This is a genomic window from Herbidospora solisilvae, from assembly GCF_009901565.1.
GTDB lineage: Bacteria > Actinomycetota > Actinomycetes > Streptosporangiales > Streptosporangiaceae > Herbidospora > Herbidospora solisilvae.
The window spans coordinates 338,102-395,772 of record NZ_WXEW01000002.1 but is presented as its reverse complement, the minus strand read 5'-3'; the positions used below and the strand labels follow the sequence as shown (position 1 = coordinate 395,772).

Here is a 57,671-nt window from a genome sequence, read left to right as displayed (position 1 = left end):
CGTGGGCCACCCTCCCCGAACCGCCCTTCGGGCTGCCCGCAGCGGGCCCCTGGGTCGAGTTCGGGCTCCCGGTGACCCGGTTGGTCCTGGACGTCGCCGCGCTCGTCACCGTCGGCCTCAGCCTCCTGCCGAAGCTGCTGGGGTTCGACCACCCGGAGGCCACCGAACCGGCCGCGTCCCGGGCCCGGCGCTGGGCGGTCTACTCGGCGATCGTGTGGGCGTTCGCGGCGCTGGCGGCGACGCTGCTGAGCGCCGCCGAGGTGATGCCCGACCGGTTCCCCGACGTCCCGCTCTTCGTCGACGCGATCGGCTCGGGCCAGGGGCTCGTGGTGAGCGCGGCGGCGGCCACGCTGAGCGCGGCCATCGGGATGTTCGCCGTCAGGTTCGGCGAGAAGGTGCCCGCCGAACTGCGGGTCGGCGCGGCCGTGTTCGGGCTGCTGCCGCTCCCGGTGACCGGGCACGCCACCAACTGGTACTGGCACGACCTGAGCATGGTCGCCATGGAGCTGCACGTCATCGGCGCGGCCCTCTGGACGGGCGGGCTGCTCGCGGTGGCGCTGCTGCTGGCCTCCGACCGCGAGCTGCTGGGCCGCACCCTGCCGAGGTTCTCACGGCTGGCCACCACGGCGCTGCTCGTGGTCGCCGCCTCCGGCCTGTTCAGCGGGATCGTGGAGCTGCTGCTCTCCCCTGCCGAGGCGTTCCCCGCCTCACTGGTGACGACCGAATACGGCCTGCTGGTGGTCGTCAAGACCGTGCTGGCGGGGCTGATCGCCCTGCTCGGCGCCAACATCCGGTTCCGGCTGCTGCCGGGGGTGGTCGCCCGCCGCCCGACCGCGTTCGCGGCCTGGGCGGCGGTCGAGCTGACCGTGCTGGGCCTCGCCTACGGCGTGGCCGTCGTCATCACGCGGACGGGCGGCTGAGCCGTCTGCCCACCAGTTCCACGACGAGCCACGCCACCGCCAGCCCGCCGAGCGCGTAGGGCCACGCCCAGGGGGCGTAGGGCGGCGCGACGAGGTAGGCGTCCTGGAGCCAGAGCCCGCCGAACACGCCGCCCGTGACCAGCAGGGCCCCGACGACCACCCGCGCGTAGAGCACCGGCACCAGGAACGCCAGGTCGACGCAGAGCGCGGCCAGCAGCAGGAAGAACGGGATCGCCGAGGTCGGGAAGCCGACCCCGGCCAGCAGCGGCCAGATCACCATCCGGTAGGCGACGTAGCCCGCCGCGACCAGCGTCGCGGTGAACCGGTATCCGGTCGCCGCCCGCGCCGCCACCAGGATCGCCATGCCGACGATCCCGGCCCAGAGCGAGTAGACCTGGTCGGGCACCGGCAGCGCGAAGTTCTGCACGGCGATCAGGTCGACCGGCCGTCCGAGGTCCTCGGCCGCGAAGGCCAGCAGCGACGGCTCGGCCTCCGGCTCGCCGCGCACCCAGGCGGCCAGGCCGATCACGCCGTACTCCTGGTGCTCGCTCGGGAAGATCGCGTTCTCCAGGAAGAAGCCGAAGAGCGCCGCCAGCACGACGGTCCGCCGCCGGCCCGGGGGCGCGCCGACGTACCAGCCCCGGATCACCCCGGCGATCATGAACGCGGTGCCGATGAACAGCAGCGCGTGCGACGGGCTCCACGCGGTGATGTCCAGGCCGTTGATCCGGTGGTTGATCAGGTCGAGCGGGATGGCGACCAGGAAGGTGCCGGTCCCCCACAGGATCAGCCGCTGGGCCGCCCTGTCGACGCCGTAGCCGGTGTACCAGTGCACGATCGTCAGGCCGACCACGATCATCGTGCCGACCGTGTTGATCAGATGGGGCGGCGCGAGGTCGTCGCGCAGCCAGCGGAAGTGCCACGACACGTCCCAGGACGCGCCGAGCACCTTGAGGCAGAACGCCGCGATCCAGGCCGTGTAGAGCACCCGGAAGAGGTCGGGCGGGGTCGGGCGGCCCGGCAGGCCACGCGACCAGAGGGGCAGGCCCCAGGCCACGACCTGGCGGGGCACCCGCGTGAGCATCGTTGTTCCAGTCGCCACGCGCGAATTGTGCCGTTCTCTTTACTCGCGGCGCAATCAAAGGATGAGCTATCGCAATGGACCTCGATCGCAAAGCCGCCCTCATCGGCGGGCAGGACATGTGGACGCTCCCCGCCGCGCCCGAGATCGGGCTGCCCTCGCTGGTGACCTCCGACGGCCCCGTCGGCGTGCGGGGCGCCTCCTGGATGGCGGGCGACCCCGCCCTGGCGCTGCCCTCCTCCACCGCGCTCGCGGCCACCTGGGACGTCGGACTGGCCCGCCGGGCCGGGGAGGCGCTCGCCGCCGAGTGCCGCCGCAAGGGCGTGCACGTGCTGCTCGCCCCGGCGGTCAACCTGCACCGCACCCCCTTGGGCGGACGCCACTTCGAGTGCTTCTCCGAGGACCCGCTGCTGACCGGGGAGATCGGGGCGGCGTACGTGACCGGGGTGCAGTCGGGCGGGGTGGGCGTGACGGTGAAGCACTTCGTGGCCAACGACTCCGAGACCGACCGGATGACCGTGGACGTCCGGGTGGACGAGCGCACCCTCCGGGAGCTCTACCTGGCGCCCTTCGAGCTGGTGGTGCGCAGGGCGGCGCCGTGGGGGGTGATGGCGGCGTACAACCGGGTGAACGGGGTGCCGATGTGCGAGCACGCCGAGCTGATCGAGGGCGTGCTGCGCGGCGAGTGGGGGTTCGACGGGGTCGTGATGTCCGACTGGACGGCGGCCCGCGACGCCGCCGGATGCGCGCTGGGCGGGCTCGACCTGGCGATGCCGGGGCCGGCCAGCGTCTACGGGGAGCCGCTGGCCGCGGCGGTGCGGGCGGGACGCGTACCGGAGGAGCTCGTCGATCTTAAACTGGCCCGGCGCAGGACCCTGCACGCCCGCGTGGACCTCTCGGAGAGGCCCGCGGAGGACGGGGCCGCACTCGCCCGGGAGATCGCGGCCCGGTCGTTCACGCTGCTGACCAACGACGGCGTGCTGCCGCTCGCGCCCGCCGCCAGGGTCGCGCTGATCGGCGGCCTGGCCGCCGACGCCCGGATCATGGGCGGCGGCAGCACCCTGGTGTTCCCCGACCACGCCGTCTCGCCCCTCGAAGGCCTCAGGGCCGCCGGGGTCGACGTCGTCTTCAGCCGGGGCGCCGACGCGAGCGTCCGGGTCGCCCCGGCCGCGATGGCGGCCACCGCGACGGCCCGCGACGCGACCGGCCGGGTGCTCGGCGAGTTCCCGCTCCGCGACGGCTCCTTCCTCTGGCTGGACGTGCTGCCCGTCCCCTACGAGGAGCTGCACACGGTCGAGATCAGCGGGGTCCTGGACGCGGCCCCGGGCTGGAACACGCTGGCCGTCGAGGGCACCGGCCGCTTCACCCTGGAGGCCGACGGCCAGACCCTCTTCGACGGGGTGGTGGGGCCTCCGGACGGCGACCCCATGGCCGCGTTCTTCCTCCCCCCGCAGCACGAGGTGCTCGCCGACCTGCCGGGCCCGGTCGTGGTCAGCCTGGTCCACACGGTGCGCCACCTGCCGGTCTCACCGCCCTTCGTGGGCTTCGCCCTCTGCCACCGCGGCCCCCGCCCCACCACCGGCCGGATGATCTCCGAGGCCGTCGCGGCGGCGGCGGAGGCCGACGTGGCCGTGGTCGTGGTCGGCACCTCGAAGGAGGTCGAGAGCGAGGGCTTCGACCGCACGTCGCTGCGGCTGCCCGGCCGCCAGGACGAGCTCGTCGCCAAGGTCGCCGCCGCCAACCCCCGCACGGTCGTCGTGGTCAACGCCGGGTCACCGGTCGAGATGCCGTGGCGCGACGAGGTCGCCGCGATCCTGCTGACGTGGTTCCCGGGCCAGGAGGGCGGCCACGCCCTGGCCGACGTCCTCACCGGCGCCGCCGAACCCGGCGGCCGCCTCCCGACCACCTGGCCCGCCACGCTCGACGACTGCCCCGTGACCAACGTCACACCCGCCGACGGCGTCCTCACCTACGACGAGGGCCGCTTCATCGGCTACCGCGCCTGGGACCGCCACGACACCGCCCCGGCCTTCCCGTTCGGCCACGGCCTGGGCTACACGACGTGGTCGTACGACGGGATCGCCGTCGACGGCATGACGGTGACCGTCACCCTGACCAACACGGGCGACCGGCCCGGACGCGAGGTCGTGCAGGTCTACCTGGCCCCCGAGGACCCGGGCGACCGCCCGGCCCGCTGGCTGGCGGCGTTCACGACGTGCGAGGCCGGGCCGGGCGAGACGGTGTCGGTCACCGTGGAGATCCCCCGGCGGGCGGTGGAGGTCTGGACCGAGCACGGGTGGCAGGCCGTTCCCGGGGCGTACCGTGTCCTCAGCGGACTCTCAGTCAGCGCCGATAGCATCGCGATATGACGTTTCGCGGGGGCCGGCGCGGCCTCGCCGTGCTCGCCGCCGTGCTCGTGGCCGTCGCCGGGATCATCTGGATCGCCTGGCCGTCCGACGGGCTCCCCCAGGGCCAGGACGTGGTCATCCCCGTCGTCGACGGCCCGGCCGACGACCAGAAGGTGCTGATCGACGCCTCCTACTTCCCGCCCGAGGGCGGGGGCAGGGCGCCCGCGGTGCTGCTCGGGCACGGGTTCGGCGGGAGCAAGACCAGCGTCCGCGAGCAGGCCGGGCAGCTCGCCGAGCAGGGGTACGCGGTGCTCACCTGGTCGGCGCGCGGGTTCGGGCGCTCGACCGGGGAGATCGCGCTCAACTCGCCCGACTACGAGGTCAAGGACGTCCGGCAGCTCATCGACTGGCTGGCGAAGAAGCCCGAGGTGCTGCTCGACGCGGACGGCGACCCGCGCGTCGGCATGGCGGGCGGCTCCTACGGCGGCGCGATCGCGCTGATGACCGCCGCCTACGACGCCCGCGTCGACGCCATCGCGCCCTCGATCACCTGGTACGACCTGGCCGACGCCCTGTTCCCCGAGGCGTCGGGGGCCGGTCCGGCCACGGGCGTGTTCAAGAAGATGTGGGCCGGGATCTTCTTCAGCGCCGGGGGGTCGGGGCTCAACCCGGCCTCGCAGGCCGACGGGCTGGCCCGGCTGCTGAACGGCTCCACCGGGCAGCCCGCGCCCGCCGGGGTCACCCCCGACCAGGCGCAGTGCGGGCGGTTCCTGCCGGCCATCTGCGCGGTCTACCAGCAGATCGCCGCCACCGGGAAGGCCACCCCCGAGGCCGTCGACCTGCTGCGCCGGTCGAGCCCCGTGTCGGTCCAGGGCCGGATCAAGGTCCCGTCGCTGATCATCCAGGGGCAGCGCGACTCGCTCTTCCCGCTCGGCCACGCCGACCTGAACGCCAAGGCCATCGCCGCGACCGGCGCCCCGGTCGAGGTGGCCTGGATCGCCGGGGGCCACGACGGCGGCGACGCCGAGGCCGACTTCGTCTTCGCCCAGACCCTCAACTGGTTCGACGCCCACCTGAAGAAGGACGGCGCGGCCACCGGTCAGGGCTTCACCGTCTCCCGTGACGGCGGCCGCGACCCCGGCACCCGGCAGAACGTCCTGCTGCACGCCGAGGGCGAGTCCTACCCCGGTCTCGGCGGGACCGTGACGACCAATCTGGACCTGCTCGGCCCCGACCAGGAGGTGGCCACCCCGCCCGGCGGCAGCCCCGCCGCGATCTCCTCGGTGCCCGGCCTGAGCGGCCTGCTCGGCGGCGGCGCGGGAGGCGGCGGGTCGGCGGGCGCCTCGCTCGACCTGCCGGGCCAGGTCGCGGTCTTCCAGACCCGCCCGCTCGACCGCACGCTCACGGTGACCGGTTCGCCCACCGCCGAGATCAAGGTGTACGGCGAGGGCGAGGTCACCCTCTTCGCCAAGCTCTACGACGCCGCCTCCGGCCAGCTCGCGGTGCTCCCAGGGGGCCTGGCCGCGCCGCTGCGCGTCGCCGCGACCCCGACCGGCACGCCGGTCACGGTCACCCTCCCGGCCATCGACCGGCGCGTCGAGGCGGGCCACGTGCTGCGCCTGGCGATCACCACGACCGACATGGCCTACGCGCTCCCGGCGCAGCCCAGCGTGCACAGGGTGGGCCTGGCCTCCACGACGCTGACGATGCCGGTCGACTCCGGTCTGGCCGCGCCCGCACAGGGCCCCGCCTGGTGGACGTGGGCGTTCCCGCTCGTGTCGGTCCTGGCGGCGGCGGTGATCCTGCTGACCGGCCGTCCGCGCCGCGCCGCCGTCGCGCCCGACCCGGCGCTGGCCGAGGTGCCACTCCAGATCACCGGGCTGACCAAGCGCTACAAGAACGGCCACAAGGCCGTCGACGAGCTGTCGTTCCGCGTCGAGAAGGGGCAGGTCCTCGGCCTGCTCGGGCCCAACGGCGCGGGCAAGACGACCACGATGCGGATGATGATGGGCCTCATCCACCCCGACGGTGGCGAGATCCGCATCTTCGGCGAGAAGGTCGTGCCGGGCTCACCGGTGTTGTCGCGGCTGGGCTCCTTCGTCGAGGGCGCGGGCTTCCTGCCGCACCTGTCGGGCCGCGACAACCTGAAGCTCTACTGGCAGGCCACCGGCCGTCCCGAGGGCGACGCCCACCTGGAGGAGGCGCTGGAGATCGCCGGTCTCGGCGCCGCCGTCGAACGCGCGGTGCGCACCTACTCCCAGGGCATGCGGCAGCGCCTGGCCATCGCCCAGGCCATGCTGGGCCTGCCCGACCTGCTCGTGCTCGACGAGCCCACCAACGGGCTCGACCCGCCCCAGATCGCCGAGATGCGGCGGGTGCTGAAGGCGTACGCCACCGAGGGCCGGACCGTCATCGTGTCCAGCCACCTGCTCGGCGAGGTCGAGCAGACGTGCAGCCACGCCGTCGTCATGCACCGGGGCCGCCTGGTCTCGGCCGGTCCGGTCGCCGAGCTGCTGCGCCGGGGCGAACTGAACGGCTCCACCCGCCTGGAGGACGTGTTCCTCGACCTGATCGGAGAGAACGCATGACCGCGACCGGCTACGCGCCCGGGCGCACCCTCCCGCTGCGGGTCGAGTTCGTCCGCCAGTTCCGCCGACGCCGCACGATGGTCATGTTCGGGCTGCTCGCGGCGCTGCCGTGGATCCTGGTGGTCGCCTTCCAGTTCGGCCCGAACAACAACCGGAACGGCAACGGCCTGCGGATCTCCGACCTGGCCATGGAGGGCGGCCTCAACTTCGCCGCGTTCGCCCTGTCGGTCTCGGCGAGCTTCCTGCTGATGGTCGCGGTGGCGCTGTTCTGCGGCGACACCGTGGCCAGCGAGGCCAACTGGTCGTCGCTGCGCTACCTGCTGGCCGCGCCGATCCCCCGCGACCGCCTGCTGCGCCAGAAGCTGATCGTCGCGCTGACCTACTCGGCCGCCGCCGTCACGGTCGTGCCGGTGATGGCGGTGCTGGCGGGCACGCTGGCGTTCGGCTGGAACGACGTGCGGGTGCCCGGCACCGGCGAGGTCATCGCGGCCCTGGACGTGCTGCCCAAATTCGGAATCGTCATCCTGTACGCCATGGTCACCAACCTGGTCGTCGCATCGCTGGCGTTCCTGCTGTCGGTGAGCACCGACTCGCCGCTGGGGGCGGTCGGCGGCGCGGTCGGCCTGGTGATCGTCAGCACCATCCTGCAGGCGGTGGAGGCCCTCGGTGGCCTGCGCGAATTCCTGCCGACCTTCTGGAACACCGCCTGGCTCGACGCCCTCGCCCCGGTCCCCGACTACAGCGGAATGATCAAGGGCACCGCGATCGCGGTCACGTACGCGGCCGTGCTGCTGGCTTTCGCGTTCCGCCGGTTCCGTCGTAAGGACGTCGTTTCCTGATTGACAGGCCTCCGAATTCGTGTAGGAATCGATGGGACAAAAAGCTCAATTAAGCTCTGACGCTTTAATTAAGCGCAATCACGCCCACACAACTCACCGGGCCGAAAATTCCTGCGCCCCCGGGACCGTGCCATCGCCGGTTCACTTTTGTCGCGCCCGGCCAGACGAATCGGAAGGACCTGCTCGTGACCAGTGTCGTTTCGTCGCCCCGGTTGGATGTCCCCTCCTTCTACTGTCCCTTCCCGTACGCCATCTCCCCCGAGGCCGACGATGTGGACCGTGCCACGGTGAAATGGATGGACGACTTCGGCCTCTTCCGCTCCCCCGAACAACGGCAGTACCTCGCCGCCCAGCGCATCGGGCACTGCGCCGCGCTGGCGCTCCCGCACGGACGCGGAGAAGGGCTGCGCCTCGCGGCCGACTACGTCTTCTGGTTGTTCACCTTCGACGACATGTACTGCGACGAACGTGTCCATGAGATGTCGCTCGACGCCTTCGTGCAGTTCGTCAGCAAACTCACCCGCATCGTCGAGGCGCCCACCGCGCGCATCCTCACCGACGACCCGTGGGCCGAGGGCCTGCGGGACATCCGCTTACGGATGGAGCAGACCGCCACCCCGGTCCAGCTCGCCCGCTGGGTCGAGGAGCAGCGCAAGTACCTCTTCGGGCTGATCTGGGAGACGGCCAACCGGCTGGAGGGGCGGATCCCGCCCGTCGACGACTACGTGACCATGTGGCTCAACGCCAGCGCGTGCGGGGCCAGCGTGATGTTCGTGGACATCAGCGCCGGCTACGAGGTCAGCGCTGACGACATGGCCGACGCGAGGGTGCGGGCGCTCACCGAGATGGCCAACGCGATCATCGCGTGGGACAACGACCTGATCTCGTTCAACAAGGAGTCGTACCGGCAGCACCGTTACGGCTATCCGCAGATCCAGAACCTGGTCAGCGTGCTGACCTCGGGCGGCCTGTCGGTCGAGCAGGCCTCGGCCGAGGCGGTGCGCATGCGCGACCGGGTGATGACCCTGTTCCTGAAGGTCGGCGACGAGGTGCGCGCCGGCGCCTCACCCGAACTGGACCGTTACGTCTACGGCCTGGGCGAGTGGATCAGGGGCTATCTGGCCTGGGCGATGAGCACCGGCCGCTACCTGGACCCGCGCAATCCGACCGACTCGGCCGCGGCCGACCCCGTCACGATGCCGGGTACGTGGAAGGAGCGGGCCAGCGACGACCGCCTCGACCCGCTGCCGCTGCCCGCCATAACGTGGTGGTGGGACCAGCTTGCGTGATCACCAGTGGGGCGGACGGTCCTCGAGGAGACGGGCGTCGTCGTCGGACTCCCGCCACTCGCCCCATCCGTGATCGGTGTCGTCGATGGTCTGGTCGGGGAGCACCGGCAGGCCGTCGTCGGACAGGTCGACCGGGCGCAGTTCATCGGGCTGCGGCTCAGACATGGCTCCCAGCCTAGCGAAGGGCGGGAGCCGGATGAGGTATCTCCACCACGCTCCCCACGGCCAAAAGCTACTAAAGGTACGATGCCGGAGCAGGTGCAAGCCGGAACGCGACACCCCCGTGAGGCGGCATGGCGACCCCAGCAGGTTGGCGAAGAGACGGCAATCTCCCCGCGGAGCTCACCAGCTTCGTCGGGCGGTCGCGGCTACTGACCCAGATCAGACAGCGCATCCAGCAGTCGCGCCTGGTCACGGTGACCGGGATCGGCGGCGTCGGGAAGACCCGCACCGCCCTGCGCGTCGCCCATCAGCTGCGCCCGCAGTTCGACGACGGCATCTGGTACGTCGACCTGGCCCGCCTCCAGGACCCGTCGATGCTCCACCACACGGTCCGCACCGCACTGGGTCTGGCCGACCAGTCGAGCCGCACCAGCGGCGACTCCCTGGCCGACTGGCTGGGCGACCGGACCGTGCTGCTCATCCTCGACACGTGCGAGCACATGGTCGAGGCGTGCGCCGAGCTGATCGAAGACCTGCAGAGCCGCAACCCCAACCTCAAGGTGCTGGCCACCAGCCGCCGGTCGCTGAACGCGGCCGGCGAGTCGGTCATCCCGATCCCGCCGCTGCCGGTGCCCGGTGACGACCCCGCCGAATCGCCCTACAACAACGACGCCGTAGAGCTGTTCCGGCAGCGCGCCACCGCCGTGGTGCCCGACTTCACCGTCGAGGAGAACAACGTCACGTCGGTCGCCGAGTTGTGCGTGCGGCTCGACGGCATCCCGCTGGCGATCGAGCTGGCGGCGGTCCGGCTGCGGGCCCTGTCGGTCGACCAGATCCTCGGGCTGCTGACCGACCGGTTCTCGCTGCTGGCGGGCGCCTCCCGCACCGCGTTACCGCGCCACCAGACGCTCCGGGCCGCGATCGGCTGGAGCCACGAGTTGTGCGAACCGGCCGAGCGCCTGCTGTGGGCGCGGTTGTCGGTCTTCGCGGGCGACTTCGAGCTCGACGCCGCGCGCTACGTCTGCGCCGGCGACACCCTGCCGCCCGACCGCATCATGGACGTCATCACCGGCCTGGTCGACAAGTCGGTGCTGCTCAGCTACAACACCGTGTCGGGCCAGCGCTACCGCCTGATCGACACCCTGCGCCAGTACGGCGAGGAGTGGCTCGACAAGCTCGGCGAGACCGACAACCTGCGCCGCCGCCACCGCGACTACTACCTCCAGCTCGCCGAACGCGGCGAGCACGCCTGGTCGGGCCCACGCCAGGTGCACTGGTTCGTCCGCATGCGGCAGGAGCACGACAACGTCCGCACGGCGGTCGACTTCTGCCTGTCGGCGCCGGGCGAGCACCGCATCGGCCTCGAACTGCTGTCGTCGCTCTGGTTCATGTGGGTGGCCTGCGGCTTCATGCGCGAGGGCCGCCACTACCTCGAACGTGCCCTGGGCATGTCGCGGCAGGCCAGCAAGGAGCGCTGCCGGGCGTTGTGGACGCTCGCGTACGTCTGCAACATGCAGGGCGACCACGACGGCGCGACCGAGGCGGCCGAGAAGTGCTCCTCGGAGGCCCTGGAGGTCGGCGACTCGGGCGCGGTGATCTTCGCGACCAAGATGCTCGGCACCAGCGCCATGCTGAAGGGCGACTTCAAGCGGGCCACCGCGCTGCTCGGCGTGGCGATCGAGTTCCACAAGAGCGGCCGGGAGCTCAACCCGGGCCTGCTCCCGGCGGTGGCGGAGCTCGCGCTGGTGCTCACCTACCAGGGCGACTACATGGAGGCCGAGACCCTCGTCCAAGACTGCCTGAAGATCTGCAACGAGCGGGGCGAGTTGTGGATCCGCTCCTACGCGGTCTGGATCCAGGCCCTGATCGAGATCGAGACCGGCCGCCCCGAGCAGGTCAAGACCAGCGCCCGCGAGGCGCTGCGGATCAAGCGGCACTTCCACGACGTGCCCGGCGTGCTGCTGTGCCTGGAGACGATGGCCCGCCACGCCGCCTCGTCGGGCGAGGTCGCCCACGCCGCCTACCTGCTGGGCGCCTCGGAGCACAACTGGCGGGCCTCGGGGCTGGCCCAGCTCGGCTCGCCCTTCCTGAGCGACGACTTCAAGCGCACCATCAAGGAGTGCCGCGAGACCCTGGGCGTCGAGGAGTTCGACCGCCTGTTCACCGCCGGGCAGGCCCTGTCGCTGGAGGACACCATCGCGGTGGCCCTCGGCGAGCTCGAGTCGCTCTAAGCCTCTCCGAAGATCTCCAGAGCGGTCGTGTCGCCGAACATCCGCGCGGTGTCGGCGGCCGACGGCCGGCCCGCGTGGGGGTCGGCGCCCGCCTCGAACAGGGCCCTGACCACGTCGTGGTTCTTCTTGAACACGGCCCCGGCCATGGGCGACTGGCCCTTGTCGTTGGGCCTGCCGGGGTCGGCGCCGCGGTCGAGCAGGGCCTGCACCGTGTCGGCGTGGCCGTGGTAGGCGGCCAGCATGAGCAGGGTGTCGCCGTTCTCGTTGTGCAGGTCGGCCGGCACCCCGGCGTCGACGTAGGCGACCAGTTCGGCGGTCTGCCCGGCGCGGGCGTAGCCGAACAGCCGGGTGGCGAAGTCGACGAGTTCCTGATCCGGCTCCATGCGCCCTATTGTCCAACGGTAGGGTCCCCGAAACGGCGTGGAATCGATTCACCTCGCCGTAGGTTCTGTAGATGAGACAGACCGTGAGAAAGGCTGCCAGTCGTGTACGACCCGACGGATCTCTACCGGCTCGACGGTGACGTCCCCGAGCTGACCGATCCGGTGATGCTCTACCACTTCGAAGGCTTCGTCGACGCGGGCGGGGCCGGACGGCTGGCTCTGGGGCACCTGATGGCGGAGCTGGACCACCGGGTCGTGGCCACCTTCGACGTCGACCGCCTGATCGACTACCGCTCGCGGCGGCCGATCATGGTCTTCGACACCGACCGCTGGGTCGAGGCCGACATGCCGGAGTTGTCGCTCCACCTGGCCCACGACCTGACCGGCACCCCGTTCCTGCTGCTCACCGGCCCCGAGCCCGACCGCGAGTGGGAGCTGTTCACCGAGGCCATCGGCATGCTGGCGACCCGGCTGAACATCAGCAAGATGGTGACGATCCACGGCATCCCGATGGGCGTCCCGCACACCCGCCCGATCGGCCTGACCGCCCACGGCAGCCGCCCCGAGCTGATCAACGGCCAGGTGAGCCCGTTCGGCAAGGTCCAGGTCCCCGGCAGCGTGGCGGCCCTGCTCGAACTGCGCCTGGGCTCCAAGGGCCACGACGCCCTCGGCTACTCGATCCACGTCCCCCACTACCTGGCCCAGGCGGAATATCCCCAGGCCGCCGTGACCGCCCTTGAGGCGATCACGCGGGGCACCGGTCTGGTCTTCCCGATGGACGCCCTCCGCGACGCCGCCGACAAGACCACCGCCGAGATCGAGGAGCAGATCCAGGCCAGCGCCGAGTTGTCGGGCGCCATCGCGGGCCTGGAGCAGCAGTACGACGCCTTCACCGCCGGCAAGGACAACCTGCTGGCCGAGTCGACCCCCATGCCGACCGGCGACGAACTGGCCGCCCAGTTCGAGGCCTTCCTCGCGGAGCGCGACGACCGGGATGGCTGACGACATCAAGGTCGGGCTGGTCGGATACGGCCCGGCCGGCGAGTTCTTCCACGCGCCCCTGATCGCCGCCACCCCCGGCCTGCGGCTGGCCGCCGTGGTGACGGGCGACCCCGAGAAGGCGGCCCGCATCGGCCCCGGCGTGGCCGTGGTCCGGCACGCCGCCGACCTCCATCCCCTGGTCGACCTCGTCGTGGTCGCCTCGCCCAACCGCACCCACGTGCCGATCGCCGGGGAGGCGCTGCGCGCCGGCCTGCCGGTCGTGGTCGACAAGCCGCTGGCCGCCACCGCCGAGGAGGCGCTGGAGCTGGCCGCGCTGGCCCGCGAGCGGGGCCTGCTGCTGACGGTCTTCCAGAACCGGCGCTGGGACGGTGATTTCCTGACGATCGAGCGGCTCCGCCCCCGCCTGGGCGACATCCGGCGTTTCGAGTCGCGCTTCGAACGCTGGCGTCCAGTCCCGAAGGGCGGCTGGCGCGAGCAGGGCGGCCCGGAAGACCTCGCCGGTCTCCTCTACGACCTGGGCAGCCACCTGGTCGACCAGGCCCTTCAGCTGCTGGGCCCGGTGACCTCGGTCTACGCCGAGGCCGACATCCGGCGCGAGGGCGTGCGGGCCGACGACGACAGCTTCATCGCCCTCACCCACGCCAACGGCGCACGATCCCACCTGTGGGTGAGCGCGGTCGCCGCCGACCTGGGCCCCAGGTTCCGCGTGCTGGGCTCGGAGGCGGCGTACGTCAAGTGGGGCATGGACCCGCAGGAGGAACGCCTGAGGGCCGGCCGCAGCCCGGCCGAGCCGGGGTTCGGCGACGGCGAGCCCGGCTTCGTGGGCGACGAGCGGGTGCCGACTGAACCGGGGAACTACCGCGCCTTCTACGAGGGCGTGGTCCGGGCGCTGTGGGGCGAGGCCCTGCCGCCCGTGACCCCGGAGTCGGCGGCCGAGACCCTGACCGTCCTCAGGGCCGCCCGGGTCTCCGCCGACGAGGGCAGAGTGATCGCTCTCGCCTGACCTGGTCGGGTGGCCGGCCAGGCGGAGCCGTAACGGAGGAGGAGCTTTTTAGTCGCGCAGGCGTGATCGGAGGGCGGCGGTGTCGTCGTCGGTCCAGCCGTGTTCGGCGAGCCAGCCCATCGGGCCGCCGTAGCGGGTGTCGAGGATCTCCAGGAAGTGCTCGATGTACTCGGCGCGGGGGACGTGGCTGTCTGCGGGCTTGGAGTCGAGGTCGACGCGGTAGGTGTCGCTCGAGCGGAGCCGCTCCAGGATCGCCGCGATGCGCTCGCCGGTCGCCACGTAGTCGGCCACGATGGCCTCGCGGGTCACGCCGGCGACCTCTTCGGCCAGGGCGCAGAGCACGCCGGTGCGGTCCTTGCCGGCTGCGCAGTGGACCAGCGCGGCGCCGTCGCCGTGGGCCATCACGCGGAGCGCGGCCACCACGGAGTCGGGGCGGTCGCGCAGGTAGCCGTAGTAGTGGCCGGTGACGCGCAGTTCCGGGTCGAGGCGCTCGGCGTCGGCCCAGGGGAGGGCGCGTTCGTCGAGCTCCGCGATCTCGGCCTCGTCGGGGTCGTCGCTGGCCGCGTCGGTGAACAGGCCGCCCTCGGCGAAGAGCGTGTGGTGGTGGATCTCCACGGCCGCTTCGCCGGTGAGGGGGCCGGGGCCCTCCAGCCGGACCTCGGTGTTCGACCGCAGGTCGATGACGTGGCGCAGCTTCAGCTCCGCCACCAGCAGGTTCACGTCGGCCGGGGTGAGGCTCTGCAGGTTGTCGCCGCGCAGCACCTGGCCGGAACGGGTGACGCCGCCGTCAACGGTCGGCAGGCCCCCCAGGTCCCGGACGTTGACCGCGCCTTCGAGAACTATCCAACGCCCATTCTCATTCATCACTTATGAGCCTATCTGGTAGCTAATGTCAGTCACATGGCCCCTATATGAACCTTCCGTACCCCCTCAGCGGGGTGGTCTGGCCTGGTCGAGGGCCTCCTGGGCGCGGCGGGCGCCCGACTCGTTGCCCAGGTGCAGGTAGATGTCCAGGGCCTGGCGGGCGGGCGTGTAGGCCTCGGTCAGGCGGCCGGCCCTGATCAGCACCTCCGCCTCGGTGCGCAGGCACCGTGCCTGCCACCACCGGTCGCCCAGGGCCTCGAAGTCGTGGACGGCCCCGCGCAGCATCGCCACCGCCTCCTCGACCCGGCCCAGGCGTTCCAGCACCCGTCCCTCGCTCACCTCCGACCGGGCCACGCCCCAGGAGTCGCCCAGTTTGGCCAGCATCTCCTTGGCGTCGCGCACGTTGGCGTGCTCGGTGAGCATGTTCGAGGGGTCGCCGATCTCCCCGGCGGCGCGCAGGCTGCGGGCCTGCTCCCACTCCTCGCCCCGGTCGCGGAAGGAGCGGATGGCGAACCCGAGGGCGTTCCCGGCCAGGACGAAGTTGCGTTCGGCCGCGTGGGCGTCGCCCCGGGTCAGCAGCATCCGGGCCTCGGCGCCCAGCACCTCGCCCAGGGCCCGCTGGGTCTGCGCCTCGGAGTAGCGGTTGCCGGCCCGCTGGAAGGTGCCGAGCGCCTCCTCCAGCAACTCCCGGGCCTCGGTGTAGCCGCGCTGGGCCAGCCGGAGTTCGGCTAGGTTGCGCTGGGTGCGGGCGGTCCACCAGCCGTCTCCCCCGGCCTTGAAGGCGGTGATGGCGCCGATCAGGTACTCCTGGCCGCGGTCGAGGTGGCCGCTGGTGAACAGGGTCATGCCGACCGCGCGCATGGCGCGGGCCGCCCACCAGGCCTCGTTCTGCTCGGTCAGCAGGTCGAGGGCGCGCTGGGCGTCCTTCAGCGCCTCCTCCCCGCGCCCCACTCCCCCGGCGACGGCCGCGCGTTCGAGCAGGGCGATGCCGAGGGCGCGGGGGTCGTCCATCCGTTCGGCGGCCTCGCAGATGACGTCGGCGACGGCCTGCCAGTCGGACCAGTAGGCCCGCAACGAGTGGCACAGGGAGCAGAAGGCGCGGCCGATGCCCCAGGCCAGGTCCCACATCTCCTCCGCCTGGGCGGTCTGCACTGCCGACAGCAGCGACAGGCGTTCGGCGGAGAACCAGGTGCCCGAGGTGATCTCGGGGCTCTTCAGGACGCGGATGGCCGAGCCGGAGGCCTCGATGCGGGGCCAGGTGATCTCCTCAGCCGGGTGGGTGGTGGGGTGCGAACCAGGGCGGGGGCTCCAGTCCTGCGGCCAGCGGATGGCGGCGGCGGCCTCGGCGCGGCGGCGGTAGCCGTACAGGACCCGTTCCATGGCGGCGTGCCGGGCGGGGGCGTGGTCGGCGCGCTGTTCCTGGGCGAACAGGCGGACCAGGTCGTGGAGGCGGTAGCGGGTCTGGCCGGTCAGGTCGCGGCCGGTCACCTCGGCGAGATGGCTGGCCACGAGCGCCTCGATCTGGTCGGCGCCGTCGGTCTCGGAGACGTCGAGCAGGTCGCCGGCCACCCAGCCGGGCACGTCGGGGGCGGGGAAACGGGCCAGCAGGCGTAACAGGCGGCGCTGGGTGCCGGTGCACTCGTCGTAGGAGAGCTGCACCGAGGCCCGGACGCTCTTGTCGATCTCGCGGCCCACTTCGAGCTGGTCGAGGCGGCGGCGTTCGTCGTCGAGGCGGTCGTGCAGGTCGGAGAGGGACCAGTGGGTCCGGGTGGCCAGGCGGCCGCCGCAGATGCTGATGGCCAGGGGCAGCCGGTCGCAGGCCCGGACGATGCCGAGGGCGGCGTCGAGGTCGGCCGCCACCCGCTCCGATCCCGCCAGGCGGGCCAGCAGCTCGACGCCCTGGGCCTCGGTGAACGCCTGCAGCTGGGCGTCGTAGGTGTTGCGCAGCATCAGCGACTTGCGCGAGGTGACGATGACGGCGCAGCGCGGCTCGGTCGGGATCAGGTCCTTGATCTGGTCGCCGTCCTGGGCGTTGTCGAGGAAGATCAGCAGGCGCCGGCCGGTGGTCCACGTCCACCAGAGTTTCTGCAGTTCCCGCAGGCTGCCGACGTCGGTGGTGAGGCGGGCGCCCAGCGCCCGCAGGAAGGCCATCAGCACCTCCTCCGGCCGCACCGCGCCGTCGGCGCCGCGCAGGTCGAAGTAGAGCTGGCCGTCGGGGTAGCGGCCGATCATCTCGTGGGCGAACCGGGAGGCCAGCGCCGACTTGCCGACGCCGCCCTGGCCGTAGAGGGACGCCACGATCGGGGAGTCGCCGTCGCGTCGCGCGAACAGCTCGCGCAGCTCGGCCAGGATGTCGGCGCGGCCGGTGAAGTGGGCGATGACCGGCGGCAGCTCGGCCGGGACGGGCGTGCCGCCCGCTTTGGCCCCGCGCTCGCGGCGGCCGGACGGGTCGGCGGTGGCCCAGGCGAGCACCCCGGCGAGCGCGGCGGCCACCCCGGTGATGCCGAGCCCGGCCGCGACCGGGAGGTCCCAGATGTTGGTGACGGCCGCCATGGCGCTGGCGACGGCGGCCACGATGCCGACGGCGGCGGGGGCGGCGACGGACGAACGGCGCTTCGACGGCAGGCGGTCGTCGTCGTCGCGGGGAGCTTCCGACATCCTGGGGGTCCCCTCACGAAAGTGATCTAGTCAGGATTCAAGCACGCCTGTCACCATTCATCCGCAACCAACCGTCTCCTGGGCCAAATGGCCGTAATGTATGGCGTCTCAGAGATCGAACGTTCAGGGGAGAGGGATGTCGCGGCCGGTCGTCCGGGTGATCGTTCTGATATCGGTGCTGGTCGCGGGATTAGTCACCCCCGCGCAGGCCGAGGCCGCGCCGAAGACCCACCTGGTGGGCACCTGGTCGGCCGCGACCGACCGGCTGCCGACGGCGATCGGCGGGCAGACCGTGCGCATGATCGTCCGGCTCTCCGCGGGCGGCTCGGGCCTGCGCATCCGGCTCTCGAACCTGTACGGTTCGGCCCCGGTCGTCCTGCGGTCGATCCACGCCGGCCTCCAGGCCTACGGCGCGGAGATCGAGACCGGCACCAACCAGCCGGTGCTCTTCGGCCGCCGGAACTACGTCCGCATCCCGGCCGGCAAGGCGGTGTGGAGCGACCCGCTGCCCAAGCGCTACGCGGCCGGGAGCGACCTGGTCGTCAGCGTGTTCGTGCCGGGCACGCACACGCGCGTGACGGGCCACGAGAGGGCCTACGCGACCACCTTCCTGTCCGACCCGGGCGACCACGCCGCCAAGGACGACGCGTGGAAGTTCAGCTACACCAGCACGCAGTGGTACTTCCTGGACCGCGTGGCCGTCACCGCGCCCGCGAAGGTGCCCGCGATCGTGGCCATCGGCGACTCGCTCACCGACGGCGCGGGGCAGCCCACCGACTCCAACCGCCGCTGGACCGACTTCCTCAGCAAGCGGCTCGGGGGCCGGGCCTCGGTGCTGAACGTGGGCATCTCGGGCAACCGGCTGCTCCAGCCGGTGACCGGCGCGAGTGTGGTGCAGCGGTTCCACCGCGACGCCCTCGGCCAGCCGGGGGTGAAGACGGTCGTGGTGTTCTCCGGCATCAACGACATCTGCAAGGGCGACTACACCTCGGCGGCGCCGCTGATCAACGCGTACAAGAGCCTGATCCGGCTGGCCCACCGGCAGAAGGTGCGCGTCGTCGGCGCCACGCTGACCCCCTTCTACGGCTACCCCGCGTGGACCGAGGAGCGGGAGGCGGTGCGGCAGCAGGTGAACCGGTGGATCCGCACCAGCGGGGCGTTCGACGCCGTGGTGGACTTCGACGCGGCGCTGCGCGACCCGGCGTACCCGGACCAGCTGCGCGCCTCCTACGATTCGGGGGACCACATCCACCTGAGCGACGCGGGCCGACGGAAACTGGCCTATTCGATCCGGTTGTCCCAGATCGTCTGAGACATCCGGTTCACCATCGGGCCACCGCGCATTCAGCGCCGCGTCACCGGGTTTCGCCACGCTTTCGCGCATGCACAACAGGACCCTCCTCACCGGCGCGCTCGTCGCGGGGCTGCTCGCCGCCACCCCCGCGGCGGCGACCCCCCACAAGGGCATCACGCTGCAGTTCCTCGGCCGGTACACCACCGGCGCCTTCGACGCCGGCGCGTCGGAGATCACCGCGTACGACGCGAAGACCCGCCGGGTCTTCGTCGTCAACGCCCAGGACGGCACCGTGGACGTGCTCGACATCCGCGACCCGAGGGCCCCCAAGAAGGCCGGCACCCTGCAGACCCCCGGCGCCAACAGCGTCGCCGTCAAGAACGGCCTCGTCGCCGTCGCCCAGCAGGCCGACGACAAGACCAAGCCGGGGACGGTCGGCCTCTTCTCGGCCGCCACCCTGAAGAAGCTCCGGTCGGTGACCGTCGGCGCGCTGCCCGACATGCTGACGTTCACCCCCGACGGCTCGAAGGTGCTCGTCGCCAACGAGGGCGAGCCGTCCGGCTACTGCGACGGCGACGTCGACCCCGAGGGCTCGATCAGCATCGTGGACGTCCGCCGCGGGTCGGTGAAGACGGCCGGCTTCACGGCGTACATCGGCAAGGAGGACCGGCTCCGCGCCCAGGGCATCCGAATCTACGGCCCCAGGGCCAACGCCGCCCAGGACTTCGAGCCCGAGTACATCACCACCGACAGGCACGGGCGCACCGCCTGGGTCTCGCTCCAGGAGAACAACGCCCTCGCCATCGTCGACCTGCGCTCCGGCCGGGTCGAGGACGTCGTGCCGCTGGGCCTGAAGGACCACAACCGCCCCGGCGGCGGCCTGGACGCCTCCGACAAGGACGGCAGGATCAACATCGTGCCGCGTCCGGTCAAGGGCATGTACCAGCCCGACGCGCTGGCCTCCTACGAGTCACACGGCCGCACCTACCTCGTGACCGCCAACGAGGGCGACGCCCGCGACTGGGAGTGCTTCGCCGAGGAGGTCCGCGTCAAGGACCTCAAGACGACCCTCCCCGACGCCCTCAAGGCCGACGCCGAGCTCGGCCGCCTGACCGTCACCTCGACCTCGCCGAAGAACGCCGAGGGCGTCACCACCGAACTGCACGCCATCGGCGCCCGCTCCGTCTCCGTCCGCGACGCCGAGGGCCGCCTCGTGTGGGACTCGGGCGACCAGATCGAGCGGCTCGTCGCCAAGGAGCTCCCGGCCGAGTTCAACGCCGACCAGGAGAACAAGACCTTCGACTCCCGCAGCGACAACAAGGGCCCCGAGCCCGAGGGCGTGGCCGTCGGCGACGTCCGGGGCCGCACCTACGCCTTCGCCGGCCTGGAGCGCGTCGGCGGCGTCGTCGCCTTCGACGTGACCGACCCCCGCCACCCCGAGATCGCCGACTACGTGAACAGCCGGAACTTCGCCGGTGACGTGGAGGCCGGCACCGGCGGCGACTCCGGCCCCGAGGGCGTGCTGTTCGTGCCCGCCTCCGACAGCCCGACCCATAGGCCGCTACTCGTGGTGGGTCACGAGATTTCCGGTACGACGGCGATCTACGAGATCCGCTGACGGTCTACCGTTTGGGGCATGGTGACCCCGCTCGACCCCGGCGACCCGCACTCCCTGGGCGAATACCGGCTGACCGGACGCCTCGGGGAGGGCGGGCAGGGGGTCGTCTACCTGGGGGTCTCCCCCTCGGGGGCCCACGTGGCGGTGAAACTGCTGCGCGGGGCCGACGACGGCGTCCGGCATTCGCTGGCCCGGGAACTGGCCGCCCTGCGTGACGTGGCGCCCTTCTGCACGGCGCGGGTGCTGGCCGCCGACGTGGCCGGGCGGCGGCCCTATGTGGTTTCGGAGTACGTCGACGGCCCCTCGCTGCAGGAGCGGGTCTCCTCCTCCGGGCCCCTGACGGGCGGGGAGCTCGACCGGCTCGCCGTGGGGACGGCGACCGCACTGGCGGCCATCCACGCGGCCGGGGTGGTGCACCGGGACTTCAAGCCGGGGAACGTGCTGCTGGGCCCCGACGGGCCCCGGGTGGTCGACTTCGGCATCGCCCGGCCGAGCGAGAGCGAGACCATCACCGGCGGCCCCATCGGGACCCCCGCCTACCTGGCCCCCGAGCAGATCGCGGGACACCCGGCGTCGGCGGCCTCCGACGTGTTCGCGTGGGGGGCGACGATCGTCTACGCTGCGACGGGCCGCGCGGCCTTCGGCTCCGACTCGGTGGCCTCGGTGCTGCACCGCATCATGACCGTGGACCCCGACGTGTCGGGGGTGCCCGCGCCGCTGCGTGGGCTGGTGGCGCGGTGCGTGAGCAAGGATCCGGCGGGACGTCCGACGGCCCGGGACGTGCTGCTGACGCTGGTGGGCGCGGCCCCCGACCCGCTACGCGCGGGCGAGGCGGCGGCCGGGGGCGGGCCGGGCGACCTCCGTGGTTCGAGTGATCCGGCGCCCCACCTCTGGGCCGACGACCCCGATAGGCGGCGGTTCACCCAGCCGCCCGCCTGGGCGGGACACCCGACGCAGGATGGCGTCCCCTCCGGCGCTGCCGAGCGGCCCTCGACTCCCGGCAACCGGAAGGCGCTCGCGTTCGCCTTCGCCGCGCTCGGGGCGGCGCTGTTCGCGGTGGCGGTCATCGTCGTCCCGCCGCTGCTCGCGCCCGGCCAAGAGGATCCGGAGACGACCACGGTCAGGTCGACGCTCACCCCTGAGGCCCAGTCCGGCGAGACGCCGACGGGCTCGGGCCTTCCGGAGGCCTTCGACGGCAGGTGGGAGGGGCACATCGTGCCGTCCAACCCCGTCATGAGCGAGCACGACATCTCCATCGACCTCGACGCGGGCGAGACCACCGGCAAGTGGTCCGAGGACCCGTGCGAGGGCACCCTGACGCTCACGAGGGCGTCGGCCGAGTCGGCCGAGTTCCGGCTCGACGGGCTGGGCGGTCAGTGCGTGCCGGGGAACGTGGTGCTGACCCTGAAGGGCGACCAGGCCGAGTACGTCTGGAACGACGACCTCGGCCTGCTCTCCTACACCGGAACGCTGACGCGCGGATAGTCACCCGAGCCGCTCGGCGAGTTCGGTCAGGCTGTCGACGATCATGTCGGCCTTCGCGGCGTCGTCGCGGCGGGCGTGCAGGTACCCCCACGGCCCACGCCGCAGCAGCGCCGTCTTCATCCCGGCCGCCAGGGCGGGCAGGACGTCGTTGTCCATCCGGTCGCCCACGTAGAGGATCTCCTCCGGCGCGTGGCCCGTCACGGCCAGGACCTTGCCGAAGAACTCCGGGGCGGGCTTGGAGACGCCCCACCCGGCGCTCGTGTAGATGCCGTCGTGGGGCAGGTCCATGGCCACGAGCTGGTCGTAGGCCTGGATGGGCTGGTTGCCCGCGATGACGACCTGGTAGCCGGCGTCGCGCATCGCGGCCAGCGACGACCTCACGTCGGGGTAGAGGTCGTCGGCGTCGAAGTTCTCGCGCAGGCCGTTGGGGTCGTCCTTCTTCCACGCGGCCAGTTCGGCGGAGATGTCGCGACCGGGGGCGACCAGTTCGAACGCCTGGCGGTAGGACCCGCCGGTGGCCGCCATCGCGCCCAGGGCGCCCATGAAGGTCAGCGGCGTCACGCCGAGACGTTTGGACCAGCGCCACCAGATGCGCGACTCGTCGATCAGGGTCTCGCCGACGTCGAGCACCACGGAGCGGATCGTCATAGCTGGGCCATCGCCTTTCTGATGCGTTTCTCCGACACGGGGGTCGGGGTGCCCAACTGCTGGGCGAAGAAGCTGACCCTGAGTTCCTCCAACATCCACCTGATCTCGCCCACCGCTGGGGCGGTGCGCCGGGCCGGGGGCAGGCCCGCGACCAGGTCGCGGTAGTCGTCTTCGAGGTCGTGGAGCTGGTGCATCAGGGTGCGGTCGCGGTGGACGTCGTCGGGCAGCTTCTCCAGCCGCCGTTCGACGGCCCGCAGGTAGCGGTGCAGGTCGGGGAGGCGGCGGTAGCCGGTCTCCAGGACGAAGCCCGGGTAGACGAGCGAGGAGAGCTGGTCGTTGACGTCGGCCACGATGTCGGGCGGGCCCTGGAGCCGGTTCTGGACGGCGTGCCAGACGCCGAGCACCTTCTCCACCCTCGTGACCGTCTCCCAGGTGACGCTGTAGAGGTCGGCGCGGACCTGGTCGAGCAGGGCGGTGAAGGCCAGTTCGTCCCAGGCGGGGCCCTTGGCGTCGGCGATGAGCTTGTCGGCGGCGCAGGCGACGCAGTCGTCGAACAGGGCGGGGGCGCCGCCGTGGGGGCTGCGGGAGAGCGACAACTTCTCGGCCGTCGACAGGCCGCGCAGGATCTGCTTGGCGGGGTTCACCACGTTGAGCAGCACCAGGCGGCGGGTGCCGGCCCACATGGCGCGCTCCTGTTCGGCCGCCGTCTCGTACATGCGGACCGCGACGCTGGTCGTCTGGTCGGTCAGCGCCGGGTAGGCCTTGAGGCGGCCCTGTTCGAAGACCTTCGGGAGGGTGCCGATGGTCCACGACGTCAGGCCGGTCCGTTCGAGGGTGTCGGCGGCCTCCGACAGAGTCTCGCGGATCTTGGGGGCGAGGCGGCGTTTCAGGCCCTGGAGGTCCTTGTCCTCGGCGACCGTGCGGCGGTTGTCGTCGACGACCCGGTAGGTGACCCGCAGGTGGTCGGGCAGCGCCTCGACGTTCCACGCGTCGCGGGGCACGGCGACGCCCGTCTGCCGCAGCAGCTCCCGTTCGAGGGCGTCGAGCAGGGGCTCGCTACCGGGTTTCACCTGGGCGAGCACGGCCTTGGCGTAGTTGGGGGCCGGCACGAAGTTGCGGCGCAGGTGCTTGGGCAGCGACCGGATCAGGGCAGTGACCAGTTCCTCGCGCAGGCCGGGGATCTGCCAGTCGAGGCCCGCGTCGGTCACCTGGTTGAGCACCGACAGCGGGACGTGGACGGTCACGCCGTCGGCCTCGGTGCCGGGTTCGAACTGGTAGGTCAGCCGCATCCGGTGGCCGCCCTGGCGGACGGCGTCGGGGTAGTCCTGGGCGGAGACGCCGGAGTTCTCGTTGACCAGCATCTCGGGCGTGAAGGTCAGCGACGACTTGTCGGGCTGCTTCTTCCACCACGCGTCGAAGTGGGCGCCGGAGACCACGTCGTTCGGAATGCGCTGGTCGTAGAAGTCGAAGAGGGTCTCGTCGTCGACGACGATGTCGCGGCGGCGGGCCTTCTCCTCCAGTTCGGCGGCCTCGGCGAGCAGTTTGCGGTTCTCGTGGAAGAAGCGGTGGTGGGTGCGCCAGTCGCCCTCGACCAGGGCGTTGCGGATGAACAGCTCGCGGGCCAGCTCGGGGTCGATGCGGCCGTAGTTGACCTTGCGCTCGGTGACGATCGGGACGCCGTACAGGGTGACCTTCTCGTAGGCCATCACGGCGGCCTGGTCCTTCTCCCAGTGCGGTTCGCTGTAGGTGCGTTTGACCAGGTGCTGGGCCAGCGGCTCGATCCACGACGGTTCGATCTTGGCGTTCACCCGCGCCCACAGGCGGCTCGTCTCGACGAGTTCGGCCGACATGACCCACTGGGGCTGCTGCCGGGCCAGCGCCGAGCCGGGGAAGATGGCGAAGCGCGCGTTGCGGGCGCCGATGTACTCGGTCATCGGGCGGCGGCCGCCCGGTTGGTCCTTCTTCGCGACGTCCTTCACGCCGATGTGCGAGAGCAGTCCGGCGAGCAGCGACAGGTGCACCCGCTGCGGGTCGGCGTCGGCCGTGTTGAGCACCACGCCCAGGGTGCGGGCGACCGAGCGGAGCTGGGCGTCGATGTCCTGCCATTCGCGCACGCGCAGGTAGTTGAGGTATTCGGCCTTGCACAACCGCCGGAACGCGCTCGACGACAGCTCCTTCTGCTGTTCGCGCAGGTAGCGCCACAGGTTCAGATAGGTCAGGAAGTCGGATTCCTTGTCGGCGAACCGGCGGTGCTTCTCGTCGGCGGCCTGCTGCTTGTCGGCGGGGCGCTCGCGCGGGTCCTGGATCGACAACGCCGCCGTGATGATCATCACTTCGCGGGCGCAGCCGTTGGTCTGGGCCTCCAGGACCATCCGAGCCAGGCGTGGGTCGACCGGGAGCTGGGCGAGCTTGCGGCCCATCGGGGTGAGGCCCTTGGCGTCGAGGGCGCCGAGCTCCTGGAGGAGGTTGACGCCGTCTTTGACCTGGCGCTGGTCGGGCGGCTCGACGAACGGGAACGCCGAGATGTCGCCCAGGCCCAGGCTGGTCATCTGGAGGATGACGCTGGCCAGGTTGGTGCGCAGGATCTCGGGGTCGGTGAACTCGGGGCGTCCGGTGAAGTCGTCCTCGCCGTAGAGGCGGATGCAGATGCCGTCGCTGGTACGCCCGCAGCGGCCCTTCCGCTGGTTGGCCGACGCCTGGGAGATCGGCTCGATCGGCAGCCGCTGCACCTTCAGCCGGTGGCTGTAGCGGGAGATGCGGGCGGTGCCGGGGTCGATGACGTATTTGATGCCCGGCACGGTCAGCGAGGTCTCGGCGACGTTGGTCGCCAGCACGATCCGTCGGCGCGACCCTCGCTGGAAGACCTTGTGCTGCTCGGCGGCCGACAGGCGGGCGTAGAGGGGCAGGACCTCCTCGCGGCGGCCCTTCAGCGCCTCGGCGGTGTCGCGGATCTCGCGTTCGCCGCTGAGGAAGACCAGGATGTCGCCCGGCCCCTCGGCGACCAGTTCGTCGACGGCGTCGACGATGGCCTGGGTCTGGTCGTCCTGCTCGTCTTCGATCGGGCGGTAGCGGACCTCGACCGGGTAGGTTCGGCCGCTGACCTCGATGATCGGGGCGTCGTCGAAGTGGCGGGAGAAGCGTTCGGGGTCGATGGTCGCCGAGGTGATGACGACCTTCAGGTCGGGGCGCTTGGGGAGCAGCTGCTTCAGGTAGCCGAGGATGAAGTCGATGTTGAGGCTGCGCTCGTGGGCCTCGTCGATAATGAGGGTGTCGTACTGGCTGAGAAAGCGGTCGGTCTGCATCTCGGCCAGCAGGATGCCGTCGGTCATCAGCTTGACCAGCGTGTTGTCGCTCGACTGGTCGGTGAACCTGACCTTGTAGCCGACGGCCCCGCCCAGCTCGATGTTCAGCTCTTCGGCGATGCGCTCGGCGACGGTGCGGGCGGCCAGGCGGCGTGGCTGGGTGTGCCCGATCTGCCCCTGTACGCCCCTCCCCAGCTCCAGGCAGATCTTGGGAAGCTGGGTGGTCTTGCCCGACCCGGTCTCCCCCGCGACGATCACGACCTGGTTGTCGCGGATGGCGTCGAGCAGGTCGTCTTTGCGCTGGCTGACCGGAAGTTGCGCAGGGTAACCGATCGCCGGCATCGCCTCGCGGCGGGCGGCGACCCGTGCCTCGGCGGTCTCGACTTCGCCGGACAGTTCGGTGAGAATCTTCTGGCGGGCCTTGGGGTCGCGTACCTTGCGCACGCCGTCGACACGGCGGCGCAACCGCCGCTGGTCGCGCAGCATCAGGCCGGACAGGCGGGTCTGGAGATCGGAGAGCGTGTTCATCCCATCCTCAAGGATAGGCAGCTTGCCCGGCCCTCCAGCCAATGGTTTTTACCCGGCGTACTTGTAACCCACGTTACGCACCGTGACGATCCGGCCGGCGTGGCGTCCCAGCTTGCGGCGCAGGCGCAGGATGTGGACGTCGACCGTCCGGGCGCCGGCGTCGTCGTAGCGGTCCCAGACGGCGGCCAGGAGCTGGCGGCGGTTGTAGACGCGGCCCGGGGCGGCGGCCAGGTAGTCGAGCAGCTCGAACTCCCGGTAGGTCAGGTCGATCTCGGCGCCGTCGGCGGTGACGGTGCGGCTGTCGCGGTCGATCTCGATCTCGCGCGCGGGACGGGGGACCTTGCCCGTGTCGCCGACCAGGTAGCCGACGACGACCAGGGAGGCGCCCGTCTCCGGCACGGGGATGACGCCCAGCACGGCGCCTTCGCCGGGGTCGGCTCCGGCCGTGTCGCGCTGGCGAGCCATGAGATCGATGACTGTCGCATGGGTCATGGTCGTCTCCTTTCCTCGTCGTTGCCGACAACAATACCACCTATACAAGTAGGAATTAAGGGTTGGAGGGCCGGGCATGTGCGGCACTTTGGCGGGTAGCACTGCGCGCGTGAAGACGATCGCTGTTGTCGCGCATCAGAAGAAGACGCTCGGCGGGGGTCTCGACCGCCTCCGGTCGCTGCTGGCCGAGCACCATGACGGTGAGCTGCTCTGGTACGAGGTGCCGAAGAGCAAGAAGGCCCCCAAGGCCGCCAAGGACGCTCTCAAGAAGGGCGCCGAGCTGGTCTTCGTGTGGGGCGGCGACGGGACCGTGCAGCGTTGTGTCGACGTGCTGGCCGGGTCGAAGGCCGCGGTGGCCGTCGTGCCCGCCGGCACCGCCAACCTCCTGGCCCACAACCTGGGCGTGCCCGCCGACCTCGAAGAGGCGGTCCGGATCGGGTTCCACGGCCGGCGCGAACGGCTCGACCTGGGCCGGCTCAACGGCGAGCACTTCGCCGTGATGGCCGGGGCCGGGTTCGACGCCGAGATGATCGCCGACGCCGACCGGGGCCTGAAGGAGCGCATGGGCAAGCTCGCCTACTGGTGGACGGGCCTGCGGCACGCCGGGTCGAGCGTGGTCGCCACGACCATCGACCTCGACGGCGAACGGTGGTTCGAGGGCGACGCGTCCTGCGTGCTGTTCGGGAACGTCGGCACGGTCGGGGGCGGCATCGAGGCCTTCGACGACGCCAAGCCCGACGACGGGTGGCTGGAGGTCGGCGTGTCCACGGCCAAGGGGCCGATCGAGTGGGCGCGCACCCTCGGCCAGATGTCGACCGGACGGTCGGACGAGTCGCCGTTCCTGCGCATCACCCGGGCGCGCAAGGTGACGGTCCGGTTCGCGGAGCCGACGACGTACGAGATGGACGGCGGCGCCCGCGGGCGGGCCGACAAGCTCAAGGTCAAGGTCGTGCCGAAGGCGATCACCTTCTGCGTGCCGGAGGCGGCGCCCTACGCGAAGAGCGCGTGACGACCCTGCGGGGTGCTGCCTGGCCTCCAGGTCAGCACCCCCGGTGCTGTCACCTCACGTAATAAGGGCCCGGCCGGCTCCATCTGGCCGGGGCCCCGGATCAGCCCCTCGTCCGGCGCGACCCGGACGCCCGCTTCGGCGTCGCCGACCGGCGTGTGGTGCCCCCGGCGGAGCTCGCGGTGCGGCGCGCGGCCGACTGCGAACCGGTCGCCGGAGTGCCGTTCGAGCGGCCGGCCGAGTTCCGGGCGGAGCCGGCCGACCGCGACGTCCGCGCGGCCGGAGTCGAGCGGCCCGAGGTCGAGCGGCTGGCCGAGGTTCCGTTCGAGCGGCCGGACGACGTGCCGTTCGAGCGCGTCGTGGAGGTGCGGGAGGTCGTGCCGGAACGCGGCGTGGACGTCCGCGAGCTCCCGGTCGAGCGTGCGACGGGAGTGCGCGAGGTCCTGGCCGCACCTGCGGTCGCCCGCCCTGTCGTCGAACGGCCGGTGGTCGCGCGCGACGTGGTGGTCCCTGAGGTGCCCGTGCGAGAGGCGCCGGTCGTGCGGGAAGTGCCGGTGCGAGAGGTGCCGCTCGCACGGGAAGTGCCGGTGCGAGAGGTGCCCGTCGCGCGGGAAGTGCCGGTGCGAGAGGTGCCCGTCGAGCGGGAAGCGCCGGTCGCTCGGGTCGTGCCCGTGCGGGAGGTGCCGGTCGTGCGGCTTCTCGACGTGCCGGATGTGGCGGCTCGGCGGGAGGTCGTGGTGCCGGACCGGGACGACGTGCCGCGGTTCGGGGTGGTCGCGGCGGACCTGCGGGCGGCGCTGCGAGTCGCGCCCGTGGTGGCGCGGGCGACGCGGGGCTTCGCCGCGGTCGTGGTGGTGCGGCGCGACGTGGTGCGGCGGGTGGTGGTGCGCGGCTTCGGGGCCATGGTCTCCTCGGCGGCCAGGGCCGCGCCGACGATGCCGGCCTCGTTCAGGAGCATGGCCGGGACGACCGGGGTGCGCAGGTCGACCATGGGCAGGTACTTGTCGCTCTTCTTGCTGATGCCGCCCCCGATGACCATCAGGGCGGGAGTGAAGAGCATTTCCATGTGGCGCAGGTACTGACCGATGCGCTTCGCGAATTTCTGCCATGACATGTCGCGTTTGTCGCGGGCGGCGTCGGACGCCCTCGACTCGGCTTCCTTACCTTTGAGCTCGAGATGGCCGAACTCGGTGTTGGGCACCAGCTTGCCGCCCACGAAGAGGGCGCTGCCGATGCCGGTGCCGATGGTGAGGACCAGGACGACGCCCTGGTTGTTCTTGCCCGCGCCGAAGGCCATCTCCGCCAGACCGGCGGCGTCGGCGTCGTTGATGACCATGACGCTGTCGAGGTTCCTGCCGAACAGCTTGTTGGCGTTGACGCCGATCCACGACTTGTCGACGTTCGCGGCGGTCCGGATCTCTCCGTCGACCACCACTCCGGGGAACGTGATGCCGACCGGCCCGGTCCACTCGAAGTGGTCGACGAGTTTGGCCACGACCTCCGCGATCGCCTTCGGCGTTGCCGGCTGCGGGGTCGGAATTCGGTGGCGCTCCGCCGTGAGTTCGCCCGTTTTCGTGTCAACGGGCGCGCCCTTGATTCCGGAGCCGCCGATGTCGATGCCGAGAACGTTCATACTCGGAGCGTTACCCGGAGGAATCACCCTCATTCCCCCATACCGGCGTCTCTAGCTCGGGCAACGGCCGCCGCGCGGTCGGTCACGCCGAGTTTTGTGAAGATGTTGGAGACGTGATTTCTGACGGTTTTCTCGCTGAGGACGAGCTTTCTGGCGATGGCGTGGTTCGTCAGCCCGCGCGCGAGGAGGGTGAGCACCTCCGATTCGCGTTCGGTCAATTCCGGGAACGGCCTTGACCTTTTCGATGGCTTCGAAAGCGCGGCCAGCACGCGGGTTCCGGCACCGTGGCCGAACACGACCTGCCCGGCGGCGACCGCGGCGACCGAGCGGGCGATCTCCTCGGGGGTGGCCTCCTTCAGCAGGTAGCCGCGCGCCCCGGCCCGGACCATGTCGTGGATGGTGGTGTCGTCGCCGAGCATCGTCAGGGCGAGCACCGCCACGCCGGGCAGCTCCGCCACAATGACGCGGGTCGCCTCGATCCCGCTCATGCCGGGCAGGTGCAGGTCCATCAGCACGACGTCGGGCCGGGTCTCGCGGGCTAACTCGACGGCGTGCTCTCCCGTCGCGGCGTGCCCGGCGACCTCCACGCCGTCGAGGTCGCCGAGCAGGGCGACCAGGCCGTCGGCGAACATCGGGTGGTCTTCGACGACGAGGACCTTCATCGCTCCCCCCAGGGCAGGACGACGCGGACGGACGTGCCGCCACCGGGCTCGGTGACCAGGTCGAACGTGCCGCCGAGGTCGGTGGCGCGGCGGCGCATCGACGACAGCCCGACCCCGGGCCGCACCGGCTCGGGCAGTCCGGAGCCGTCGTCGTCGATCCGGAGTCGCAAGCCACCTTCGCAGACGTCCAGCTCGATGGCGCAGCACGACGCGCCCGAATGGCGGGCGGCGTTGTTCAGCGCCTCCGCGGCGATCCGGTAGGCGGCCAGTTCGACGGCGGCCGGCAGCACCGGCGGCGTGCTCCCCGTCCGCACGACGACGGCCAGCCCGCCGGCGAACCGCCCGGCCAGTTCCTCCAGCGCGCCGGTCAGCCCGAGGTCGTCGAGGGGCGGCGGGCGCAGGTCGTTGACGATCGCCCGGACGTTCACCACGGTCGCCCTGATCTGGGTCGCCAGCCCGGCCAGCAGCTCCGCCGCCTCGGGGACCTGGCGGCGGCCCCGGTCGGCCTGGAACGCCAGGGCGGCCAGGGTGGGGCCGACGCCGTCGTGGAGCTCGTGCATGAGGCGGGCGCGCTCCTCCTCGCGGGCCGCCAGCAGCCGCCGGTGCGACCGTTCGAGGTCGGCGGCCAGGCGGTGGGCCCGCACGGTCACCGCGATGTGCGGCGCGAGCTCGGCCAGCACCGTCCGGTCGCGGCGGCGCAACGGCTCGCCGACCACGAGCGTGCCGGTCTCCGCGCCCCGGTGCCGCAGCGGGACCCGTTCGAGCGGTCCGCCGGGCTCCCCCCAGGCCGCGACGACCACGCCGTCCTCCTCGACCGCGACATACCGGACCCGCAGCGCCCGCCCCAGCGACTCGGTGACCTGTCCGAGCAGCTCGGAGGGGTGCCCGGCGCCCGCCAGCCGGTCGCCGAGCCGGCGCAGGGCGGCCACCGGGTCGTCGCGCTCGCCGAAGACCACCTGGTTGGCCCGCCGGTGGATGCTCGTGTACGCCGGATGCGCCAGCACCGCCGCCGCGGCCAGGGCCAGCGGGGAGAGGTTGCCGAGCAGGAGGGCGGCGGCGGCGTACACCACCACGAGGGTCACCACCAGGGCGGCGACGCTGAGCGTGCGGGCCAGCAGCAGGTCGATGTCCCACAGCCGGTGCCGCAGGACCGCGACGGCGAGCGCCACCGGCAGCGGGACCGGCGCGAGGACGATCAGCGCGGGGCTGTCCAGCACCGGCGGCGCGGCCGCCGCGACCACCGCGAGCGTCAGCAGACCACCCGCCAGCACCCACTGCACCTGCCGCCTGACCTCCCCCGACGCCCGCCGGTAACGCCAGACGAGCGACCCGATCGCGGCCACGGCGGCGGCTAGCCCGAGCACCTGCCCGGCCGTCCCGAGCACCGGCGACAGTTGCCCGAACGGCGGCACGATCCCCGTGTAGCCGGGCGGGAACAGGTGCGGCACGTCGACGTCGCGCGCCGGGAGCAGCGCCCAGCCCAGCGTGCCGGCGACCATGGCGGCCACCGCCAGCGCCGCCACCGGCCACCAGCGGCGCGAGGGCAGCCGCCCGTCGGGCAGGAACAGCGGGAACAGCGTCGGCACGGCCAGGTAGGGCGGCACCCACAACCAGTTCGACACCCACATCAGCTCGTCGTCGAACGGCAGCGCCCGGTCGTTGATCCCGACGAGCCCGTAGACGCCGGCGGCCAGCGAGAACCCCTGCGCGAACCCGACCGCCAGCAGCAGCCACCCGACCCGCAGCTCGGGCCTGCGGGTGACCACGAACGCCCCCGGCACCCCGAACGCGACCGCCGTGACCGCCCGGAACGCGTCGAACCGCTCGACGAACCCCGCCACCCCCAGCTCCCGCAGCGTGGGTTCGACGGCGAGCGCCCCCGCCACGAACAGCAGGATCAGCCCGGCGACCGCGAACCCCGAATCGCCCAGGATGCGTCTGTTCCTGCTGTTCCTGCTGTTCATCCGGCACATCGTCGCATCCGGGACGTCCCGGCGTCATGGGACGAGAAGTCCCGGGTCAGACGTGATCAGGGACTCATGCGCGGGCTCGCCGGGGCGCCCCAGGGTGGGCCCATGACGACGAGACCCCTCTCCGGCGGAACACCGGCCCCCTCCTTCGGGCAGGGGGCATGACGTCGTCCTCCGAGAAGCTCACCCCGTTCGCCGTGGCGGGAGCGGTGAGCGCGCTCGGCTGGTTCGGTCTGGGGGCCGAGTCGGTGGTCCGGCCCGAACCGGCGGACTTCCGCGACGCCCTGGTCCTGGTGCCGTGGACGCTGCTGACCGTGACGCTACTTGGGGTGCACCTGGCGCAGCGCGACCGGACCGGACGCGGCGGCCTCGCCGGGCTCGCCCTCATCGTGACGGGGGCGGCGGTCGCCATCGCCGGGAACGTGGGGCTGGTGCTCGGCACCGAGGCGCTGACGTTTCTGTCGTTCCCGGTCGGTCCGCTGGTGTTCTGCGCCGGGCTGGCGGTGTTCGGCGTCGCCACCTGGCGGGCGGGGGTGTTCCCCCGGTGGACGGCGGCGCTGATCGCGACGAGCGAGGTCATGACGACCACGCTGGGGGTGGCCCTGGCGGTCTGGGTGCCGGTGAGCGCCCACGGGAGCTACACGGGCGGGTTGTGGCACGGCGTGACCATGCTCGCCGTGGCCGTGGGGCTGAGGCGGGTGCGGCCGGCCACGTCATGAGACGTCCGGCGTCGAGAGGGACGCCCGAGACGACTCGTCGCGGCGGTCCGGCGCGCGGCCGGCCGGCGCCGCTCACGGGGGCCCGCCCCGGGCGGCGGGCGGTGCGGGGGTGGGCGAAGCCGTAACGGAAAGGCATTTGACGCAGCACGGGGCCGCAGAGAAGGCGACATTCGGGCGTCCGCCCGATATCTCGGCATATCGTCCCGCTCGCGGCTTCGGTGGAGCCTCGGCCGGGAACGGCGGAAACCGCCGGATGTCGAACCGGCGGTTTCCTTCATCGCGGGTTCGCCCGGCCCCGAGACCGGGCGAACCCGCCGCTTACACGTAGACGCCGAACTCCCAGAGCGAATAACCCCACGGTGTGCCGCGCTGGGTCATCTCGACGCGGACGTATCGGGCCGTCGCCGTCAGGTTCAGGCTGTCGAAGCCGCCGTCGCCCGTCGTCGTCGCGTAGGACTCGGTCCACGTCGTGCCGTTGGTGCTGGTCAGGACGCGGTAGGACGTGCCGAACGCGCCCTCCCAGGCCAGTTGCACGTGCTTCACCGCCTGGTTGGAGCCCAGGTCGACCTGGATCCACTGCGGGTCGGCCCACTCGCTGGCCCAGCGGGAGGTGTAGCTGCCGTCGGTGGCCCGGGCGGCGTTGAAGGGGCCGCCGTCGCCGGTCGCCTGGAAGGTCGAGGCCGTCGTGGTCTTGCCGACCGCCACGTTGGTGCCGGGGGCGACGGGCGGCACGACGCGGAACGACTTCGTCTCGATGCCGACGTTGCCGTGGCCGTCGTAGGCGTACACGTACACCTTCCAGACGCCCATGGCCTGCGGCGCGGTCACCGAGAAGCGGCCCGGCGCGGTCTCGGTGAACCGCACGTGGTCGAAGCCGCGGTTCCCGTTGACGTGCTTGTTGGAGAACATCAGGTTGTAGCGGATCAGGTCGCCGTTCGGGTCGGTGACGCCGGTCTCCACGACGAACTGCGAGCCCGCGGGGACGGCCGTCTGGTTCTGGACCGTCATGGAGTTGATCTCCGGCGGGGTGTTGGCCGAGGCCGTGCCCGTGTACGCCCGCTTCAGCGAGTGGTAGCCGTGCCGCCGCCAGCCGCCCGTGAGGGTGTTGAGCCACACGCCGCCGAAGTCGTTCTCCAGGCCGTAGTGGAACTGGGTGGCGCCCAGCGCCACGCCGGTGTGGTTGTGGATGGCGTTGTAGCTGGCGGTGTACATGTCGCGCTTCTGCAGGTCGGTCGGCTCGGTCGGCACCCCGTTGACGTCGTTGGGCACCTCCCACTCGCCGTCGGGCCCGGCCTCGGTGACGATGTAGGGCTTGGTGTAGCCGCCGTTGATCCAGTCGGTGTGGACGGTGTGGATCGCGCCGTAGGAGTTGACCGCCAGCAGGTCGAGGGCCGGCGAGTGGGCCTTGTAGTAGGTCCAGGCGAAGGTGTAGGCGTCGGTCGAGGTCACCGGGTGGTTCGGGTCGGCCGCCTTGATGGCGACGGCGACCTCGTTGACGAACTGGGCGTAGGCGACGCGCCGGGCCTCGACGGTGGCGGCGGGCAGGCCGTGGTCCTGCATCGTCAGGATGACCTCGTTGCCGACGTCCCACATCAGCACGCCCTGGCGGCCCTTGAGCGCGTTCACGCGGGCCACGATCTCGGCCTTCACGGCGGTCTTGTACGCCGTGTCGTTCACGTAGTCGGCGCCCTGGTTCAGCCAGTGGCCGACGATCACCTTGATGCCGTGCTGGGCGGCCTTGTCCAGCAGCGCCGGGGTGTTGTCGTCGACACCCCAGATGCGGATCGTGTTGACGCCCATGTTCTTCAGGTCGCGCATGTAGCCGTCGCCGGCGCCCTGCGGCGGGCCGTACGTGAGGCCCTTGACCTCCCACGGCTGGCCGTTCACCTGGAGCTGCCAGTTGCCCTGGGTGCCCGTCACCCGCACGACCGACGGCCCGGCGGGGGTGGGCGGGTCGGTCATCGCGGCCGGGGTGGCGCCGGTCTGGCGGGCGACCTGGACCCAGTCGACGCTCAGCACGCCCCCCGGCGTGGTCGCGGCCGTCGGGGTGGTCTGACCGGCCAGCGCGTTCGGCAGCGAGCCGCCGATGGCCAGGTCGAAGCGCAGGTAGAAGCCATGGTGAACGGCCGCCTGCCAGGCCGCCACGCCGACCTGGGACTCCCTGACGACCCAGGTCTGCCGGCCGTCGAGGTAGAAGCGGATCTCCTCGTCGGTCTTGGTGCGGTCGATGATCTGCGTGTACTCGTGGTAGCCGGTCTGGCAGCCGGTGCACGACGCGAAACCGCTGGTCCTGCCGTCGTACTCGTTGCAGACGCCGCCGGGCGCGGTGCCGCAGTGGAGGGTCTGGGCGAGCTGGCTGCGGCCGTTGACGTTGGTCATGATGTCGGTCTCGCCGACGCCGGGCCAGTTGGTGTAGGTGCCCCGGTAGGCGGCTCCCGTGGCGCGGAAGCCGGGCCAGTAGCCGAGGGCGTTGGCGACGTCGGGCTGCTTGAGGCGGGCGCTGAAGCGCAACATCTGGCCGGGCTGGGGGGCGAAGTCGGTGCGCTGGGTCTCGACGCGGCCGGAGGTCCAGTTGCCGGCGCCGTCCCGCAGCGCCCTGATCTCCAGGAAGCCCTGGCCGTTCAGCGACACGTTGGCCGTGGAGGCGCTCATGGTCTCGACCTCGCCGGTGCCCCAGTTGGCGGCGCCGCCGGGGTAGGAGGTGCCGGTGCGCAGCAGCCAGTTGGCGGCCGACGGGGAGGTGCCGGAGCCGCCGGCGAAGTCGTCGCGCCAGACCTCGGTCCAGTCTCCCGGCTGTTCCGGTTCCTGAGTGCCTCCATCGCCCGAGTAGACCGCCATCTCCCACAGGCTGTAGCCCCAGCCGGAGTTGCGGGCGGTGCCGTGCATGCGGATGTAGCGGCCGGTCCCGCTCACGTCGATCGTCTGGGTGCCGCCGGCGCCCGTCGTGGTGCTGTGCAGGTCGGTCCAGGTCGTGCCGTTGACACTCGACTGGATCTTGTACGCCGTCGCGTACGCCCCCTCCCAGGTCAGCACCACCTTGCAGACCGGCAGGGACGAGCCGAGGTCGACCTGCACCCACTGCGGGTCGCTGTAGGCGCTGGACCACCGGGTGGTCGCCGAGCCGTCGAAGGCGGCGCTGGCCGGGGTGCCGGCGTTCTCGATGCTGGAGGCCGTCGCGGTCTTCCCCTGGGCGACGTTGGCGGTCCCGCAGGCGCCTCCGGGGCCGCCGGTCCCGCCGCCCGGCCCGAAGACCTGGAACTCCCAGAGGGAGTAGCCGTAGCCGGTGCCGCGCTGGGTGCCGTAGAGGCGGACGTAGCGCCCGGAGCCGGTGACGTCGAGCGTCTGGACGCCGCCCGTGCCGGTCGTGGTGGTGTAGACGTCGGTCCAGGTCGTGCCGTTGGTGCTGGTCTGGATGGCGAAGGAGCGGCCGTAGGCGGCCTCCCAGTGCAGGACGACCTGGCTGATCTGCTGGGTGGAGCCGAGGTCGGCCTGGATCCACTGCGGGTCGCTGAAGTCGGAGGCCCACCGGGTGGTGAGGTCGCCGTCGAAGGCGGCGGCCGGGCCGAAGGCCCCGCCTTCGGAGGAGGAGGCGGTCGCGGGTTTGCCCTGCGAGATCGGCGGGTCGGCGGCCGCCGCCGGTGAGGTGACGGCCAGCCCGGACGCGACGAGCGCGACCAGGGTGGCGATGAACAGGCCTAAGCGGGACACGGCCGCTCCTTGGGGGGTGAAGGGCTTCGCGGTTGGAGAGCGCTCTCCAAATCAAGAGACTCGCGCGGGCGGCTGACAGGTGTCAAGGCCCCAATCCCCGCCGGGGAAACACCCGCGAAACACCCGGGAGGGCCGGAAGGGGGCGTCGACGCAGGTGGAGAGCGCTCTCCACGCACTGGCCCCGTTGACCGAAACACCTGCTTTGACCTGCAGTAAGGCCAGATCTGACGCCGGGCGGCCCGCCGTCGGGTTGTCAAGAGCCGGCGCTGAAGAGGCCCTGAAACTGCAGGCCGTTACCGCGATGTCATGAAACGTAATGAAATTTCGTCGTTTCCTTGACCCTGCGGAAAACGCGTCCATAGCCTCGCAGAAGGGCGTCGTGGGAGCGCTCCCAAATCAGTCGGCGGGGGCGCGGATTCGTGCTGTCCGCGAGAGCGGGACGCGGACGGCCACCGGCCGGTCGCGGCTCACGCTGCGAATCGGCCCCGAAGAGGGCCTCGACGAATCCGGAGCATCTGTTGACCAGTCTCTCCCCGGCCAAACAGGCACTTCTCGCTCGCCGGCTCCAGCGCCGGACCGTCTCGGAGACCATCGCGCCCCGCTCTCCCGAGGTCGTCCCGCCGCTGTCGCACGCGCAGGAGCGCCTGTGGTTCCTGGAGCAGTACCGGTCGGGGACGACGGCGTACACGGTGCCCTACACGACCCGCCTCACCGGCGCCCTCGACGCGACGGCCTTCGCGGCGGCGGTGACGGAGGTGTCGCGCCGGCACGAGAGCCTCCGCATGCGTTTCCTCGCCTCGGACGACGGCCTGCCGGAGGTGGTCGTCGACGCCGAGCCCTCCACCGAGTTCTCCTTCGTGGAGGCCGCCTCGGAGGAGGCCGCCCGGGAGCTGATCACCGCCACGCTGGTCCGCCCCTTCGACCTGTCGGCCGGGGGGCTGCTCCGCGTCCTGCTGATCCGCCTGGCCGCCGACGACCACGTCCTGCTGATGGCCGCCCACCACGCGGTCACCGACGGCTGGTCGGCCGAGATCCTGCTGCGCGAGCTGCTGACCCTGCACGGGGGCGGCGCCCTCGACCCGCTGCCGATCCAGTACGGCGACTACGCCCTGTGGGAACGCACCCGCGACCACACCCGCGACCTCGCCTACTGGCGCGACCGGCTCACCGGGGTGCCGCCGCTGGAGCTGCCGCTCGACTTCCCCCGCCCGGCCGAGCAGACCACCTCCGGCCGCGGCCACCGCTTCCACGTCGACCTCGACCTCCTGTCCCGGTTCGCCGACCAGGGGGTGACGCCCTACATGGTCATGCTGGCCGCGCTCCAGCTCACCCTCGGCCGGTGGTCGGGGCAGCACGACTTCGCCGTCGGCTCGCCGGTCAGCGGACGCCCGCTGGCCGAGCTGGAACCCCTCGCCGGCATGTTCGTCAACACCCTCGCGATGCGGGCCGACCTGTCGGGCGACCCCACCTTCGGGGAGTTCCTGCTCCGGATCCGCGACTCCTGCCTGGACGCGTACGCGCACCAGGAGGTGCCGTTCGACAAGCTGGTCGGCGAGCTGAAGGTGGAGCGCGACGTCAGCCGGTCGGCGGTGTTCCAGGTGCTGCTGGCGCTGCAGAACTACGGGCCCCGGGAGGACCACGGGCTGGCCGTCTCGGCCTTCCACCCCGACGTCACGGTCAGCCGCTTCGACCTGGCCTGCTACCTCTGGGACGGCGACGGCCTGGTCATCTACAACCCCGACCTGTTCCGGCCGGAGACCGTCGCCCGGCTGACCGACTCGCTGACGACCGTCCTGCGCGCCGCGCCCGAGACGCCGTTGTCGCAGGTGGCGTGGGTGCCCGACGCCGACGACGTGCTGGCCCTCGGGGTCGCGGCCCCGGCCCGGCCGCTGCCCGTCCGGTTGCTGCACGAGCTGCCGCCCGTGACCGGCGACCCGGCCGTGGTGTTCGGGGGCGAGGTGGTGACGTACCGGGAACTGGACCGGCGCGCCAACCACCTGGCCCACCGGCTGCGGGCGTCGGGGGTGCGCCCCGGCGACCGGGTGGCCGTCTGCCTGGAGCAGTCGGCCGGGGTGGCCGCCGCCCTGCTGGGCGTCCTCAAGGCGGGCGCGGCCTACGTGCCCCTCGACCCGGAGCAGCCGGACGACCGGCTGGCCTACCTGATCGGCGACTCGGGGGCCCGGGTGTCGGTCACCGAACGCCCGCTGCCCGGCGGCACCGTCGAACTCGGCCTGGAACCGGGCGAGGCGGCCGATCCGCCCGACTCCGGGGTGACCCCCGACGACCTCGCGTACGTGATCTACACCTCCGGCACGACCGGCCGCCCGAAGGGCGTGGCGGTGCAGCACCGGGAGGTGCTGACCTACCTGTCCGGCGTGCGGGAGCGGTTCGGGATCGAGGACGGGAAGGTGTTCGCCCTCCCCCAGTCGCTCGCCTTCGACTTCGGGGTGACGATCTTCTACCTGTCGCTGATGACGGGCGGCACCCTGCACCTGATCCCGCCGAAGTCGACCGACCCGTGGCCGGTCCGCCCCGATTATCTGAAGATGACCCCCTCCCACCTGGCGGCCCTCGACGTCGAGCTCCCGAAGGAACTGCTCATCCTCGGCGGCGAGGCCTCGACCGTCGGCTGGGCCTCCGAGCTGGCCGGGCGGTGCCGGGTGGTCAACCACTATGGCCCCACCGAGGCCACGGTCGGCGTGACCACCTTCGAGGTCGAGCCGGGCCAGGCCGGTCAGGCCACGCTGCCGATCGGCCGGCCGCTGCCGGGGGCGCGGGTCTACGTCCTGGACGAGCACATGCGGCCCGTGCCGGCCGGGGTGACCGGTGAGATCTACCTGGGCGGCGACCGGCTCGCCCGCGGCTACCTCGGCAAGCCCGCCCTCACCGCCGAGAAGTTCCTTCCCGACCCCTACGGGCCGCCCGGTTCCCGCGTCTACCGGACCGGCGACCTCGGGCGCTGGACCAACGACGGGGTGCTGCAGTTCCTCGGCCGCCGCGACCTCCAGGTCAAGATCCGGGGCTACCGGGTCGAGCTGAGCGAGGTCGAGACGGTGCTCGCCGAGCATCCCGCCGTCGCGCAGGCGGTGGTGGAGCTGCGCGACCAGCGGCTGGTCGCCTATCTGGTCGGCGACGAGATCCCGGCCCCCGACGTGCGTGCCTGGGCGAAGGAGCGGCTGCCCGACTACATGGTCCCGGCCCGGTGGGTGTGGCTGGAGGCCCTGCCGCTCAAGGCGCACGGCAAGGTCGACCGCGCGGCCCTGCCGTCGGCCGACGAGCCGGTGCTGACCGGCCTGGTCGCGCCCGCGACGGAGGCCGAGGAGACCATCGCCGCGATCTGGGCGGCGGTGCTCGGGCTGGAACGGGTCGGGGTGACCGACGACTTCTTCGACCTCGGCGGCCACTCGCTGCTCGCCATGCAGGTGGTGGCCCGCATGCGCAAGGCCGGTCATCCGGTCACGCTGATGCGGCTGTTCACCCACCCGACCGTGCGCGAGCTGGCCCGGTCGGATTCCGGCTCCGGCGGCCTGCTCCACCGGCTGACCCCCGAGCGCACGGTGACGGCCTCCCTCGTCTGCGCCCCCTACGGCGGCGGCAGCGCCGTCGTCTTCAAGCCGCTGGCCGACGCGATGCCGGCCGACTGGGCGCTGCACTCGATCGCCGTCCCCGGCAACGAGCTGGGCGAGGAGCCGCGCCCGGCCGAGGAGGTCGCCGACCAGGTCGCCGCCGAGATCCTGGCCACCGTCGAGGGCCGGGTCGTCCTGTACGGCCACTGCGGAGCGGGCACCACCCTCGTCGCGGCCATCGCCCGCCGTCTGGAGGCGGCCGGCCGTCCGGCCGAGGCCGTCTACCTGGGCGGCGTCTTCCCGTTCACGCGGCCCCGGGGCCTGTTCGCCCGGGTGGGCGAGTGGCTGGAGGACCACGGCAGCGACCAGTCGCGCATCAACGGCCTGGTGGCCTCGGGCCTGGACGTGGCCGAGTTCGAGCAGGCCGAGCTCGAACTCATCGTCCGCAACCGGCGGCGCGGCACCCGCGAGGCGGAACGGTACTTCGCCCGGCTCTTCGAGGAGGGCGCGGAGCCGCTGTCGGCCCCGGTGATCGCGGTGGCCGGGGAGCGCGACCCCGTCATGGAGTTCTACCAGGAGCGCTACCGCGAGTGGCACTGCCTCTCGCGGGTCACGGCCTGTGTGGTGCTGGACGAGGCGGCGCACTACTTCGTGAAGTACCGGGCCGAGGAGCTGGCCACGATCGTGACCACCGTCCACCGGGAGCTGGCGGAAGACGCGGCCGGTGACGTGCTGCCCGCGAAGGGGACGGGCACGTGGTGGGTCGAGGGCGTCTCCCGGACGGACAGCCCCGTCCCGGACGCCGGGCTGCCCGGATCGGCCGGTCCCCCGCCGAGCATGCGGCGGTTCCTCGTGCTCGCCGCCGGTCAGCTCGTCTCGATGACCGGGTCGGCGCTGACCGAGTTCGCCATCCCGCTCTGGATCTACCTGGAGACCGGCTCGCTGGCGAACTTCGCGCTGTTCTCGGTGCTGGGCCTGGTGCCGGGGCTGCTCGCCGCGCCGCTCGCCGGGGCGGTGGTCGACCGGTTCAACCGGCGGGCGGTGCTGCTGTGCGCCGACCTGGCGGCCGGGGGCACCCAGCTCGGGCTGGGCCTCCTCGTCTGGACCGGAACGATACAGATCTGGCATGTCTACCCGCTGCTCGTGGGGCTCTCGGTCGCGCTCACCTTCCAGCGGGTCGCCTACGCGTCGGCGATCCCCCAGCTCGTGCCCAAGCGGTACCTCGGGCACGCCAACGGGGTCGTCGGGATGGCGACCGGGGTCGCGCAGCTCGTGGTCCCGCTGGTCGCCGCCGGGCTGCTCGCGGTGGTCGGGCTGGGCGGGATCCTGGTCATCGACGTGGTCAGCTACGCGGTCGCGATCGTCGTGCTGGCCGCGATCAGGTTCCCGCGCACCCTGCCGTGGAAGCGGCGGGAGACCGTGGTCAAGGAGATGGCCGAGGGGTTCCGCTACACCTGGGGGCACCTGGGCATCCGGCGGATGTTGTTGTTCTTCGCATTCGTGAACCTGTTCATGTCGCCGCTGTTCCTGCTGGTCTCGCCGCTGGTGCTGAGCTTCGCCGACACGGCCGACGTGGGCCGGGTGGCGTTCTTCGGCGGGCTCGGGGTGTTCCTCGGCGGGCTCGCCATGACGTTCTGGGGCGGTCCGCGAAGGCTCCGGCTGCGCGGCCAGCTCCTCGCCACGCTCTCGCTGTCGGCGTTCGCGCTGGTCGTCGGGGTGCGCGAGGACCTCGTCGTGATCGCGGCCGGCGTCTTCGGGATGTTCGCCTCGCTCACCGTGCTGAACGGCATCTACAACACGATCATCCAGGTCAAGGTTCCCCAGCGGTTCCACGGCCGGGTCTTCGCACTCAACCAGCTTGTGGCCTTTTCGACACTCCCTATCGGCTATGGGCTCATCGCCCCTTACGGAACGGCGCTGTTCGAGCCGCTGATGGCCGCGGACGGCCCGCTGACCAGTACGGTCGGCATGATCATCGGAACCGGGGAGGGGCGTGGGATCGCTCTCATGTACGTCCTGTTCGCCCTGGTCATGGCGGCCACGGTCGCCGTCGGGACCCGGATGCGGCGGTTGTGGAACTTCGACCTGGAGGTTCCGGACGCCATCCCCGACGATGTCATCGGGTTCGCAGCGCTTGATGCGAAAGCGGGACGCGGACGGCCGGAGGCCGGCCGTGTCCCGCGCTGTGAATCCGCCTCAGGGAACAGGCACAGCACGGAGGAAAAGTGAACGAAGAGCGGGTCATGCGGCTCTGGAGCGAGATCCTCGGGGTTCCGGTCACGTCACCGGACGAGGACTTCTTCGACCTCGGCGGTCAGTCGCTCGCGATGGTGCAGTTCTTAGCCCGGGTGGAGAGCGAGTTCGGGGTGGTACTGCCGGTCGAGGTGCTGTTCGCGGGCGACCTGACCGCGTCCGGGGCGGCACGGGCCATCCAGGAGATCCTCGACGAGGAGGGCGAGGACGTCGAGGCGCTGCTCGCCGAGGTCGACGCCCTGCCGACGGGCGAGATCAAGGCGCTCCTGGGAGACCGCACGTGGCGCGAGTGATCATGTCCACGCACGGCAGCCATGGTGACGTGCTGCCGTTCGTGGCCCTCGGCCGGGCGCTGCGCGAGCGCGGCCACGAGGTCGAGCTGCTCACCCACGGCCCCTTCCGGGACCTGGCCGAGGGGGCCGGCCTGGAGTTCACCGCGATCGACACGCGGGAGGCGTACGAGGCGAACCTGGCGGACACTCCCCCGCTGCTGGGCGCCGGCCTCGGGCGCTGGCGCGACTACTACGAGGCCAACGGGCTGTTCGAGCAGATCGTGTTCGAGATCCGGCACACGATGGAACGATACGTTCCCGGCGAGACGATCCTGGTGGGACGGCACACCACGGCCATCTCCACCCTGTTCGCGGCCGAGGCGCTCGACGCCCCGGCGGCCTGGGTCGCGGTGACGCCGATCCAGTACATGTCCGAGCGCGGCATCGCGCACACCTACGCGCGGACGATGGCCGACCGCCTCGACGCCATCCGCGCGGGCAACGGGCTGCCGCCCGTCAAGGACTGGGCGGCGTGGTTCGCCTCGGCCCATCTCGACGTGGCGCTCTGGCCCTCGTGGTTCGACCGGGCGGGCACTCCCGCGCCGAAGCGGGTGCGCCTGACCGGCGCGCCGCTCGGCGACTCGGCCGGCGACCACGAGCTGCCGCCGGAGGCCGGGGAACTGCTCGACCAGGACGCCGTCCTGGTCACCGGCGGGACCGGCCGGATGTTGCACCAGCGGTTCTACGAGGTCGCCGTGGAGGCCTGCCGGGCGGTCGGGCGGCCCGCGCTGCTGGCCGTGCGGCACCGCGACCTGGTGCCCGCGACGCTGCCCGACGGGATGCGCTGGTTCCCCGGCCTGCCGTTCGAGCGGGTCGTGCCGCGGGTGGGGGCGATCCTGCACCACGGCGGGATCGGCACCCTGATCAGGGCGGCCACCTCGGGCACCCCGCAGGTCGTCCTGGCCCACGGCTTCGACCGGGCCGAGAACGGCGCCCGCGTCGCGGCGGCCGGGCTCGGGTCGTGGTTGCCCGAGCAGCGCTGGTCGCCCGAGGAGGCGGCGGCGCTGCTGAAGGCCGCGCTGACCGGCCCGCGTGTCCGGGTGCCCGCCGACGGCGGGCTCGGCGCGGCGGCCGAGGCGATCGAGGGGCTGGCCGCGAACCCGGCCCCCTATTCGGCCAGACATCTACTCACCCGGGAGGAGCGCCTGGCGCTCGCCCGCCGACTGCGCTCAGGAGAGACGGCATGACCCCGGCCCAGTTACGCGCCTGGTTCCTCCAGCAGTTCGACCCCGAGGACGCCGCCTTCAACCTGCACCGGGTCCGGCTGCTGACCGGGCGGCTCGACCCCGCCGCGCTTGCAGGGGCGGTGACGGCGCTGGCCCGGCGGCACGAGACGCTGCGGACCCGCTTCCCCGCCGTCGACGGGCGGCCGGTGCTGGTCGTCGAACCGGCCGCGCCGGTCGAGGTGGAGTGGCTGCGCGCCTCGTCCACCGAGGAGGCGGAGACGCTCGTCGCCGAACGTACCAACCGGCCCTTCGACCTGGTCGCCGACCTGCCGTTCCGGGTGTCGGTGATCGGCCTGGGGCCGGAGAGCCACGTGCTGGTGCTGGTGACCCACCACATCATCGCCGACGGCTGGTCGCTGGACGTCCTCATGGACGACCTGGTGGTCTTCTACGGCGGCGGCGAACCCGACCCGCTGAAGGTCACCGCCCGGGAGCACGCCGCGCTCACGCCGGAGATCGACCCGAAGGAGCTGGAGTACTGGCGGGAGCGCCTGGCGAACCCGCCGACCCTGGAGCTGCCCTCCGACCGGCCGCGCCCGGCCGAGCGGATCGGGCACGGCGACGAGATCGCGTTCCGGCTCCCGGCGGCGCTGGTCTCCCGGCTCTCGGAGGTGGCCCGCGGCTCGCGGTGCACGCTGTTCGCGCTGCTGCTGGCCGCCTACCAGGTGCTGCTGTCGCGGCACTCCGGCCAGGACGACGTGACCGTCGGCGTGCCCGACGGCGGGCGGGACACCGAGGAGGCCCAGGCGCTGGTGGCCGGGTTGTCGGGCATGCTGGTGCTGCGCGGCGACCTGTCCGGCGACCCGCCGTTCCAGAAGTTCCTGCGGAGCACGATGGCCTCCCTGCTGGGGGCGCTGTCGCGGCGGCGGGTGCCGTTCGAGCGGCTCGTCGAGGAGCTCGACATCGGCCGCGACCTCAGCGTCACGCCGTTCTACCAGACCACGCTCACCTTGCACCCGGGCGAGCTGGAGCGCGAGCAGCACTTCTCCGGGCTGACCGCGACCCCCTTCCCGCACGGGTGGAAGTGGGTGCGCTGCGACGTCGCGGTGGACGTCTTCTGGGCCGGCGACGACAGCGGCGACCTGGTGACCGTGGTCCGCTACGACACCGACCTGTTCGACGAGCCGACCGTCGCGGCCCTGTTCGAACGCTGGCGGGTGCTGCTGCACGGCATCGCCGACGACCCGGCGCTGCCGCTCTCGCGGTTGCCCCTCATGACCGACGGCGAGCGGGAGAGGCTCGTCACCACGTGGAACGCCACCGAGCGGCCCATCCCGGCGCCGCTGCCCCGCCTGTTCGCCGACCAGGTGGCCCGCACGCCCGACGCGATCGCCTTCTCCGACGGCGAGCACGTGCTGACCTACGCCGAGCTCGACCAGGCCGCGGCCCGGATCGCGGGGCGGCTCGGCGACCGGCGCGGGTCGGTCGTCGCGGTGTGCGTCGACCGGTCGGTGCGGGTGCTGCCCGCGCTGCTCGGCGTGCTGCGGTCGGGGGCGGCCTACCTGCCGATCGACCCCGACAACCCGCCGGCCCGCATCCAGTACATGCTGGAGGACTCCGGCGCGGTGCTGGTGCTGGCCGACGAGGGGCCCGCCGAGCGGCTGCCGCCGGGCGTCGAGGTCGTCACGGTCTCCGAGGCCCTCGCCGCCGACCCGTCCGAGGGGTTCCCGCCGGGGCCGGACGACCACGCGTACACCCTCTACACCTCGGGCTCCACCGGGCGGCCCAAGGGGGTGGTGATCCGGCACTCGGCGCTGGCGAACTTCCTGGCCGGAATGGCCGACCTGCTCGGGTCGGACCCCGGGCAGGTCTGGCTGGTGCTGTCGTCGGTGTCGTTCGACATCTCGGCGCTGGAGCTCTACCTGCCGCTGATCGGCGGGGGCAGGGCGGTCATCGCCGGGCGGGACGTCGCGGTCGACGGCGCGGCGCAGATCAAGCTCATCCGGGACGCCGGGATCACCCACATCCAGTCGACGCCGTCGGGCTGGCGGGTGCTGATCGAGGCCGGGTTCTCCGACCCGGCGATCACCGGGCTGGTCGGCGGCGAGGCGCTGCCCGAGGAGCTGTCGCGCGAGCTGCGGCCGAGGCTCGGCCGCCTGGTCAACGTGTACGGCCCCACCGAAACCACCATCTGGTCCACCACCTGGGAGGTGCCCCCCGGCGGCGGGGAGCCCCGGATCGGGCGGCCGATCGCCAACACCACCTGCTACGTCGCCAACCGCGCGGGCGGCGTCGCGCCGACCTTCGTCGCCGGTGAGCTGCTCATCGGCGGGGCCGGGGTGGCCGACGGCTACCACGGCCGCCCCGAGCTGACCGCCGAACGTTTCGTCGAGTTCGAGGGCGAGCGGGTCTACCGGACCGGCGACCGGGCCCGGTGGGGCTTCGACGGGAACCTGGAGTTCCTCGGCCGGATGGACAACCAGGTCAAGGTCCGGGGGTTCCGGGTCGAACCCGGCGAGGTCGAGGCGGCGATCCTCACCTGCCCCGGGGTCGACCAGGCGGCGGTGACCGCGCGGGGCGACATCCTCGTCGGCTACATCGTCGGCGACGCCGACCTGGGCGACCTGCGCGACCACCTGGAGAAGATCCTTCCGGCGTACATGATGCCGGCGCTCTGGACCCGTCTGACCGCGATGCCGATGACCATCAGCGGCAAGGTCGACCGCAAGGCGCTGCCCGATCCGGTGGCCGAGAGCGGGGCCGCGTTCGTCGAGCCGCGCACCGACGCCGAACGCCTGGTGGCCGACATCTGGCAGGAGGTCCTCGGCCTCGAACGGGTCGGCGCGCTCGACGACTTCTTCGCCGTCGGCGGCCACTCCCTGATCGCGGTACGGGTGGCGGCCCGCATCCGCGCCATCATCGACCTCGACGTGCCGATCCGGTATCTGTTCCTCCGCCGGACGGTCGAGGAGCTGGCCAGGACCATCGAGGACCTGCTGGCCGAGGAGTTCGACGCCCTCACCGACGAGGAGGCGGCGCGGCTGGTGGATTGACAGGGCACGTCCCGGATCCCTTCAATGGAGAGCGCTCTCCAACCCACTCAGACGCGGGGGGATCTGTGGACTTCGTCCGGCTGTTGTCCGGGTCGTCGGTATGGCGGACCGCTTCGGAACCTCTCCTGGGGCTGCCCGAGCTCGTCATGTCCGACGGCCCGGTCGGGGTGCGCGGGCCCGGCTGGGACGAGCGGCGCACCTCGCTCGTCCTGCCCTCACCGACCGCCCTGGCGGCGACCTGGGACGTCGGCCTCGTCGGCGAGCTCGGCGCCCTCCTGGGCTCCGAGGCCCGCCGCAAGGGGGTCGACGTCCTGCTGGCCCCCAACCTCAACCTGCACCGTTCCCCGCTCGGGGGCCGCCACTTCGAGTGCTTCTCCGAAGACCCCCTGCTCACCGGCCTGATCGGGGCCGCCTACGTCGCCGGCGTGCAGTCGCGCGGGGTGGCGGCGACGGCCAAGCACTACGTGGGCAACGAGGCCGAGACCGAGCGGATGACCTACGACTCGCTCATCGCGGCCCGCGTGCTGCGTGAGGTCTACCTCGCGCCGTTCGAGGCGGCGGTGGCGGCCGGGGTGTGGGTGGTGATGTCGGCGTACAACCAGGTCAACGGGGCGCCGATGGCCGAGAGTCCACTGCTGCGCGACCCGCTGAAGACCGAGTGGGGCTTCGACGGGGTGGTGGTGTCCGACTGGGGTGGCGTCCGGTCGACGGTCGCCTCGGCCCTGTCGGGCCAGGACCTCGCGATGCCGGGGCCGAACGACTTCTGGGGCGACCCGTTACGCGCGGCCGTCCGCGAGGGAACGGTCCCCGAGGAGGTCGTCCACGACAAGATCGCCCGGCTGCGGTTGCTGGCCGACCGGGTCCGCGTCCTGCCTGAGGTGGCGACCGCGCCGACGCCGCACCCCGGTCGCGAAGCTCCCCGCGGAGTTCCGATGACGCTGGCCGAGCGGGTGCAGCTCACCCGGAACGGCGGGCTCGCGCCGGAGACGGCCGGATCGGAGCCGGCCGCCGGCGGGCCCGCGGGCGACCCCGCCGAACTCGCGCTGCTGCGGCGGGCGGTGGCCGACTCGTGCGTGCTGCTGAAGAACGACGGCGGGGTGCTGCCGCTGTCCACACCCCGGATCGTGGTCATCGGGGCGCACGCGGCGCGGACCCGGATCCAGGGCGGCGGGAGCGGGGGCGTCTACCCCTCGGGGGTCGTCTCCATCCTCGACGGGCTGCGGGAGGTCGCGCCCGGACTGGTCCACGTGCCGGGCGTCGACGTCCAGGCCGGGCCGTCGCCGGTCGACCGGGCGTGGGTCCGGATGCTCGGCGACGACGGCGAGGAGTTGTTCGCCGAGGACCGGCGGACCGGATGGTTGCCCGAGCCGTCGCTGGTCGAGGGCACCACGACCGTCGAGGTCAGCTCCTTCCTGCGCCCGGAGGTCTCCGGGCACTGGCGGCTCTCCGTCGCCGGCTGGGGACGCCTCACCCTGAGCGTCGACGGTCAGCGGGTGCTCGACACCCACGTGCCCTGCGACAGCGACGACCCCGCCACCGTCCACCTGAAACCGCCCTTCCGGCACGCCGTCGTCTGGCTCGAAGAGGGCGTCGAGGTGCTCGTCACGGGCACCCGGGCGATCGAGCCCCACACCGGCCGGGCCTGCGTGCTGGCCGCCGACCCGCCCCGGCCCGACGACGACGCCGCGATCCAGGCCGCCGTCGAGGCGGCCAGGAGCGCCGACGTCGCGGTCGTCGTGGTCGGCACCACCGAGGAGATCGAGAGCGAGGCGCACGACCGGACCGGCCTCGGGCTGCCCGGCCGCCAGGACGACCTCGTCAAGGCCGTCGCCGCCGCCGCGAGAACGGTCGTCGTGGTCAACTCGGGCGGGCCGGTCGCGATGCCCTGGCGCGACGAGGTCGACGCGCTGCTGCTCTGCTGGTTCCCCGGGCAGCAGGGCGGGCACGGCGTCGCCGACGTGCTGTCCGGGCGCCGCGAACCGGGCGGCAGGCTGCCGACGACCTGGAGCGACGTCCCGCTCGTCCCGGCCGCGCCGGTGCACGGGCAGGTGATCTACGCCGAGGGGCTGAACGTCGGCCATCGCGGCTGGCTGACCGCCGACCGGTCGCCCGGCTACTGGTTCGGCCACGGCCTCGGCTACACGACGTGGTCCTACGAGAGCCTCACGCCGGTCGGCGGTGGGGTCCGGGTCCGGGTCAGGAACACCGGCGAGCGGCCGGGACGGGAGGTCGTGCAGGTCTACCTGTCCAAACCGGGCTCGGGCCGGCCGCCGCGCTGGCTGGCCGGGTTCGCCGTCGTGCGCGCCGATCCGGGCGAGGCGGTCGACGTGGTCGTCGAGTTGCCCCGCAGGGCCTTCCAGCACTGGGAGGCGGGCGGGTGGCGTACCGAGGACGGGGAGTTCGTCGTGCACGCCGGACGCTCGGTGGTCGATCTGCGGCTCAAATGCGTCGCGTCCCCTTCGCCGTGAGCGTTCCCAGGAGCACGGTATGTGAACTGCGTGTTTCCGGCAGGCTCTTGACAAGGTGAGATGACACGGCCCACTCTCCTTTGGAGAGCGCTCTCCATCACCCCCCTTCCTGCCGAGGAGACGCCGTGCATCCACGAATACGCCTGAGCCTGATCGTCGCCACCATCGTGGCGACGATCACGGCCGGGCTGGCCGTCATCGCGCCCGCGATGGCCGCCGACGCCCTCATCTCCCAGAACCGGCCGGCCACCGCCTCGTCGAACGAGGGCGACGGCTACGCCGCCGGCGCCGCGTTCGACGGCAACACCGGCACCCGCTGGGCCAGCGCCTTCAGCGACCCCCAGTGGATCCAGGTCGATCTGGGCGGCAACGCCGTGATCTCCCAGGTGGTCCTCCAGTGGGAGGGCGCCTACGGGAAGTCGTTCAAGATCCAGACCTCCGCCAACGCGGGCGGGCCGTACACGGACGTCTACACCACCACGACCGGCACGGGCGGCACGCAGACGCTGAACGTCACCGGTTCGGGGCGCTACGTCCGCCTCTACGGCACCCAGCGCGGCACCGGCTACGGCTACTCGCTCTGGGAGTTCAAGATCTACGGCACGGGCGGCTCCGGCCAGCAGCCGGTCCCGAGCCCGACGTTCACCGACCCGGTCACCCACCGCGAGTTCCAGGCCAACTGCTCGCTCACCCAGCACCGCCCGGACGACCCCATCGTCTACCCGAACCTGCCGGGCGCCTCCCACATGCACACCTTCGTCGGCAACACCACGACGAACGCGTCCAGCACCTCGGCGTCGCTGCTCAACGGCTCGACGTCGTGCACCAACCCGCATGACAAGTCGGCCTACTGGTTCCCGAGCTTCTACAAGGGCGACCAGCTCATCGCCCCGATCGGCAACCAGGTCATCTACTACAAGTCCGGCATCCACGAGTACTGGCGCGTGGTGCCCTTCCCGCAGGGCCTGCGCTTCGTCGTCGGCAGCCCGACCGCCACGCTCGCCGAGTTCCGCGACTCGCCCGGACGGGTCGAGGGCTTCGAGTGCGGCGACCTGTCCTTCCAGTGGGACATCCCGGCCAACTGCCCGGCCGGAAGCCAGGTCAACGTGCGTTACCAGGCCCCGAGCTGCTGGGACGGCGTGAACCTCGACAGCGCCAACCACAAGAGCCACATGGCCTACCCGGTCGGCGGCTACTGCCCGTCGTCCCACCCGGTGGCGGTGCCGATGCTGGAATTCAAGATCGCCTTCCCGGCGAGCGGAGACCTGTCGAACGCCAGGTTGTCGAGTGGCCGCGGCTACTCGTGGCACTACGACTTCTTCAACGCCTGGGACGATCCGGCGATCCTGGCCGCGCTGGTCCGCCACTGCATCAACGGCGGGCTCCAGTGCAACCCGCGCGGCTACGACCTCTACAAACCCCATCGAGGCGCGGCGCTGACGGAGAACTTCGAACTTCCGTGACGCGCCGCTGAAAAGCTCCCGGCTCGGCGCGGCCGGGAGCCCGTGAAAGATTCACCGGCCAAGAGCCCTTTTCCGGTACGGCTGCCGCCAACCCTTTGGCGATCCACGGCCAGACCGTTGAATAGCCGGAATGCGGGAGGTTTTCGTCGGCCGCGAGACCGAGCTGACCTGGCTGGCCACCACCAGGGCACACGTGGTGGGGATCGACGGCGAACCGGGCATCGGCAAGACGGCGCTGGCCCGCCGCTTCGCCGCGAGCCAGGACCGGCCGGTCTTCTGGGCCGCCGCCGACGAACACGAACCGGAACTGGCCTGGGAGGGCCCCGAACCGGTGTTCCGCGACTGCGTCGTGGTGCTCGACGACGCCCACTGGGCCGACCGCGACCAGCTCGGCGCGCTGCGCCTGGCGGTCCGGCGCCGCCCCGACGTGTTCGTGGTGGTCGTCGGCGACCTCGGCGCCCTGGGCGACGGCTGGCGCCGCCTGATGACCGAACGCGTCACGCTGCCCGGCCTGAGCGCCGGGGAACTGATCCGGCTGGCCGCCCTGTGCGGGCACCCCGAACTGTCGCCGGCCGGGGCGGCCCGCCTGCACGAGCACACCGGCGGCCATCCCCTGCACGCCCGCCACCTGCTCGACGAGCTCGACCCGCACACCCTCGCCTACGGCTCCGGCCCGCTGCCCGCGCCCCGCTCGGTCGTGACGGCCGTCCGCGACCGGCTGAGGAGATGCGCGCCCGAGGTCAGGGCCCTGCTGGATGCCGGGTCCGTGCAGGGGCGGCGCTGGGCCGTTGTAGTCGGCGGCGAGTCGGACGCGGCGGTGGCGACGGGCCTGGTGCGCCGGACCGGCAAGGGGCTGGAGTTCACCAGCGCGCTGGTCCGCAGCGTGCTCTACCACGACATCCCCGAGCCCCGCCGCAGGGCCCTGCACGCCCGGCACGACTCGCTCCGGCACCGGATCGCCGCCGCCGGGGGTGCGCCGGACGAGGCGCTGGCCGCCGAGATCGCCCGGGAGGCGACCCGGCTGCAGCGCGACTCCCGCACCCAGGAGGCGGCGGTGCTGCTGGCCCAGTCGCTCCCGCTGACCGGCGACCGGGGCCTGCGGCTGGCCGCGCTCGAGGCCATGCTCGTGGCCGGCGACCTGGCCCGCACCCTGCCGTTCCGCGGCTGGCTGGCCGCCGACCGGAGCAGGCGGGGTCGTTATGTGTACGGCTACCAGACGCTCCTCATGGGCCAGGTCGCCGAGGCCAGGGCCCTCCTGCTGCACGCGCTGGACCTGGAGGCCGACGAGGGCCCGGCCGACCTCGACGCCCGGATCGCGAGCCAGCTCGCCGTCATCGGCGTCGTCACCGTCTCGGACCATGACATGATCACCTTCGGCGCGCGGGCGGTCGCGGGCGCGCGGGAGCCCTGGGTGGCGGCCTTCGCGTGGTTCGCGCGGGCGCTCGGCCTGGCCGTCGCCGGACGCGGCGCGGAGGCGCTGGAGCTGCTGGCCTCCGCCGACACCCCGGGCGCGCCCGCCGGGCTCGACGGCCTGGTGGCCCGCGGCGTCATCCGGCTGTGGCGCGGCGACCTCGACGGCTCCTGCGCCGACCTGCGGCTGGCCGTCCACCGCGCCGCCGAGGGCGAACCGCTGCGGGTCGGGCAGGCGCTCGGCTTCCTCGGCGAGGCGCTCTACCGGCGCGGCGAGCTGGCCGAGGCGGTGCTGCACACCGAACTCGCCGTCGCCGACGCCCAGGACAACGAGCGCGTCTGGGACTACGCGATGCTGCACGCCCAGGCCGCCTACCCGCTGGCCGCGATGGGCGAGTGGGCCCGTGCGGGCGCCCACGCCGAGGAGTCGGCCCGCTGGGCCCGCGCCACCGGTGTGCCGGCCGCCCGCGTCTACGCCGCCGCGGCGGCCATCGCCATCGCGCGGGCCCGCGACGACCCGTCGTGGGCGCTGGCCGCGTCGACCGACCTGGCCGGGATCTATCCGGCCGGCGAACCGGGTACCCACCTGCTCGGCGCGGTCCGGGAGGAGGCCCTCGCCCAGCTGGGCCGGGCCGGTGATCTCGGGGACCCCCCGGATCTCCCGGACGGCCTGGGCGCCTCCCGGGCCCGGGGGCTGATCGCGATGGCCCGCGGCGAGCACGAGCGGGCGCTGGCCTGTTTCGCCGAGGCCCGCGTGCACGCCGCGCCGTTCCCGCTGGAGCGCGCGTTCGTCGACCTCCTCACGGGCCGCTGCCACCTGCTCCGGGGCAGGTCGAAGGCGGGCGAGCGGGCGTTGCGGGCGGCGTACCGGGAGTTCGAGCGGATCGGCGCCCGCGCCTACCAGGACCTGACGCGCGCCGCCGCCCGCGACGCGGGCCTCGCCGTCGACGGCCCCGGCCGCCCCTTCGACGACCTCACCCCCGCCGAACGCGCCGTCGCCGGGCTGGCCTGCGACGGCCTGACCAATCGGGAGATCGCCGACCGGCTCGTGGTCAGCGTGAAGACGGTCGAGTTCCACCTGGGGCACGTGTTCCGGCGGCTCGACATCAGCTCGCGGCGGGAGCTGCGCGAGCTGGGGTCGGCGGCCGGAATTCCCGGGGTCGCACCCTGAAGCCTCCGGAGGGCGCCCCCGCCTACCCTCGCGCCATGCTGCTGCGCAAAGCGCTCATCCTGGCCCTGACGACCGCGCTGGTGATGGCCCCGGCGACGGCCGACGCCCACCCCAGGCCGACCAACGGCTTCGCGAAGTGGGGCCCGTGGAACCAGAAGCTGCCCCGGAACGTGCCGCTGGCCCCGAACTCGCAGGCCATCGTGGACAACATCAAGCTCGACAAGGAGCAGAACTACGGAAGCTGGGCGATCAACACCGACGAGTACTCGGCGCCCGTCTACACCGTCGGCAGGCACACCCCCCGCAGGCAGTGGCGCTTCTCCGACTGCCTGGGCCTGCCCCACCTCGCCCCGGTCATCGCCGACTCGCTGCGCTCGGTGCCCACCCCCGGGGACCTGATCGTCTCGAAGGGCACCGACGCCTCCGTGGCGATCTACCAGCCCTCCACCGACACCTATTGGGACTTCTGGCGGGCCGAGAAGGACGCCCTGGGCAACTGGTCGGCCTGCTGGGGCGGCAAGATCGAGAACTACTCGCGCAACCCCGGCATCTTCGACAACCCGCTCGGCGCGACCGCCACGGGCCTGCCGTTCGGCGCGTTCACGATCCGCATCGAGGAGCTCCGGCGGGGCTACATCGACCACGCGCTGAACATCGTGACGGTCCGCACCAGGGCGAACTGCCACAGCTGGCCCGCCACCCGCAACGACGGTTTCGTCGAGGGCGAGGACATCCCGTGCGAGGGCCAGCGTTTCCGCCTCGACCCGGCCTTCGACGTCTCGACCCTGACCTCGCCCGCCGCCCGGACCATCGCGCGGGCGATGCAGGAATACGGCCTGATCATGACCGACAAGGGCGGCGCCCTGGTGACGTACGCGGAGGACCCGCGCCCCCACATGGCCCGCAACGGCGGCGTCGACCCCTACTTCGAGCTGTTCGACCCCGACCACCTCGTCGAGCCCGACGGCCCGGAGAAGTACTTCGTGTTGTCGGAGATCCCGGTCGAACGCCTCCAGGCCCTGCCCATGGACTACGGCAGGAACCGCAGCCGGTGGTAGGACGGTTCGTCGCCGGTGGTGACCCGCTCGCCGCCGGCCTCGATCCAGGCGTGGAAGGTGTAGGGATCGGGCCGCACCCCGAAGCACCACTCGGCCCGGCGTCCCCGGGCCCCTGCCCACAACACCGTGGCCAGCGAGATCTGGAGGCAGGCGGCCCGGCCGGGGAACCAGGCGGCGGCGCGGCCGACGTCGGCGGCCATCCGGCGCGCGGTCGCCGGGTCGAGGGGCCGCCGGTTCCGGCCCGCGCGCAGGGCGAGCCGGTGGGCGACCCGGAACGGGAACAGCAGCAGCACCGCCGCGGCCACCATCAGGAACAGGGCCGCCCGGAGACCCGGGCGGCCCGGCGGCCCGGCCGCCATGGGCACGTCGAAGGGCCGCACCCGGCCGGTCGCCGCCGTCGGGGGCGCGGCGACCGGCACCAGCCCGACCTGATGGAGGTCGTCGAGCAGCGCGTCGACGTCGGCGCGCAGCCGCTCTCCCGGGACGGCCGGATAGCGGGAGGCCAGGGCGCTGACCGCGTCGTCACGGCTGCCGCCCGAGCTGAGGACGCTCCAGGTCACCATGCCGGGCGGGTTGAGGACGTGGCACTCGCCCGTGCGGACGTCGACGAGGACGAGGCCCCGCTCGTCGTCGGCCAGTTGGTAGATCATCCGCGCAGCCACACCTCCAGGGCCACGAGCCGCCCGAGCGCGCTCAGGGGGACCGGCGCCCCGGCGTTCAGCCGGGTCAGCGTGTCGCTCACGGCGGCCGGATCCACCACTCCGAGGTCGGCCAGGCGTGAGTCGGCCAGCAGGGCGGCGATCCGGCGGCGGGCCGCGCGGGCGCCCGCGTACTCCTCGGCCTGGTAGGCGCCCTTGGTGCGGCGGGTCAGGACCGGCTCGGGGACCAGCCCCGTCAGGGCGTCGGCCAGTTGCGGCTTGGCCCTCGACGGGTCGGGGGTCGGGGCCGGGGCGTCGAGGACCGCGCCGACGACCGCGTCGTCCAGGTAGGGGGCGTGCACCCGCACCCCGAGGTGGTCGCCGAGGGTGCGGAGGAAGCGCTGCGCGGCGGCGGCCGAGCGGAGGGACGCCAGCGTGGCGTGCCGGGCCGGGGTCAGGCCCGGCGGGAGCCCGCGGACGGTGGCGGGGTCTGCGGCCAGGTCGGCCAGTTCGCGGCGGATCCGGGGGGTCAGCCATCCGGCGGTCTCGCCCGGCACGTTCCACCAGGCGACGGCGTCGGCCGGGCGCGGCGGGGTGGTGGCGGGCGGGCGGGTCAGGGAGCGGGCCAGCACGCGGAGCGCCCGGCCGTGGGAGGTGGCGGCGAGGCGGGCCGCCCGCAGCGCGAGGTCGAGCGCCGACGCCTGCCGCAACCGGCTCAGCCGTGCGCTGTGGCCGGCCCATCTCCGCAGGTCGCCGTGTCTGACGAGGGTGGCGAGGTAGGAGGGCGGCGGCTGGAACAGCGCGTCGGCGCCTTCTCCGGTGAGATGCACCGGACCTCCGGACCGCCGGGCCCAGTCGAGTCGCAGCGCCGCCCGTCGGCAGGCCAGGAGGCCGGGCGCCGGCCAGTCGAGCCCCGGCACCGCCAGACCTCCCGGCACGTTCGCATGGAGTCCCGCCGCACTGCGATGGGCCCGGAGGCCGGGCGCGGGCAGGTCGAGCCCCGGCACTGCCGGGGCTTCGTCGATCCCTTGGTAGGGCAGCGTCTCCCGGTCTCCGGTGACCACGCTCAGCCTGATGCGGTCGCTCAGGGCGGCCGCCCGCCGGGCCGCATCGAGGTCGGCGGCCGGGAGCTGCTCGTGGTGGTAGACGACCGCGTCGACCGGGCCGTCGGCCGCGGCGAGGAAGGCGAGGGAGGTCGAGTCGATGCCGCCGCTGAAGTCGGCGCTCACTCCCGGGCCGCGCCGGGAGACCGCCTCCGTCAGCGCCTCACGCAGCGGGAGCACGGGGCCGTGGTGCACATTCTCGTATCGGCCGACATCGGTGAAGAACGAACGGCCCATTGTCAGGGCGAGCACATTCGGGCAGGTGATCTGAATGGCCGCCGAGAGCGGGTCGGGCGTGCGGGAATGGAGCGCGGCCAGGAGGGTCGCGTGATGGGCGATCAGGGTCTCGTGGCCGCGTACCGAGATGTGAAAGGGGAATTGACCCGCGCGGTCGGTGTGCAGCTCCACCTCGTCGGCGGTGACGATCCCGCAGGAATAAGCTCCGGGCAGTTCCCGGATCGGGGCGGTCCGCAGTTCCCGTTCGGTGGCCAGGACGTGGCCGAGGAAGACGACCCGGCGGTCGCCGCGGTCGACGGCTCTGACCAGGCCGGACGGGGGTGTGCCGTAGATCCGCACCGCGTCGGCGCCGGGCCACGCCGGTCTTCCCGGGAGGGCCGCGCCTCCGTCGAGACGGCCGCCGACCGTTCTGATCAGAATTCCGAAATCACCAGTAATAGTCGGAATTCGCGTCGGCGTTTCCGCTGCTTGAGTTTCCGCCGAACAGGTCGGTGACCCGGCCGAGGCGGATGAGGGTGGGCGGCTCATAGTCGGGCTCCGGCGAAGGCGGTTCGGGCCCCTCTGCTGACATGAATGACCACCTGTGCCTGTGAAGTGGGATACGGAAGAGACCAGAGTGACTCTACCGAGAGTCAGCGGAGATGGCCGATGAGCCCGAGAATCAGCGCCCCGTGGGCGGCGGCGTCCGGCTGGGCGAACCGCAGTTCCATGTGGCGGGTCCACGCCGAGCGGCGGAGCTCCTGTTCACACTCGGCGGCGACCAGCCGCAGGCCGGGGGCGAGCGGGCCGCCCAGCACGACCGCCTGGGTCTCCAGGGTGACGGCGCTCGCGCGCAGGGCGCGGGCCAGCCTCTTCGCGGCGACGCTGAGGGCCCACCGGCAGTCGGGGTCGCCGCCCCGGGCGCGGTCGATGAGCGCGCCGATCGAGGTGGGCGGCTCCTCCCCTCGGGCCCGGATGCTCACGTACACCCCCTCCAGCACCGCCGGAACGCTGATGTAACGTTCCAAACATCCTCTTTGGCCACACCAGCAGTCGAGCCCCACGGGATCGACGGAGTGGTGCCCGACGCTCCCTGCCCGGCCCAGCGCGCCGCGCAGCATGCGCGGCCCGACGACCAGCCCGCCGAGCACGTGCTCGGCGAGCTCGACGTAGAGCAGGGTCTCGTACGGATGGTGGTAGGTCTGCTCGTTCAGCGCGCCCAGCCGGGCGTCGGCGTCGACGACCACCTTGACCTCGCCGAACCGGGCCGAGAGGCGGCGGTGCAGGTCGGGCGCGGCGAACCAGGGCGAGGGGGGCGAGGGCGACAGGTCGCGTGGGTCG

Annotated in this window: 36 protein-coding genes (2 of these 36 running past the window's edge); 21 read left to right on the top strand and 15 right to left on the bottom strand. The window is 72.4% G+C overall.

Annotated elements, in window-relative coordinates; translation table 11 throughout:
• On the top strand, nucleotides 1–920 hold the 3' portion of the coding sequence (locus GT755_RS07515; protein ID WP_161478983.1) for a copper resistance D family protein. The gene continues 103 nt to the left of window position 1, outside the view; 920 of the gene's 1,023 nt are visible here — the last part of the coding sequence; the start codon falls outside the window, past its left edge; it ends in the stop codon at nucleotides 918–920.
• On the opposite strand, the gene GT755_RS07510 is transcribed toward GT755_RS07515, so the two are convergent.
• Entirely contained in the window at nucleotides 901–2,022 is a 1,122-nt protein-coding gene (locus GT755_RS07510; RefSeq protein WP_328794231.1) for a hypothetical protein, read from the bottom strand. The genes GT755_RS07515 and GT755_RS07510 overlap by 20 nt on opposite strands.
• Before the next feature lie 56 nt (nucleotides 2,023–2,078).
• On the opposite strand from GT755_RS07510, the gene GT755_RS07505 reads away from it, so the two are divergent.
• The 4 genes from GT755_RS07505 (at nucleotide 2,079) to GT755_RS07490 (ending at nucleotide 9,065) form a co-directional block, all read left to right on the top strand.
• Entirely contained in the window at nucleotides 2,079–4,370 is a 2,292-nt protein-coding gene (locus tag GT755_RS07505; protein ID WP_161478982.1) for a beta-glucosidase, read from the top strand.
• Nucleotides 4,367–6,937 carry an alpha/beta fold hydrolase gene (locus GT755_RS07500; protein WP_161478981.1) on the top strand — a complete coding sequence of 857 codons (2,571 nt, stop codon included), beginning with the start codon at nucleotides 4,367–4,369 and terminating at the stop codon, nucleotides 6,935–6,937. Before GT755_RS07505 ends, GT755_RS07500 begins: the two co-directional genes overlap by 4 nt.
• Nucleotides 6,934–7,776 carry an ABC transporter permease gene (locus GT755_RS07495; protein ID WP_161478980.1) on the top strand — a complete coding sequence of 281 codons (843 nt, stop codon included), beginning with the start codon at nucleotides 6,934–6,936 and terminating at the stop codon, nucleotides 7,774–7,776. Before GT755_RS07500 ends, GT755_RS07495 begins: the two co-directional genes overlap by 4 nt.
• 185 nt (nucleotides 7,777–7,961) lie before the next feature.
• A complete protein-coding gene (locus tag GT755_RS07490; protein WP_161478979.1) occupies nucleotides 7,962–9,065 on the top strand; it encodes a terpene synthase family protein in 1,104 nt (367 codons plus the stop codon).
• Here GT755_RS07490 and GT755_RS38455 read toward each other — a convergent pair whose 3' ends face one another.
• Entirely contained in the window at nucleotides 9,066–9,230 is a 165-nt protein-coding gene (locus tag GT755_RS38455) for a hypothetical protein (protein ID WP_169806296.1), read from the bottom strand.
• A gap of 128 nt (nucleotides 9,231–9,358) precedes the next feature.
• Between GT755_RS38455 and GT755_RS07485 the strand changes: the two genes are divergently transcribed.
• Nucleotides 9,359–11,458 (top strand): ATP-binding protein, encoded by a 2,100-nt coding sequence (locus GT755_RS07485; RefSeq protein ID WP_161478978.1) that lies wholly within the window; start codon nucleotides 9,359–9,361, stop codon nucleotides 11,456–11,458.
• Here GT755_RS07485 and GT755_RS07480 read toward each other — a convergent pair.
• A complete protein-coding gene (locus GT755_RS07480; RefSeq protein ID WP_161478977.1) occupies nucleotides 11,455–11,841 on the bottom strand; it encodes an ankyrin repeat domain-containing protein in 387 nt (128 codons plus the stop codon). The genes GT755_RS07485 and GT755_RS07480 overlap by 4 nt on opposite strands.
• A gap of 102 nt (nucleotides 11,842–11,943) precedes the next feature.
• Between GT755_RS07480 and GT755_RS07475 the strand changes: the two genes are divergently transcribed.
• Together GT755_RS07475 and GT755_RS07470 are read left to right on the top strand one after the other, a co-directional pair.
• Complete coding sequence (locus tag GT755_RS07475; protein WP_161478976.1) at nucleotides 11,944–12,843, top strand: proteasome assembly chaperone family protein; 900 nt, start codon at nucleotides 11,944–11,946, stop codon at nucleotides 12,841–12,843.
• Complete coding sequence (locus GT755_RS07470) at nucleotides 12,836–13,846, top strand: Gfo/Idh/MocA family oxidoreductase (protein WP_161478975.1); 1,011 nt, start codon at nucleotides 12,836–12,838, stop codon at nucleotides 13,844–13,846. Before GT755_RS07475 ends, GT755_RS07470 begins: the two co-directional genes overlap by 8 nt.
• A gap of 48 nt (nucleotides 13,847–13,894) precedes the next feature.
• Here the strand turns inward: GT755_RS07470 and GT755_RS07465 are convergent, their stop codons facing one another.
• Nucleotides 13,895–14,710: a tyrosine-protein phosphatase gene (locus GT755_RS07465; protein WP_161478974.1), complete on the bottom strand. Its 816-nt coding sequence runs from the start codon at nucleotides 14,708–14,710 to the stop codon at nucleotides 13,895–13,897.
• A gap of 66 nt (nucleotides 14,711–14,776) precedes the next feature.
• The gene (locus GT755_RS07460; RefSeq protein WP_161478973.1) at nucleotides 14,777–17,368 is read right to left on the bottom strand and encodes an ATP-binding protein; all 2,592 of its coding nucleotides are present in this window, start codon (nucleotides 17,366–17,368) and stop codon (nucleotides 14,777–14,779) included.
• Between the two features lie 157 nt (nucleotides 17,369–17,525).
• Between GT755_RS07460 and GT755_RS07455 the strand changes: the two genes are divergently transcribed.
• The 3 genes from GT755_RS07455 to GT755_RS07445 all read left to right on the top strand — a co-directional run bounded on the left by GT755_RS07455 (nucleotide 17,526) and on the right by GT755_RS07445 (nucleotide 21,765).
• Nucleotides 17,526–18,680: an SGNH/GDSL hydrolase family protein gene (locus tag GT755_RS07455; protein ID WP_161478972.1), complete on the top strand. Its 1,155-nt coding sequence runs from the start codon at nucleotides 17,526–17,528 to the stop codon at nucleotides 18,678–18,680.
• A gap of 70 nt (nucleotides 18,681–18,750) precedes the next feature.
• Nucleotides 18,751–20,280, top strand: a complete 1,530-nt coding sequence (locus GT755_RS07450; protein ID WP_161478971.1) for a choice-of-anchor I family protein — start codon at nucleotides 18,751–18,753, stop codon at nucleotides 20,278–20,280.
• Between the two features lie 18 nt (nucleotides 20,281–20,298).
• Nucleotides 20,299–21,765 (top strand): serine/threonine-protein kinase, encoded by a 1,467-nt coding sequence (locus GT755_RS07445; RefSeq protein WP_161478970.1) that lies wholly within the window; start codon nucleotides 20,299–20,301, stop codon nucleotides 21,763–21,765.
• On the opposite strand, the gene GT755_RS07440 is transcribed toward GT755_RS07445, so the two are convergent.
• From GT755_RS07440 to GT755_RS41005, 3 genes are read right to left on the bottom strand one after another with little or no spacing between them, the layout of a single operon-like run.
• On the bottom strand, nucleotides 21,766–22,413 hold the full coding sequence (locus GT755_RS07440; protein WP_161478969.1) for an HAD family hydrolase: 648 nt from the start codon (nucleotides 22,411–22,413) through the stop codon (nucleotides 21,766–21,768).
• Nucleotides 22,410–26,243, bottom strand: coding sequence for an ATP-dependent RNA helicase HrpA (gene hrpA, locus GT755_RS07435; protein ID WP_161478968.1), 3,834 nt, complete (start codon nucleotides 26,241–26,243; stop codon nucleotides 22,410–22,412). Before hrpA ends, GT755_RS07440 begins: the two co-directional genes overlap by 4 nt.
• Nucleotides 26,244–26,291: 48 nt before the next feature.
• Nucleotides 26,292–26,735, bottom strand: a complete 444-nt coding sequence (locus GT755_RS41005) for a winged helix-turn-helix domain-containing protein (protein WP_328794230.1) — start codon at nucleotides 26,733–26,735, stop codon at nucleotides 26,292–26,294.
• A 109-nt stretch (nucleotides 26,736–26,844) separates the two neighbouring features.
• Here GT755_RS41005 and GT755_RS07425 point away from each other — a divergent pair, with 109 nt between their 5' ends.
• On the top strand, nucleotides 26,845–27,744 hold the full coding sequence (locus GT755_RS07425) for a diacylglycerol/lipid kinase family protein (RefSeq protein WP_285583245.1): 900 nt from the start codon (nucleotides 26,845–26,847) through the stop codon (nucleotides 27,742–27,744).
• A gap of 100 nt (nucleotides 27,745–27,844) precedes the next feature.
• Here GT755_RS07425 and ppgK read toward each other — a convergent pair whose 3' ends face one another.
• Genes ppgK through GT755_RS07410 form a run of 3 tightly spaced genes read right to left on the bottom strand, consistent with a single transcriptional unit; the run spans nucleotide 27,845 to nucleotide 32,000 of the window.
• On the bottom strand, nucleotides 27,845–29,374 hold the full coding sequence (gene ppgK / locus GT755_RS41000) for a polyphosphate--glucose phosphotransferase (RefSeq protein ID WP_202609750.1): 1,530 nt from the start codon (nucleotides 29,372–29,374) through the stop codon (nucleotides 27,845–27,847).
• A gap of 29 nt (nucleotides 29,375–29,403) precedes the next feature.
• Complete coding sequence (locus GT755_RS07415) at nucleotides 29,404–30,036, bottom strand: response regulator transcription factor (protein ID WP_161478965.1); 633 nt, start codon at nucleotides 30,034–30,036, stop codon at nucleotides 29,404–29,406.
• On the bottom strand, nucleotides 30,033–32,000 hold the full coding sequence (locus GT755_RS07410) for a sensor histidine kinase (protein WP_161478964.1): 1,968 nt from the start codon (nucleotides 31,998–32,000) through the stop codon (nucleotides 30,033–30,035). Before GT755_RS07410 ends, GT755_RS07415 begins: the two co-directional genes overlap by 4 nt.
• Nucleotides 32,001–32,167: 167 nt before the next feature.
• Here GT755_RS07410 and GT755_RS07405 point away from each other — a divergent pair, with 167 nt between their 5' ends.
• On the top strand, nucleotides 32,168–32,725 hold the full coding sequence (locus GT755_RS07405; protein WP_161478963.1) for a hypothetical protein: 558 nt from the start codon (nucleotides 32,168–32,170) through the stop codon (nucleotides 32,723–32,725).
• A gap of 318 nt (nucleotides 32,726–33,043) precedes the next feature.
• On the opposite strand, the gene GT755_RS07400 is transcribed toward GT755_RS07405, so the two are convergent.
• Complete coding sequence (locus GT755_RS07400) at nucleotides 33,044–36,433, bottom strand: discoidin domain-containing protein (protein ID WP_161478962.1); 3,390 nt, start codon at nucleotides 36,431–36,433, stop codon at nucleotides 33,044–33,046.
• A gap of 518 nt (nucleotides 36,434–36,951) precedes the next feature.
• On the opposite strand from GT755_RS07400, the gene GT755_RS07395 reads away from it, so the two are divergent.
• The 8 genes from GT755_RS07395 to GT755_RS07360 all read left to right on the top strand — a co-directional run bounded on the left by GT755_RS07395 (nucleotide 36,952) and on the right by GT755_RS07360 (nucleotide 54,373).
• The gene (locus GT755_RS07395; protein ID WP_235966188.1) at nucleotides 36,952–42,228 is read left to right on the top strand and encodes a non-ribosomal peptide synthetase/MFS transporter; all 5,277 of its coding nucleotides are present in this window, start codon (nucleotides 36,952–36,954) and stop codon (nucleotides 42,226–42,228) included.
• Entirely contained in the window at nucleotides 42,225–42,545 is a 321-nt protein-coding gene (locus tag GT755_RS07390) for an acyl carrier protein (protein ID WP_030454484.1), read from the top strand. Before GT755_RS07395 ends, GT755_RS07390 begins: the two co-directional genes overlap by 4 nt.
• Complete coding sequence (locus GT755_RS07385; protein ID WP_161478961.1) at nucleotides 42,533–43,771, top strand: glycosyltransferase; 1,239 nt, start codon at nucleotides 42,533–42,535, stop codon at nucleotides 43,769–43,771. The genes GT755_RS07390 and GT755_RS07385 overlap by 13 nt, the downstream gene beginning before the upstream one ends.
• Nucleotides 43,768–46,803 carry a non-ribosomal peptide synthetase gene (locus GT755_RS07380; RefSeq protein ID WP_161478960.1) on the top strand — a complete coding sequence of 1,012 codons (3,036 nt, stop codon included), beginning with the start codon at nucleotides 43,768–43,770 and terminating at the stop codon, nucleotides 46,801–46,803. The genes GT755_RS07385 and GT755_RS07380 overlap by 4 nt, the downstream gene beginning before the upstream one ends.
• Nucleotides 46,804–46,868: 65 nt before the next feature.
• Nucleotides 46,869–49,271 (top strand): glycoside hydrolase family 3 C-terminal domain-containing protein, encoded by a 2,403-nt coding sequence (locus GT755_RS07375; RefSeq protein ID WP_328794228.1) that lies wholly within the window; start codon nucleotides 46,869–46,871, stop codon nucleotides 49,269–49,271.
• A 125-nt stretch (nucleotides 49,272–49,396) separates the two neighbouring features.
• On the top strand, nucleotides 49,397–50,734 hold the full coding sequence (locus tag GT755_RS07370) for a DUF1996 domain-containing protein (RefSeq protein ID WP_328794227.1): 1,338 nt from the start codon (nucleotides 49,397–49,399) through the stop codon (nucleotides 50,732–50,734).
• Between the two features lie 130 nt (nucleotides 50,735–50,864).
• Nucleotides 50,865–53,315, top strand: a complete 2,451-nt coding sequence (locus tag GT755_RS07365) for a helix-turn-helix transcriptional regulator (protein WP_161478959.1) — start codon at nucleotides 50,865–50,867, stop codon at nucleotides 53,313–53,315.
• A gap of 35 nt (nucleotides 53,316–53,350) precedes the next feature.
• Nucleotides 53,351–54,373: a DUF4124 domain-containing protein gene (locus GT755_RS07360; protein WP_161478958.1), complete on the top strand. Its 1,023-nt coding sequence runs from the start codon at nucleotides 53,351–53,353 to the stop codon at nucleotides 54,371–54,373.
• Here GT755_RS07360 and GT755_RS07355 read toward each other — a convergent pair.
• From GT755_RS07355 to GT755_RS07345, 3 genes are all read right to left on the bottom strand, one after another.
• Nucleotides 54,346–55,023, bottom strand: a complete 678-nt coding sequence (locus GT755_RS07355; RefSeq protein ID WP_161478957.1) for a lasso peptide biosynthesis B2 protein — start codon at nucleotides 55,021–55,023, stop codon at nucleotides 54,346–54,348. The genes GT755_RS07360 and GT755_RS07355 overlap by 28 nt on opposite strands.
• Nucleotides 55,020–56,690 (bottom strand): asparagine synthase-related protein, encoded by a 1,671-nt coding sequence (locus GT755_RS07350; RefSeq protein WP_161478956.1) that lies wholly within the window; start codon nucleotides 56,688–56,690, stop codon nucleotides 55,020–55,022. The genes GT755_RS07355 and GT755_RS07350 overlap by 4 nt, the downstream gene beginning before the upstream one ends.
• Nucleotides 56,691–56,983: 293 nt before the next feature.
• Nucleotides 56,984–57,671, bottom strand: partial view of an ROK family transcriptional regulator gene (locus tag GT755_RS07345; RefSeq protein WP_161478955.1) — the 3' portion only. Its footprint extends 440 nt past the window's final position; the window shows 688 of its 1,128 coding nt (coding positions 441–1,128); the start codon falls outside the window, past its right edge; its stop codon occupies nucleotides 56,984–56,986.

Coding starts and splice junctions, on each gene's coding strand:
- GT755_RS07360 (WP_161478958.1), top strand. CDS start 53,351: ATGCTGCTGCGCAAAGCGCTCATCCTGGCCCTGACGACCGCGCTGGTG.
- GT755_RS07365 (WP_161478959.1), top strand. CDS start 50,865: ATGCGGGAGGTTTTCGTCGGCCGCGAGACCGAGCTGACCTGGCTGGCC.
- GT755_RS07415 (WP_161478965.1), bottom strand. CDS start 30,036: ATGAAGGTCCTCGTCGTCGAAGACCACCCGATGTTCGCCGACGGCCTG.
- GT755_RS41005 (WP_328794230.1), bottom strand. CDS start 26,735: ATGACCCATGCGACAGTCATCGATCTCATGGCTCGCCAGCGCGACACG.
- GT755_RS07405 (WP_161478963.1), top strand. CDS start 32,168: ATGACGTCGTCCTCCGAGAAGCTCACCCCGTTCGCCGTGGCGGGAGCG.
- GT755_RS07505 (WP_161478982.1), top strand. CDS start 2,079: ATGGACCTCGATCGCAAAGCCGCCCTCATCGGCGGGCAGGACATGTGG.
- GT755_RS07460 (WP_161478973.1), bottom strand. CDS start 17,368: ATGTCGGAAGCTCCCCGCGACGACGACGACCGCCTGCCGTCGAAGCGC.
- GT755_RS07410 (WP_161478964.1), bottom strand. CDS start 32,000: ATGAACAGCAGGAACAGCAGGAACAGACGCATCCTGGGCGATTCGGGG.
- GT755_RS07355 (WP_161478957.1), bottom strand. CDS start 55,023: ATGATCTACCAACTGGCCGACGACGAGCGGGGCCTCGTCCTCGTCGAC.
- hrpA (WP_161478968.1), bottom strand. CDS start 26,243: ATGAACACGCTCTCCGATCTCCAGACCCGCCTGTCCGGCCTGATGCTG.
- GT755_RS38455 (WP_169806296.1), bottom strand. CDS start 9,230: ATGTCTGAGCCGCAGCCCGATGAACTGCGCCCGGTCGACCTGTCCGAC.
- GT755_RS07465 (WP_161478974.1), bottom strand. CDS start 14,710: ATGAATGAGAATGGGCGTTGGATAGTTCTCGAAGGCGCGGTCAACGTC.
- GT755_RS07445 (WP_161478970.1), top strand. CDS start 20,299: ATGGTGACCCCGCTCGACCCCGGCGACCCGCACTCCCTGGGCGAATAC.
- GT755_RS07440 (WP_161478969.1), bottom strand. CDS start 22,413: ATGACGATCCGCTCCGTGGTGCTCGACGTCGGCGAGACCCTGATCGAC.
- GT755_RS07380 (WP_161478960.1), top strand. CDS start 43,768: ATGACCCCGGCCCAGTTACGCGCCTGGTTCCTCCAGCAGTTCGACCCC.
- GT755_RS07470 (WP_161478975.1), top strand. CDS start 12,836: ATGGCTGACGACATCAAGGTCGGGCTGGTCGGATACGGCCCGGCCGGC.
- GT755_RS07480 (WP_161478977.1), bottom strand. CDS start 11,841: ATGGAGCCGGATCAGGAACTCGTCGACTTCGCCACCCGGCTGTTCGGC.
- GT755_RS07485 (WP_161478978.1), top strand. CDS start 9,359: ATGGCGACCCCAGCAGGTTGGCGAAGAGACGGCAATCTCCCCGCGGAG.
- GT755_RS07495 (WP_161478980.1), top strand. CDS start 6,934: ATGACCGCGACCGGCTACGCGCCCGGGCGCACCCTCCCGCTGCGGGTC.
- GT755_RS07450 (WP_161478971.1), top strand. CDS start 18,751: ATGCACAACAGGACCCTCCTCACCGGCGCGCTCGTCGCGGGGCTGCTC.
- ppgK (WP_202609750.1), bottom strand. CDS start 29,374: ATGAACGTTCTCGGCATCGACATCGGCGGCTCCGGAATCAAGGGCGCG.
- GT755_RS07500 (WP_161478981.1), top strand. CDS start 4,367: ATGACGTTTCGCGGGGGCCGGCGCGGCCTCGCCGTGCTCGCCGCCGTG.